49 protein-coding genes, 1 other RNA gene and 4 pseudogenes (2 of these 54 only partly in view) are annotated in these 57,378 nt (G+C 63.7%); 13 read left to right on the forward strand and 41 right to left on the reverse strand.

From position 1 onward, the window contains the following. Window positions 1–1,413: the 3' portion of a glycine betaine ABC transporter substrate-binding protein gene (locus ABIB06_RS27220; protein ID WP_247442352.1), read on the forward strand. It extends 144 nt beyond the left edge of the window; the window shows 1,413 of its 1,557 coding nt (coding positions 145–1,557); its start codon lies off the left edge, out of view; the stop codon is at window positions 1,411–1,413. A gap of 63 nt (window positions 1,414–1,476) precedes the next feature. On the opposite strand, the gene ABIB06_RS27225 is transcribed toward ABIB06_RS27220, so the two are convergent. Beyond that, a complete protein-coding gene (locus ABIB06_RS27225; RefSeq protein ID WP_354051046.1) occupies window positions 1,477–3,189 on the reverse strand; it encodes a sulfatase-like hydrolase/transferase in 1,713 nt (570 codons plus the stop codon). Between the two features lie 203 nt (window positions 3,190–3,392). Next, on the reverse strand, window positions 3,393–3,986 hold the full coding sequence (locus ABIB06_RS27230; RefSeq protein ID WP_354051044.1) for a TetR/AcrR family transcriptional regulator: 594 nt from the start codon (window positions 3,984–3,986) through the stop codon (window positions 3,393–3,395). Between the two features lie 187 nt (window positions 3,987–4,173). Between ABIB06_RS27230 and ABIB06_RS27235 the strand changes: the two genes are divergently transcribed. Then, window positions 4,174–4,794 carry a hypothetical protein gene (locus ABIB06_RS27235; RefSeq protein WP_354051043.1) on the forward strand — a complete coding sequence of 207 codons (621 nt, stop codon included), beginning with the start codon at window positions 4,174–4,176 and terminating at the stop codon, window positions 4,792–4,794. A gap of 7 nt (window positions 4,795–4,801) precedes the next feature. Here the strand turns inward: ABIB06_RS27235 and ABIB06_RS27240 are convergent, their stop codons facing one another. From ABIB06_RS27240 to miaA, 9 genes are all read right to left on the reverse strand, one after another. Beyond that, window positions 4,802–5,653: an SDR family oxidoreductase gene (locus ABIB06_RS27240; protein ID WP_354051041.1), complete on the reverse strand. Its 852-nt coding sequence runs from the start codon at window positions 5,651–5,653 to the stop codon at window positions 4,802–4,804. A gap of 473 nt (window positions 5,654–6,126) precedes the next feature. Then, entirely contained in the window at window positions 6,127–7,146 is a 1,020-nt protein-coding gene (gene ilvC / locus ABIB06_RS27245) for a ketol-acid reductoisomerase (RefSeq protein WP_247341352.1), read from the reverse strand. A 161-nt stretch (window positions 7,147–7,307) separates the two neighbouring features. Further along, complete coding sequence (locus ABIB06_RS27250) at window positions 7,308–7,910, reverse strand: LysE family translocator (RefSeq protein ID WP_247341349.1); 603 nt, start codon at window positions 7,908–7,910, stop codon at window positions 7,308–7,310. Window positions 7,911–7,917: 7 nt separating this feature from the next. Beyond that, a complete protein-coding gene (locus tag ABIB06_RS27255) occupies window positions 7,918–8,793 on the reverse strand; it encodes an EamA family transporter (RefSeq protein ID WP_354051039.1) in 876 nt (291 codons plus the stop codon). A gap of 65 nt (window positions 8,794–8,858) precedes the next feature. Beyond that, a complete protein-coding gene (locus ABIB06_RS27260) occupies window positions 8,859–9,548 on the reverse strand; it encodes a class I SAM-dependent methyltransferase (protein ID WP_354051037.1) in 690 nt (229 codons plus the stop codon). Window positions 9,549–9,551: 3 nt separating this feature from the next. Next, on the reverse strand, window positions 9,552–10,094 hold the full coding sequence (gene ilvN, locus ABIB06_RS27265; RefSeq protein WP_007613340.1) for an acetolactate synthase small subunit: 543 nt from the start codon (window positions 10,092–10,094) through the stop codon (window positions 9,552–9,554). A gap of 23 nt (window positions 10,095–10,117) precedes the next feature. Next, window positions 10,118–11,101, reverse strand: coding sequence for a threonine dehydratase (locus ABIB06_RS27270; protein ID WP_354051034.1), 984 nt, complete (start codon window positions 11,099–11,101; stop codon window positions 10,118–10,120). A 5-nt stretch (window positions 11,102–11,106) separates the two neighbouring features. Beyond that, a complete protein-coding gene (locus ABIB06_RS27275) occupies window positions 11,107–12,882 on the reverse strand; it encodes an acetolactate synthase 3 large subunit (protein ID WP_247341341.1) in 1,776 nt (591 codons plus the stop codon). 329 nt (window positions 12,883–13,211) lie between these two features. Continuing rightward, the gene (miaA, locus tag ABIB06_RS27280; RefSeq protein WP_354051032.1) at window positions 13,212–14,168 is read right to left on the reverse strand and encodes a tRNA (adenosine(37)-N6)-dimethylallyltransferase MiaA; all 957 of its coding nucleotides are present in this window, start codon (window positions 14,166–14,168) and stop codon (window positions 13,212–13,214) included. Between the two features lie 11 nt (window positions 14,169–14,179). Between miaA and serB the strand changes: the two genes are divergently transcribed. After that, complete coding sequence (gene serB, locus ABIB06_RS27285; protein WP_354051030.1) at window positions 14,180–15,085, forward strand: phosphoserine phosphatase SerB; 906 nt, start codon at window positions 14,180–14,182, stop codon at window positions 15,083–15,085. A gap of 132 nt (window positions 15,086–15,217) precedes the next feature. Here the strand turns inward: serB and ABIB06_RS27290 are convergent, their stop codons facing one another. The 12 genes and pseudogenes from ABIB06_RS27290 to ABIB06_RS27345 form a co-directional block, all read right to left on the reverse strand. Beyond that, the gene (locus ABIB06_RS27290; protein WP_354051028.1) at window positions 15,218–16,720 is read right to left on the reverse strand and encodes a Do family serine endopeptidase; all 1,503 of its coding nucleotides are present in this window, start codon (window positions 16,718–16,720) and stop codon (window positions 15,218–15,220) included. Window positions 16,721–16,864: 144 nt separating this feature from the next. Beyond that, entirely contained in the window at window positions 16,865–17,071 is a 207-nt protein-coding gene (locus tag ABIB06_RS27295; protein ID WP_211384594.1) for a DUF2065 domain-containing protein, read from the reverse strand. Window positions 17,072–17,142: 71 nt separating this feature from the next. Then, on the reverse strand, window positions 17,143–18,039 hold the full coding sequence (gene hflC / locus ABIB06_RS27300) for a protease modulator HflC (RefSeq protein WP_247347556.1): 897 nt from the start codon (window positions 18,037–18,039) through the stop codon (window positions 17,143–17,145). Next, window positions 18,036–19,172, reverse strand: a complete 1,137-nt coding sequence (gene hflK / locus ABIB06_RS27305; protein ID WP_247347558.1) for an FtsH protease activity modulator HflK — start codon at window positions 19,170–19,172, stop codon at window positions 18,036–18,038. Before hflK ends, hflC begins: the two co-directional genes overlap by 4 nt. 153 nt (window positions 19,173–19,325) lie before the next feature. Beyond that, window positions 19,326–19,835 carry a dihydrofolate reductase gene (locus ABIB06_RS27310; RefSeq protein WP_354051025.1) on the reverse strand — a complete coding sequence of 170 codons (510 nt, stop codon included), beginning with the start codon at window positions 19,833–19,835 and terminating at the stop codon, window positions 19,326–19,328. Beyond that, a complete protein-coding gene (locus ABIB06_RS27315; RefSeq protein ID WP_354051024.1) occupies window positions 19,835–20,320 on the reverse strand; it encodes a GNAT family N-acetyltransferase in 486 nt (161 codons plus the stop codon). Before ABIB06_RS27315 ends, ABIB06_RS27310 begins: the two co-directional genes overlap by 1 nt. A 5-nt stretch (window positions 20,321–20,325) precedes the next feature. Beyond that, the gene (locus tag ABIB06_RS27320; protein WP_354051022.1) at window positions 20,326–21,120 is read right to left on the reverse strand and encodes a thymidylate synthase; all 795 of its coding nucleotides are present in this window, start codon (window positions 21,118–21,120) and stop codon (window positions 20,326–20,328) included. Between the two features lie 168 nt (window positions 21,121–21,288). After that, a pseudogene (locus tag ABIB06_RS27325) lies at window positions 21,289–21,549 on the reverse strand (tripartite tricarboxylate transporter substrate-binding protein); the annotation flags it as partial. A gap of 229 nt (window positions 21,550–21,778) precedes the next feature. After that, window positions 21,779–23,344 (reverse strand): tripartite tricarboxylate transporter permease, encoded by a 1,566-nt coding sequence (locus ABIB06_RS27330; protein ID WP_247347573.1) that lies wholly within the window; start codon window positions 23,342–23,344, stop codon window positions 21,779–21,781. Between the two features lie 7 nt (window positions 23,345–23,351). Continuing rightward, on the reverse strand, window positions 23,352–24,113 hold the full coding sequence (locus tag ABIB06_RS27335) for a tripartite tricarboxylate transporter TctB family protein (protein ID WP_354051020.1): 762 nt from the start codon (window positions 24,111–24,113) through the stop codon (window positions 23,352–23,354). A 95-nt stretch (window positions 24,114–24,208) separates the two neighbouring features. Beyond that, complete coding sequence (locus ABIB06_RS27340) at window positions 24,209–24,739, reverse strand: chromate transporter (protein WP_354051019.1); 531 nt, start codon at window positions 24,737–24,739, stop codon at window positions 24,209–24,211. Continuing rightward, window positions 24,736–25,353: a chromate transporter gene (locus tag ABIB06_RS27345; protein WP_354051017.1), complete on the reverse strand. Its 618-nt coding sequence runs from the start codon at window positions 25,351–25,353 to the stop codon at window positions 24,736–24,738. Before ABIB06_RS27345 ends, ABIB06_RS27340 begins: the two co-directional genes overlap by 4 nt. An 84-nt stretch (window positions 25,354–25,437) precedes the next feature. On the opposite strand from ABIB06_RS27345, the gene ssrA reads away from it, so the two are divergent. From ssrA to feoB, 7 genes are all read left to right on the forward strand, one after another. Next, window positions 25,438–25,804: a transfer-messenger RNA gene (gene ssrA / locus ABIB06_RS27350) on the forward strand. Between the two features lie 113 nt (window positions 25,805–25,917). Then, window positions 25,918–26,436, forward strand: coding sequence for an SspB family protein (locus ABIB06_RS27355; protein WP_247347583.1), 519 nt, complete (start codon window positions 25,918–25,920; stop codon window positions 26,434–26,436). Between the two features lie 99 nt (window positions 26,437–26,535). After that, window positions 26,536–27,966 carry a class II fumarate hydratase gene (gene fumC / locus ABIB06_RS27360; protein WP_502916563.1) on the forward strand — a complete coding sequence of 477 codons (1,431 nt, stop codon included), beginning with the start codon at window positions 26,536–26,538 and terminating at the stop codon, window positions 27,964–27,966. Between the two features lie 278 nt (window positions 27,967–28,244). Next, a complete protein-coding gene (locus ABIB06_RS27365) occupies window positions 28,245–28,433 on the forward strand; it encodes a DUF4169 family protein (protein WP_247347585.1) in 189 nt (62 codons plus the stop codon). Further along, window positions 28,430–28,684: a ribbon-helix-helix domain-containing protein gene (locus ABIB06_RS27370; protein WP_247329715.1), complete on the forward strand. Its 255-nt coding sequence runs from the start codon at window positions 28,430–28,432 to the stop codon at window positions 28,682–28,684. Before ABIB06_RS27365 ends, ABIB06_RS27370 begins: the two co-directional genes overlap by 4 nt. A gap of 116 nt (window positions 28,685–28,800) precedes the next feature. After that, a complete protein-coding gene (locus tag ABIB06_RS27375) occupies window positions 28,801–29,076 on the forward strand; it encodes a FeoA family protein (RefSeq protein WP_247347587.1) in 276 nt (91 codons plus the stop codon). 20 nt (window positions 29,077–29,096) lie between these two features. Then, window positions 29,097–30,968, forward strand: coding sequence for a ferrous iron transporter B (feoB, locus tag ABIB06_RS27380; protein WP_354051012.1), 1,872 nt, complete (start codon window positions 29,097–29,099; stop codon window positions 30,966–30,968). A gap of 238 nt (window positions 30,969–31,206) precedes the next feature. On the opposite strand, the gene ABIB06_RS27385 is transcribed toward feoB, so the two are convergent. Next, entirely contained in the window at window positions 31,207–32,382 is a 1,176-nt protein-coding gene (locus ABIB06_RS27385) for a GAF domain-containing sensor histidine kinase (RefSeq protein WP_354051010.1), read from the reverse strand. A gap of 144 nt (window positions 32,383–32,526) precedes the next feature. On the opposite strand from ABIB06_RS27385, the gene ABIB06_RS27390 reads away from it, so the two are divergent. After that, window positions 32,527–33,024, forward strand: coding sequence for a GNAT family N-acetyltransferase (locus tag ABIB06_RS27390; protein WP_354051008.1), 498 nt, complete (start codon window positions 32,527–32,529; stop codon window positions 33,022–33,024). A 92-nt stretch (window positions 33,025–33,116) separates the two neighbouring features. Here ABIB06_RS27390 and ABIB06_RS27395 read toward each other — a convergent pair whose 3' ends face one another. The 5 genes from ABIB06_RS27395 to soxC form a co-directional block, all read right to left on the reverse strand. Next, the gene (locus ABIB06_RS27395) at window positions 33,117–34,778 is read right to left on the reverse strand and encodes a hypothetical protein (RefSeq protein ID WP_354051006.1); all 1,662 of its coding nucleotides are present in this window, start codon (window positions 34,776–34,778) and stop codon (window positions 33,117–33,119) included. Window positions 34,779–35,159: 381 nt separating this feature from the next. Next, window positions 35,160–35,483, reverse strand: a complete 324-nt coding sequence (locus ABIB06_RS27400; RefSeq protein WP_354051004.1) for a hypothetical protein — start codon at window positions 35,481–35,483, stop codon at window positions 35,160–35,162. 30 nt (window positions 35,484–35,513) lie between these two features. Beyond that, window positions 35,514–35,984, reverse strand: a complete 471-nt coding sequence (locus tag ABIB06_RS27405) for a DUF302 domain-containing protein (RefSeq protein WP_354051002.1) — start codon at window positions 35,982–35,984, stop codon at window positions 35,514–35,516. 10 nt (window positions 35,985–35,994) lie between these two features. Next, window positions 35,995–36,543 (reverse strand): c-type cytochrome, encoded by a 549-nt coding sequence (locus ABIB06_RS27410; RefSeq protein WP_354051001.1) that lies wholly within the window; start codon window positions 36,541–36,543, stop codon window positions 35,995–35,997. Continuing rightward, complete coding sequence (gene soxC / locus ABIB06_RS27415) at window positions 36,530–37,801, reverse strand: sulfite dehydrogenase (RefSeq protein WP_354050999.1); 1,272 nt, start codon at window positions 37,799–37,801, stop codon at window positions 36,530–36,532. The genes ABIB06_RS27410 and soxC overlap by 14 nt, the downstream gene beginning before the upstream one ends. Before the next feature lie 311 nt (window positions 37,802–38,112). Here soxC and ABIB06_RS27420 point away from each other — a divergent pair, with 311 nt between their 5' ends. Continuing rightward, window positions 38,113–39,075, forward strand: coding sequence for an AraC family transcriptional regulator (locus tag ABIB06_RS27420; protein ID WP_354050997.1), 963 nt, complete (start codon window positions 38,113–38,115; stop codon window positions 39,073–39,075). A 98-nt stretch (window positions 39,076–39,173) separates the two neighbouring features. On the opposite strand, the gene ABIB06_RS27425 is transcribed toward ABIB06_RS27420, so the two are convergent. From ABIB06_RS27425 to ABIB06_RS27440, 4 genes and pseudogenes are all read right to left on the reverse strand, one after another. Then, entirely contained in the window at window positions 39,174–39,401 is a 228-nt protein-coding gene (locus ABIB06_RS27425; RefSeq protein WP_354050995.1) for a hypothetical protein, read from the reverse strand. Between the two features lie 19 nt (window positions 39,402–39,420). Further along, a complete protein-coding gene (locus ABIB06_RS27430; RefSeq protein ID WP_354050993.1) occupies window positions 39,421–40,539 on the reverse strand; it encodes a DUF2336 domain-containing protein in 1,119 nt (372 codons plus the stop codon). Between the two features lie 343 nt (window positions 40,540–40,882). Beyond that, a complete protein-coding gene (locus tag ABIB06_RS27435) occupies window positions 40,883–44,512 on the reverse strand; it encodes an AsmA family protein (RefSeq protein WP_354069468.1) in 3,630 nt (1,209 codons plus the stop codon). Window positions 44,513–44,651: 139 nt separating this feature from the next. After that, window positions 44,652–45,882: pseudogene (locus ABIB06_RS27440) on the reverse strand (cytochrome P450). A gap of 129 nt (window positions 45,883–46,011) precedes the next feature. Here ABIB06_RS27440 and ABIB06_RS27445 point away from each other — a divergent pair. After that, window positions 46,012–46,623 carry a TetR/AcrR family transcriptional regulator gene (locus ABIB06_RS27445; protein ID WP_354050989.1) on the forward strand — a complete coding sequence of 204 codons (612 nt, stop codon included), beginning with the start codon at window positions 46,012–46,014 and terminating at the stop codon, window positions 46,621–46,623. A gap of 149 nt (window positions 46,624–46,772) precedes the next feature. On the opposite strand, the pseudogene ABIB06_RS27450 reads toward ABIB06_RS27445, so the two are convergent. The 8 genes and pseudogenes from ABIB06_RS27450 to ABIB06_RS27485 form a co-directional block, all read right to left on the reverse strand. Continuing rightward, window positions 46,773–47,248, reverse strand: a pseudogene (locus ABIB06_RS27450) (HD-GYP domain-containing protein). Window positions 47,249–47,404: 156 nt separating this feature from the next. Further along, complete coding sequence (locus tag ABIB06_RS27455) at window positions 47,405–48,721, reverse strand: glycoside hydrolase family 130 protein (RefSeq protein ID WP_354050987.1); 1,317 nt, start codon at window positions 48,719–48,721, stop codon at window positions 47,405–47,407. A gap of 43 nt (window positions 48,722–48,764) precedes the next feature. Continuing rightward, window positions 48,765–51,041, reverse strand: a complete 2,277-nt coding sequence (locus tag ABIB06_RS27460; RefSeq protein ID WP_354050985.1) for a glycosyltransferase family 4 protein — start codon at window positions 51,039–51,041, stop codon at window positions 48,765–48,767. Next, on the reverse strand, window positions 51,029–51,994 hold the full coding sequence (locus ABIB06_RS27465; protein ID WP_354050983.1) for a class I mannose-6-phosphate isomerase: 966 nt from the start codon (window positions 51,992–51,994) through the stop codon (window positions 51,029–51,031). The genes ABIB06_RS27460 and ABIB06_RS27465 overlap by 13 nt, the downstream gene beginning before the upstream one ends. A gap of 657 nt (window positions 51,995–52,651) precedes the next feature. Beyond that, entirely contained in the window at window positions 52,652–52,876 is a 225-nt protein-coding gene (locus ABIB06_RS27470) for a hypothetical protein (RefSeq protein ID WP_247347624.1), read from the reverse strand. Between the two features lie 159 nt (window positions 52,877–53,035). Beyond that, window positions 53,036–53,494, reverse strand: a pseudogene (locus ABIB06_RS27475) (EAL domain-containing protein); the annotation flags it as partial. A 5-nt stretch (window positions 53,495–53,499) separates the two neighbouring features. Continuing rightward, complete coding sequence (locus ABIB06_RS27480) at window positions 53,500–54,792, reverse strand: MFS transporter (protein ID WP_354051119.1); 1,293 nt, start codon at window positions 54,790–54,792, stop codon at window positions 53,500–53,502. 268 nt (window positions 54,793–55,060) lie between these two features. After that, window positions 55,061–57,378, reverse strand: partial view of a bifunctional diguanylate cyclase/phosphodiesterase gene (locus ABIB06_RS27485; RefSeq protein WP_354069466.1) — the 3' portion only. It continues 73 nt past the right edge of the window; 2,318 of the gene's 2,391 nt are visible here — the last part of the coding sequence; its start codon lies off the right edge, out of view — the gene reads right to left on this strand; its stop codon occupies window positions 55,061–55,063.

Below are 57,378 nucleotides of genomic sequence, written 5' to 3' on the forward strand. Positions count from 1 at the left end.
CCCACCCCGCGCGCTGTCCTGCTCGCGCTCGCCAGCATCGTGCAGACGGTGCCGGGGCTGGCACTGCTCGCGCTGTTCTATCCGCTACTGCTGCTTACGGCCTCCGTGACGCTGGCCTGGTTCGGCGTCTCATTCTCGGCGTTTGGCTTCCTGCCGGCGATGCTGGCGCTCGCGCTCTATTCGATGCTGCCGGTACTGCGCAATGGCATCACCGGCCTCAACGGCATCGATCCCGCGCTGATCGAGGCCGCGAAGGGCGTCGGCATGACCGCACGGCAGTCGCTGGTGATGGTCGAACTGCCGCTGGCCCTTCCGGTGATGATGGCGGGCATCCGTACCGCCGCAGTTTGGGTGATCGGCACCGCGACGCTGTCGACCCCGATCGGGCAGACCAGCCTCGGCAATTACATTTTTGCCGGGCTCCAGACCCAGAACTGGGTGTTCGTTCTGTTCGGCTGCTTTGCTTCGGCGCTGCTGGCGCTCGCAGTCGATCAACTGCTCGGTCTGATCGAGAGCGGCCTGCGCCGGCGCAGCCGCGCGCGTACAGCGCTTGGCGCGGCCGGGATCGCGGCACTGGTCGTCGCAACATTGGTACCGACGATGGGGCGCTCGTCGCAGAGCTATGTCGTCGGTGCCAAGACGTTCGCCGAGCAATACGTGCTATCGGCGTTGATGAGGGACCGGCTTCAGGCGGCCGGTCTTTCCGCCGTCTCACGATCCGGCCTCGGCTCAAGCGTGATATTCGAGGCGTTGAAAGCCGGCGATATTGATCTCTATGTCGATTATTCCGGCACGCTCTGGGCCAATCAGCTTCATCGCACGGACATCAAGCCGCGTGCGGAACTGTTGGCGGAGCTGAAAACAACGCTCGCGAAGGACAACATCACGCTGCTCGGCGAGCTCGGTTTCGAGAATGCCTATGCGCTGGTGATCCCGAAGAAGCGCGCCGAGGCACTTGGCATCCGCACCATCGCCGATCTCGCCGCGCATGCGTCGTCCCTGTCGATCGCCGGCGATTATGAATTTTTCTCGCGGCCCGAATGGGCGGCGCTGCAAAAGACCTATGGCCTCTCGTTCCGCGCCCAGCGCCAGATGCAGCCGGACTTCATGTATGCGGCCGTCGCCAGCGGCGAGGTCGATGTCATCGCGGGTTACACGAGCGACGGGCTGATCGCAAAATACGATCTCGTTGCGCTCGACGATCCCCGGCACGCGATCCCGCCCTACGATGCGATCCTGCTGCTGGCCCCGAAGCGCGCCGGCGACGAGCGGCTGCAGGCCGCGCTGAAGCCGCTGCTCGGCAAGATCGACATCGCGACCATGCGGGAAGCCAATTTGCGCGCCGCCGGCAATGACGCGAATTCGTCGCCGGATGCGGTGGCGAAGTGGCTGTGGGAGAAGGTGGGGAAGTAGGTTTTGCCGTATGTCCCGTCATCCCGAAAGCTTCACAAGCTCTCAGGATGACGGTGACGAAGACTACAGTCCCCGGATCATCCCCGCATCGATCAGCAGCCGGTTCAGCCGGCGCGCTTCGGCGCCGTCCTTGCAGCCGTAGAAGATCCCCTTGCAGCGGAGCATGATCTCCTTCTGCTCGGCGAAAGACGGATCGAGCGGGATGCCGGCGGCTTCCTGGATGACCAGCGGCAGATACGGGCCGTCGACCGTGTCCATCACGGCCTCGCTCTTCACCGGCTCGAAATTGACGGCGTCGATCGCGTAATAGGTCGCGTAGAGACGTGGGTCGTAGGCGTCGAGCTTCTTGCCGAGAGCACCTTCGTCGAGCCCGGGCTCGAGGATACCAGGCGCGAATTCCGGCTGGTGATCGCCGTAGCGCACGATCAGGAAGGGCTCGCCGGGGTAATTTTTCTTCAGGCCCGCGAGGAAAGCCTTGTACTGCTCGGCGCTCATCGCCTGCCGGCGCAGATATTCGTCGATCGACGGCATATTGCCCGGCGCGCGCCAGTTCGGCAGCAGATCGGGGCGGAAGCGCGTCTCCCAGGGGAAATGATTGGCACCGAGGTAGATGAAGGTGAACAGCGGCTTGTTCGGCGTCCGCTCACCCATCAGCCGGAGCGCGTTGTCGTAGAAGAAGCTATCCGGCTCGACATCCTTGGCGCCGAGATCCTTGGAGTCGAAGAATCGTTCGACGCCGGTCGTCAACTGAAAGCTGCGCGCGGCCATGAAGCCGCCATAGGCAGGATAGAGCGACATCGTGTCGTAGCCGCAGCGGCGCAGCGCCAGCGGCAGGCCGCGCTCGACACGGCCTGTCGCGATGCGCGTCACGAAATAGGCGAAGCGGCCGAACGAGCGCGAGGAAAGGCCCGCAAGCACGTTGTATTCGGTGAACCAGCTCGGCCCGCCATTGCTCTCGGCCAGAAATGTGCGCTCCTTGCCGTCCCAGGATTTGAAGTGACGGCCATAGCCTTGCGGCACCTTGATGCCCTGCGCGGCGCGGATGTCGAAGCTCGATTCATCATGGACCATGATGATGTTCGGCCGGCGGCCCGCGGGATGGCACGCATCGACCAGTGGCATGTTGAGCCGTTCGTTGGTCGAAGCAGCCGACTCCATGAAGCCGTATTGCGCGAAGTCGGAGACCGCGCTGACGCCGGAGCGGAAGAATTTCGAGAGATAGCCGTCGTCGTAATAGCCGCGCCAGGCCTCGTCCGGATGATAGAGCGAATAGCCGACCAGCGCGGCGAGGCAGCCGAGCATGGAGGCGAGCGCCGGCAGCCTGCGAATGCGGAACGGATCGAGCCACCACAGCGCATACATCAGCGGCAGCGTGACGAGACCCGCCAGGACCACCGACCAGCGCAAATTCGGGAAGATCGTGAACAGGAACGCCACCGTGTCGCGGTCGATCATCATCAGGTCGATGAAGTTGACCGTCATCTGTACGACATCGTGCTTCAGCCGTGACAGCAGCACCAGCACCACGACCATGGTCAGCGACAACGCACCCGACAGCGCCGGCCGCCGCAGCAGCGCGATCCAGAAGAAGTTGAGGATGCTCCAGGCCAGCACGAAGGAGAGCCGCGCGCCGAAATCCGTCTCGGTCTCGTACATCAGTGCGAGCGCGGCAAGATGGGGCGCCGCAACCGCGAGCAGCCGCCAGATGCCGAGCGCGGCGACACTCGCCAGCACGGCGGCCGCGGCAGAAGGACCTGGATTGGGCGCGGGCGGCATCGACGACACGCTAAACTTTAGTCCGGCGGGTGATGCCAAGCGTCTCGCGTTTGAAAAATCGCGAAGGCGTCCGACGCAGCCGGAAGCCTGCACCGTGTCACAAAACTGTAACGGAACGGTCAAGGACAAGCAACGCGCGCGGCGATCCGAGCTTTGCTTATTGTCAGTGAGCGGCGAAGCGCCGCACGGCCAACTCTATCTCCTCACTCTGAGGGCCGGCAGGCGCGCTGGGGTTTGGCAATCCCGGCGATGAACAGGTCGATGACCCCTTCCGCCATCCGCTCGATCTCGCCCTCCTCCACGCCCCAGCGCGGAAGGTGGCCGTCGAGATTCATCCTGGCAAAACCATAGACCAGGGCGCGGCCGGCGATCTGGATGCGCTTGAGGTCGGCCGACCGCAGCAGGCCCTGCTTTGCCGCCTCAATCAGTATTCCCTCGGTCAGCGCGATCAATTCGGCATTGTCGCGCGTCAGCTCCGCCGAGCTGCCATGGGCGAAATAGCGCCCGGTGGAGATGATCTCGAAATGCGCGGGATTGCGCCTCGCCCAGCGCACGTAGGCGAGGCCGAAGGCGCGGAAGCGGCCGAACGGGTCGGCGGCCGGTGCCTGGTCAAGCGCCACCTCGATCTCGGCACGGAAGCGCCGCTGCGCCTCCTCAGCCACCGCTGACATGAGCGCGTCGCGGTTGGGGAAGTGCCGGAACGGCGCGCCCGGCGAAACCGCGGCCCGGCGTGCGGCCTCGCGCACCGAGATTTCGGCCCCCTCCGCCGCCAATTGCAGCGCAGCGTCGATCAACACGCGGCGGAGATCGCCGTGGTGATAGGGCCGGACTTCAGAGGTGTTACGGCGAGCGCGCGGCTTGGCCGGCTGTCGGGCAGGCATGGAGCTTCCTAGCATCACCCGAACGTGAATGTAAGCAGCGATTACACCATTGACCGCGCAGCCAAGCCATATGTAATCGGTGATTACATATGGAGCAAATCGCATGTCACAACGCCAAAACTGGTTTGAAGGCTGGCGGCTGCTTGCCGTCCTCGCATTGAGCCTGATCGCACTCAGCCTGTGGATTGCCTCGATGCGGCAGTTCGAGGTCGAGGGCGCGCGGATGGTGATCCGTTTCACGGCAAGAAGCTCGCTCCTGCTGTTCTGCCTTGCCTTCAGTGCCGCGGCACTGGCACGGCTGTGGCCCAGCGCCTGGACGCGCTGGCAGTGGCGCAACCGGCGCTATCTGGGCCTGAGCTTCGCCACCTCCCACGCCATCCACGCGGTTGCGATCGTCGCGTTCGCCAGGATGGATCCGGCAAGCTTTGCCGAGGCCACCTCGGCGGCCTCCTACATCTTCGGCGGCATCGGCTATGCCGCCATCATCGCCATGAGCGCGACTTCGTTCGACCGCACCGCCGCGCTGCTCGGGCCGCACGCCTGGCGCGCGCTGCACCTTACGGGCGGATACTATCTCTGGTTCCAGTTCGTGGTGTCGTTCGGCAAGCGCGTGCCGGCGATGCCGCTCTATGCCGCGTTTCTCATTCCGCTGATCGCCGTGATGACGCTGCGCCTGGTCGCGATGGCCGCTCGGCCGCGCGGACGAACGGCCGAGGCGAACTGAACGTCGGTCAGCCCTGTGGAAGCAGCCCGAGACGCTTGGCGATGATGCGGTCGACCACGCGCTTGGGCAGCGTGGCCGTCATCAAATGTCGCATCCAGTCCGGCGTGATCTGGTAGCGAACCTTGGGTCTCTCAGTCGTGAGCGCCTCGAAAACGACCTCGGCGATCCGCTCGGCCGGCAGCCCCGTCTCGCCGAGCTTCATCATGAACGCCTTGACCTTGTTCAGCGCCGGCAGATAAGGCGAGTTCTGGTAGACGGAGAGATCGATCTGCTCGGCCTTGCTCCAGATCGGCGTCTTGACCGCGCCGGGGGCGACGATGATGACGTCGATGCCGAACAGCATCAGCTCGCGGCGCAGGCTTTCCGATAGCCCCTCGATGGCGTGCTTGGAGGTACAGTAGGGCGCCGACAGCGGATTGCCGTTCTTGCCCGCGACCGAGCTGATCATCACGATCCGTCCCTTCGGCCCCTTCAGCGACAGGTCGGCACCGAGCAGCGGCCCGAAAGCCTGCGTCGCGATCACAGGGCCGATCACGTTGATGTCCATCTGCCGGCGGAAGTCGTCGACCGACAGTTCGAGCACGGGACCGGCGACCGCGACACCGGCATTGTTGACCAGACCGGCCAGCGTCTCGCCGCCCAGCACCTCGCGTACTTCTCGTGCGGCGGCCAGCACGGCAGCCTCATCGGTGACATCGAACAGCAGCGGGGTGAAGTTCGCGCCAAACTCACCCTTGAGCCGGTCGGCGTCGCCCTGCTTGCGGACGCTGCCGAAGACGCGATAGCCGCGCCCGATCAGCAATTTTGCAGTGGCCCAGCCAATGCCGGTGGACGCGCCGGTGACGACGACGGATCGCATGGTCTTTCCCCCATCAGTTGCCGCGATCATGTAGGACAAAGGCGTCAGTGCGCAATGCCGCCAACGCTCAAGGGGGCGCCGCAGGTGTCAGTTCTTAGGATGAAGCGGCGCGCGAACGTCGCGGCGCGAGGTTGATTGCGCCTTGAAAATGCGGATGAAGAGCCGAATCCTTGCCCTTGAAGACGCTGGTCTTTCAGTGATCGCTAGCTTCTGAAACATTCTGAAAAACCGCGCGAGACCAAGAATGTGGTTTAAGCGTCAGTTCTTCGCGCTCAGGGAGTACTTCAGCTCGCGAAGAATTTGAATGAAGCAGCAATGCTTCGCGCGAGACGAAAAGAGCGAGACCGCTGTATGCGATCCCGCTCAGATATAGTCGCGAACATTTAAGAATTGGTTTGGCGGGCGAAGCTTGTGTTTTCGTTTCCGTATCCCGACGCGGCGCAACCAATACGCCGCGTCGGGACGACGGCGACTTAGTTCTTCGACTTGTCGACCAGCGCGCCCTTCTTGATCCAGGGCATCATGTCGCGCAGCTTGGCGCCGACTTCCTCGATCGGGTGCTCGGCGAGCTTGGCGCGGGTCGCCTTGAACGAGGTCTGGTTGACCTTGTTCTCGAGCATCCAGTCGCGGGCGAACTTGCCGCCCTGGATGTCGGCGAGAACGCGCTTCATCTCGGCCTTGGTCTCGGCGGTGACGATGCGCGGGCCGGTGACGTACTCGCCATACTCCGCGGTGTTGGAGATCGAGTAGTTCATGTTGGCGATGCCGCCCTCATAGATCAGGTCGACGATCAGCTTCACCTCGTGCAGGCACTCGAAATAGGCCATCTCCGGCGCGTAGCCGGCCTCGACCAGCGTCTCGTAGCCGCCCTTGATCAGCTCGACCAGGCCGCCGCAGAGCACGACCTGCTCGCCGAACAGGTCGGTCTCGCACTCTTCCTTGAAGGTGGTCTCGATGATGCCGGCGCGCCCGCCGCCGACGGCGGAGGCGTAGGACAGGCCGAGGTCGTGGGCGTTACCCGAGACGTCCTTGGCGATCGCGATCAAGCAGGGCACGCCGCCGCCGCGCTGATACTCCGAGCGCACGGTGTGGCCGGGGCCCTTGGGCGCGATCATCAGCACGTCGAGATCGGCGCGCGGATCGAGCAGATTGAAGTGGACGTTGAGACCGTGCGCAAACACGAGGGCGGCGCCCTTCTTCATGTTGTCGTGCAGGTGCTCGCGATAGATGTCGCCCTGGAGCTCGTCCGGGGTCAGCATCATGACGAGGTCGGCCCATTTGGCGGCCTCGGCGACTTCCATCACCTTGAAGCCGGCGGCTTCCGCCTTCTTGGCCGAGGCCGAATCCTTACGGAGCGCAATCGTCACTTCCTTGACGCCGGAGTCCTTCAGGTTGAGCGCATGGGCGTGGCCCTGGCTGCCGTAGCCGACGATGACGACCTTCTTGCCCTTGATCAGGTTCAGGTCGGCGTCGCGATCGTAATAAACACGCATGGTCGTTTCCTCATTCAGGGGCCGGAATCGGCCGTTGGTCAGATCTCGTCAGTCAGGTCTTGTCATTCAGGTCTTGGACGCTGAAATTTGCGGATTTCGGAGGCTGTCTAGAGCATTTTCAGCCCACTGGGAAACCCGATTCTGCATGGAAATCCGCGACATCATGCATCCATGAAAACGGGGTAGAGAGACGTCAGCAGCAGGATCGCCATCAGGATATTGAAGGCGCGGACCAGCCGCTCGGAGGTCAGGACCGGCCGCAATGCCGTGCCGAAAAAGGCCCAGACCACGGTCGAGACCGTGCCCACGAGCAGACTGATCAGGGTCTGGATCGCGATGTTGAGCGGGAATTGGGCGATGGCCGCATAGGCGGTGATGGTGCCGATCACGATCACCCAGCCCTTGGCATTGATCCACTGGAACATGGCGGCGCCCCAGAAGGTCATCGGACCGCGGGCGCTCCCTTCGCCCGGCTTGACCGCGCCGGAGAAGGCGATGACCGCGGCCAGGTAAATCAGATAAGCGGCGCCGGCATATTTCAGGATGGTCTGAAGAATGGGATAGGCCAGGAATACCGTGCCGAGACCGAGGCCGACTGCACCGACCATGAAGGCAAAGCCGATGGTGATGCCGGCGATGTGCGGGATGGTGCGACGGAAGCCGTAGGTCAGTCCCGACGACAGCAGCATGATGTTGTTCGGCCCCGGCGTGAAGAACATCACGAGGGCAAAGATGATGAAGGCGTAGAGCAGCGACTGAGACATGTTCACCTCACGCGACCTTGGCCAGCGCCTGCGGGCGCCGCGCCAGCACCATCACCGCGATGCCACCGACCACGGTCAGCATGCCGGCAAGCCGCAACGGGCCGAACTTCTCGCCGAACACGATGCTCGACGCGGCCGAGCCGACGAACGGCACCAGAAGCGCGAACGGTACCACTTGCGCCGCGGGATAATCACGCAGCAACCGGCCCCACAGCCAATAGGCGATGCTGGTGGAGATGGCGCCGATCACCAGCAGGCAAATGAGGCCGGTGAGCGACATGTGGATCAGCGACTGCCAGGTCGGCGCCGGTCCGTTGACCACCAGCGTGAGCGCGAACAGCGGCATCGCGGTGGCGAGGCACAACCAGGCGAACAGATCGAACATCGGCACGCCGCGAGCACCGCGTAACAGGATATTGCCGATCGCAAAACTGACCGGTGCGATCATCAGCACGGCGAAGGCACCGACGCTGAAATCATAACCAACGGTGCCGCAGATCATCAGGAGACCGACGGCTGCGATGACGATGCCCAGCGTCTGCGCCGGCGTCGGCCGCTCGCCGAATGCGATCGCGGCAAGGCCGATCGTGAACAGTGCCTGGCTCTGCACGACGACGCTGGTCAACCCCACCGGCACGCCATGGGCGATGCCGTAGGCCTGGCTCAGAAACTGGCCGAGAAAGAGCGTGAAGCTGATGGCGATCAGGAGCGACCAGGCAATCTTCGGCTTGCGAATGAACAGGCACGGCACCGCGGCAATCGTGAAGCGCATCGCCGTCATAAGCTCCGGCGAAAATTCGTCGAGCGCAATCCGGCTCGCCACGAAGGCAAGCCCCCAGATGATCGCCACCAGGATGGCGATGAGGATGTCGGCCGGCTTCATTGTTGTTCCCGGTTCTGCCTTGTCGTGCAGCCCTGTTGTTGTCGTCTAGTCTTGCTCGCCGGCCTTTACGTGGAAGAATTGGGTTTCCGCAGCAGATAAGTGCCGTGCATCGGGGCGTGGTAATCGGCCGAGACCACCGTGAAGCCGACATCGGTCAGCATCCGCTCCATGACCCAGCCAAAGGTGGAATATTCGTCGCGCATGTGGGTGACGACGCTGTCACGCGAGACATCGTGGTTCTTGATCTCAAAGTCGGCCCATTGCTCGACGTCGCGCTCGACGGTATCGGGCATCGAGGCGTAGACGATGTCGCGCAAATAGAAGGTCGCACCGGGCTTGAGCGCGCGATAGATCCGCGACATCGCCACCGCCTTCCAGAAATCCGGCAGATGGTGCAGCGTGAACTCGCTGACGATCAGGTCATAGGATTCCGGCCGGTAGGCAAAGCTGAGCAGGCCGGCAGACTGTGTGCGCACGGGGGCCTTGCGGTCGCGTGCGTAGATCTCGGCGAGCGCCAGCATCGCGGGCGAGATGTCGATGGCGTCGACCTCGGCACCCAACAGCGCCGCCTCGGTCGCGAGCACGCCGTTGCCACATCCGATGTCGGCGATGCGCCAGCCGCGTTGGACCCCGAGCATTTTCAGCGCGGCGCGCGCTCGCAGATCGGCGTCGTCGTGGCTGTCGTAGATCGAGGCCACGGCGGGCCCGATGCCCATCCGGTTCCGCTCGTTATAGTACCAGTCGCGCGCCAGCATGGTTCACATCCCTTCGGGCCCGCGGCCGATCGCGGCAACGCCGGTGCGCGACACTTCGACGAGGCCAAGCGGACGCATCAGGTCGATAAACTGATTGATCTTGTCGGTATTGCCTGTGATCTCGAACACAAAGCTCTCGGTGGTGGCGTCGATCACGCGGGCGCGGAACGCATCCGCCAGCCGCAGCGCCTCGACGCGATGCTCGCCCTGCCCTCGCACCTTCACCATCGCCAGCTCGCGCTCGATCGAGCGTTTCGTCAGCGTCATGTCGACGACGCGATAGACGGGGATCATGCGATCGAGCTGATGCTTGATCTGCTCGATCACCATCGGCGTGCCGGTGGTGACGATGGTGATGCGCGAGAGATGCTTCTGGCTCTCGGTCTCCGAGACGGTGAGGCTCTCGATGTTGTAGCCGCGCCCCGAGAACAGGCCGATGACGCGCGCGAGCACGCCGGGCTCATTCTGCACGAGCACCGAGAGCGTGTGCGTCTCGTTCGGATCGTGGCGCTCCTCGATGAAATAGGCGGATGCGGGTTGGTTCATTGTCGTCCCCTCTATTCTCGTCGTTACGCCGTCGCCCGAAGGGCGACCGGCGCATCCGTCCCGACCCAATCGCGGAACAGATCGAAATCGATATTGCCGCCGGACAGCACGAGTCCGACGCGCTTGCCCGACAGTTTCGTCTTTTCCTGAAGTGCCGCGGCGAGCGCGGCGGCGCCGGCGCCTTCGGCGAGATTGTGCGTGTCGGTCCAGTAGGCGCGGATCGCGGCGGCGACCTCGTCGTCGGTGACCTCTACGATATGTGAAGCGCCCTTGCGGATGATGGCGAGCGCTTCCGGATCGGGAATCCGCGTCGCCATGCCGTCCGCGAGCGTGTTGCTGGTCTCGGTCGTCACGACGTGGCCTGCCGCAAACGACAACGCGTAGGACGGCGCCTCCGTCGATTGCACGCCAACGATCTCGGTCTTCAAGCCCAGCAAATCTCGCGCCATGATGCAGCCGCAGATGCCCGAGCCCTGCCCGATCGGCACATAGAGGATGTCGAGATCCGGTGCAGTCCTGAACAGTTCGAGCGCATAGGTCGCCACACCCAGAACAAGGTCCGTATGGAACGACGGCACCATGTGTAATCCGGCGAACTGCGCACGGCGGCCGGCCTCCTCACGCGCAGCTTGAAAGTCCTCGCCATGTTCGACGAGCTCGGCGCCAAACATCTGCATCGCGCGGTTCTTCTCGACCGAATTGCCGCGCGGCACGTAAATCACCGCAGGCACGCCGTGACGGCTTGCCGCGAACGCGAGGCTCTGGCCGTGGTTGCCGCGCGTCGCCGAGATGATGCCCGGAATGTTCGGCCGCTCGCGCTTCAGACGTTCGAGATAGACCAGCCCGCCGCGCACCTTGAAGGCGCCGATCGGCGTGTGGTTCTCATGCTTGACCACGACCTGTGTGCCGAGCCGCTCGGCGAGCAGCGGCCAGGCGTACGCCGGCGTCGCCGGCACCGCCTGCCCCACGATCGCATGTGCGCGTTCGAGCTCCTTCAGGTCGAACATCGCGCTCACACCAGCGCCTTGCCGCCGGCGAACGCCTTTGCGGTGGCTTCGTCGTTGGCCTGCTCCGGCAACAGCATCTCGTTATGCGCCTTGCCGGAGGGAATCATCGGGAAGCAGTTTTCCAGCGCCGCGACGCGGCAGTCGAACAGCACCGGGCGCTTGACCGAGATCATCTCCTGGATGGCGCCGTCGAGATCGCCGGGCTTGTGCACTTGGAAGCCGACGCCGCCATAGGCCTCCGCGAGCTTGACGAAATCCGGCAGCGCCTCCGAGTAGGAATGCGACAGCCGGTTGCCGTGGAGCAGCTGCTGCCACTGCCGCACCATGCCCATGTACTGGTTGTTCAGGATGAAGATCTTGATCGGCAACTCGTACTGCACCGCCGTCGACATCTCCTGCATCGTCATCTGCACCGAGGCATCGCCCGCGATGTCGATGACGAGGCTGTCGGGATGGGCCACCTGCACGCCGACCGCGGCCGGCAGGCCGTAGCCCATGGTGCCGAGACCGCCCGAGGTCATCCAGCGATGCGGCTCCTCGAAACCGAAGAACTGCGCGGCCCACATCTGGTGCTGGCCGACCTCGGTGGTGATGTAGGTGTCCTTGCCGCGCGTCGCCTCGAACAGGCTCTGGATCGCGTGCTGCGGCAGGATGACGTCGTTGCTCTTTCTAAAATAGAGCGAGTTGCGGGCGCGCCACTGCGCGATCTGCTGCCACCACGCCTTGACGTCGGGCTTCTTCGCCTCCGCCTTGAACACCTGGAGGATGTCGCCGAGGATGTTGCCGCAGTCGCCGATGATCGGCACGTCGACGCGGATGTTCTTGTTGATCGAGGACGGGTCGATGTCGATGTGGATCTTCTTCGACCCCGGCGAGAACGCATCGACGCGGCCGGTGATGCGGTCGTCGAAGCGCGCACCGACGCACAGCATGACGTCGCAATCATGCATGGTCATGTTGGCTTCGTAGGTGCCGTGCATGCCGAGCATGCCGAGCCAGCTCTTGCCCGACGCGGGATACGCGCCGAGACCCATCAGCGTGGAGGTGATCGGAAAGCCGGTGACCTCGACCAGCTCGCGCAGCAGCCTGGTCGCCTCGGGGCCGGAATTGATGACGCCGCCGCCGCTGTAGATCACGGGGCGCTTGGCATTGGCGAGCAGCGCCACGGCCTTGCGAATCTGCGTCGCATCGCCCTTCACGCGCGGCGCGTAGGAGCGATGCACGTCGGACTTGCGCGGCGGATGATAGGTGCCGGTCGCGAACTGCACGTCCTTGGGGACGTCGACGAGCACCGGGCCCGGTCGCCCCGTAGTCGCAACGTAGAACGCCTCGTGCAGCACCTTGGCGAGATCGTTGACATCGCGCACCAGCCAGTTGTGTTTGGTGCAGGGGCGCGTGATGCCGACGGTGTCGCATTCCTGGAATGCGTCATTGCCGATCAGATGCGTCGGCACCTGGCCGGAGATGCAGACCAGCGGGATCGAGTCCATCAGCGCATCCGTCAGCGGCGTCACCATGTTGGTGGCGCCGGGGCCGGAGGTCACCAGCGCGACGCCCGGCTTGCCGGTCGAACGCGCATAGCCTTCGGCGGCGTGGCCCGCGCCCTGCTCGTGGCGGACCAGGATGTGCTGGACCTCGCTCTGCTGGAAGATCTCGTCGTAGATCGGAAGCACGGCGCCGCCTGGATAGCCGAAAATGTCGGTCACGCCATGATCGATGAGCGCGCGGACGATCATCGCGGCGCCGGTCATCTGGTTCGGATCGTGGCTCTTGTCGCTCATTGGCTTGCTCCGGATGCGCTGTTGTCAGCGGCTTCGTTCGTGTCGGGTTCGGGAAATAAAAAAGGCCCCAAAGAGGGCCCCATGCACACCGCCTGTCATGTGGATGGCAGCTAGCCACCCCCGGCGGTGTGCCTGGGTACGACGGCGATAAGAAGTTTGGTAATAATGTTACGCATGGCAGTGCCCAGCTTCCCAAAGGTTGCGCAAAACATAGCGACCAACGCCCCGATGTCAAGGCAATGTGGCCGTTCCCGCGCGATTTAGGCAGTGTAGCGGCGTTCCCGGAGTTCGGCGAGCGGTAAATATGGGAGCCGAGGCACAAAAGCACGTCAGCCTGAGTCCCGTGCCGCGTTCACGATCGCCGCGAGCCAGCCCCTTGCCTCCTCCGGCTTGACCCACTCGAACTCCGGCAATTGGTGCCGGAACCAGGTGAACTGCCGCTTGGCGTAATGGCGGGTGTCGGCGCGGCCGATTGTGGCCGCTTGCTCCAGGCTGAGCTCACCGCGCAAATGCCGGATCAGGGCCGGCACGCCGTGAGCCTTCATCGCCGGCAGCAGCGGATCGAGGTTTCGGGCGGCGAGACGCTCAACCTCCTTCAGTGCGCCGGCCTCTAACATGGCGTCGAAGCGGGCGTCGATGCGGGCGTAGAGCTCGTCGCGCTCGGGCGCGAGGAACACCGCGCGAAAACTGTCCCTGGGCAAGAGCGGCGGCTGGCCCTCATGGTGCCAGTCCAGTAGCGAACGGCCGGTGGCTTCTACCACTTCGAGCGCGCGCGCAATGCGCGTGCGGTCGCGCAGGTTCAATCGCTCGGCCGCCCGCGGATCGCGACGCGCGAGTTCCGCGTGCAGCGCCTCGACGCCGTTCCGCTCCAGCCGCGCCCGAACGTCCTCGCGTAGCTCGGCAGGGATCGGCGGTACCACGGAAAGGCCCGCCGTCAGCGCCTTGAAATACAACCCGGTGCCGCCGATGAAGATCGGCTGGCGGCCTTCGGCTTTCGCCTCTTCGAGCGCCTTCGCCGCGTCGCTCACCCAGGCACCGGCCGAAAAATTGACGGCCGCATCGACGTGGCCGTACAGGCGATGAGGCACCCGCGCCTCATCGCCCTGTGTCGGGCGCGCGGTGATGATACGGAGGTCGCGGTAGACCTGCATGGAATCGGCATTGATGACGACGCCGCCCGTGCTGAGCGCAAGCTCGAGCGCCAGCGCCGACTTGCCGCTGGCGGTCGGGCCTGCGATAAGCACGGCCTTGCCAACATGCCTTCTGCCGACTTGCCCCTCGCTCACGAAAACCTCAAATGTCCCTCGTCGCCACGCTGATCTGCAACCCGAATAATCCCGCGCTCGACTCTACCATCGTCGACGGCGCCCGCGCCGTGCTGCCACAGGCGGCTCCCGCGCAATGGCTGTTCGACGGGGTTGCAGTCGACATCCCCTTCGGCGCCGACAGTAACCTCGAAGGCGACCGTCACGCCATCGAACAGCGGTTGCGCGAGCTTCGCGGCGACCTTCCCATCGACATCGTCGTGCAGCCAGTCGGCTTCCGGCGCAAGAAGCTTTTTCTCGCCGACATGGATTCCACCATGATCGGGCAGGAGTGCATCGACGAACTCGCCGATCTTGTCGGGATGAAGACCCACGTGGCCGCCATTACCGAGCGCGCGATGCGCGGCGAGATCGAGTTCGAGCCGGCGCTGCGCGAGCGCGTTGCGCTGCTCAAGGACCTCCCCGCCAGTGCCGTCGACGAGGTGCTGGCCAAGCGCATCACGCTGACGCCGGGCGGCCGCGAACTGGTCGCGACCATGCGCTCCCACGGCGCCTATGCCTGCCTCGTCTCCGGTGGCTTCACGCTGTTCACCCGTGCGGTCGCTGCCAAGATCGGCTTCCAGGAGAACCGCGCCAACGAGCTCGTCGTCCGCGACGGCAAGTTCACCGGCGAGGTGAAGGAGCCGATCTTGGGGCGCGCTGCAAAGCTCGCGACGCTGGTGGATTTGATGGAGTCGTTCGATCTCGACGACATCGACTCGGTCGTCGTCGGCGACGGGGCCAACGATCTCGCGATGATCCAGGCGGCGGGGCTGGGCGTGGCGTATCATGCCAAGCCGTCGGTTGCGGCCGCGGCCGCGGCGCGGATCGATCACGGCGATCTCACCGCGCTGCTGTATGCGCAGGGGTATCGGCGCGACGAGTTCGTGGGGGCGTAGCGTCCTCTCCGCCGTTGTCGCCCGCCTTGTGCGCAATTGCGCACTGGGCCGGGTGATCCAGAGTTCCAGAGACCGCGAGGATGGAACCGAGAAGCCGCGGCATGACAGTGAGTTTGTGGTAGGCCGTTCTTCCTACTGCACGCTCAGCGCGACAAACCGCAGCTCGCCGTCGGCATTCGACACCAACAGCAGCACCGACTTCTTGCCGTCCTTCTTGAGCTGGTCGACCCGCTTCTGGATGTCGGCTCCGTTTGACACCGCCTCCTGCGCCACCTCGACGATGACATCGCCGGCGGAGAGCCGCTTTTCCGCAGCGTCCGAATTGGCGTCGACATTGGTGACGACTACGCCCTTGACGGTGTCCTTGATCTTGTAGCGCGTGCGCAGATCCTTGCTCAGCGCCGCGAGATCGAGGCCGAGCGCCTTCTGCGTCACAGTCTTTTCAGGCGCGGGCTCATCGGTCTTCACCGCGGCCTGTACCTTGTCGGGATCCTGCAACCGGCCGAGCGTGACCTTCTTGGTCTCTTCCTGGCCCTTGCGAATGATGATGACGTCGACCTCCTTGCCGACCGCCGTGTCGGCGACGACGCGGGAGAGATCCTTGGGGTCCTTGACGTCCTTGCCGTCGAACTTGATGACGACGTCGCCGGGCTCGATGCCGGCCGGTTTGGCCGGGCCCTTGTCGTCAACGCCGGCAACCAGCGCTCCGCGCGGCGGCTTGATGTTGAGGCTCTCGGCGATCTCGTCGGTGACGCTCTGGATGCGGACGCCCAGCCAGCCGCGGCGCAATTCGCCGAACTGACGGAGCTGGTCGACGACACCCGCGACCGTCTTGGACGGTACGGCGAAGCCGATGCCGATCGAGCCGCCGGACGGCGAGATGATCAGCGTGTTGACGCCGATGACGTCGCCATCGAGGTTGAACAGCGGACCGCCGGAATTGCCGCGGTTGATGGAGGCGTCGGTCTGAATGTAGCTGTCGTAGGGACCTGAGGAGATGTCGCGGTTCTTCGCCGAGACGATACCGGCCGTCACGGTGCCGCCGAGGCTGAAAGGATTGCCGATCGCGACGACCCAGTCGCCGAGGCGCAGCTTGTCGGAATCGCCGAACTTCACCGACACCAGCGGCTTCGGCGGCTTGAACTTCAGCACGGCAAGGTCGGTCTTCTTGTCGACGCCGACCAGCTCGGCCTTGATCTTGGTACCGTCGTTGAGGATGACGCTGATCTCGTCGGCGTCCGCGATGACGTGGTTGTTGGTGACGACGACGCCTGATGTGTCGATGATGAAGCCGCTGCCGAGCGAGTTGGTCTTGCGCGGCGCCGGGCTGTTCTCGCCGCCCTTGCTGCCGCCGCCGGGACCCTTGCGATTCTTGAAGAAGTCGTCGAAGAACTCCTCGAAGGGCGAGCCGGGCGGCAGTTGCGGCATGGCGTTGCTGCCGCCGCCGCCACCTTTGGCGTCGACGGTCTGCGAGGTCGAGATGTTGACGACCGCGTCGATCACCTTCTCGGCAACGTCGGCGATGCCGTCCGGTCCGCGCGCAGAGGCCGGTGTGCCGAATGCGCTGAAAGCGCCAACGGCGAGCGCGGCCAGCCCTAAGCGCAAACGGGTCGGGGCAATGATGGCAGCGGTCATTGTGATCTCCAGGAAATGCGGATTCGGCGTCAAGACTGCGCTTGATCGGGGGGACGGCGCAAGCGCGGACCTTAACGGGCCTCAAGACCCGGACAATACGGCGAAAACCGGTCCCTCGCCTTCACTTTGGCGTTGGCGCGACGGCTAAATTGGACGTCGCATAACCCAGATCAGGATCAGGCCGGCCACGGCCGAACCAATCCCCACCGCCCGCAGGACATTGTCCGGAGTGGCCATGGCGCTTTTCATGGCCTTGCGCATCCAGGCCGGACTTGCCGCGAACATCAAGCCTTCCAGCACGAACAGGATGCCCAAGCCGATGAGGAAGTCGGCGAACGCAATGGACCTCATCGGATTGGAACCTCCCGTTGTGCTGTTCTTGTCCGGACGAAGGGCGGCCAGACCGGCCGCCCTCATCTGGCTTACGGCTTCGCTGGCGTCGTGGTCGCCGTCTTGCCGGACGGGTTACCAAAGAACCGGAAGAAATCCGAGTCCGGGCGCAGGAGGAAGCGGGTATCGTTCGACCGCAACCCGTTCTCATAGGCCGACATCGAGCGGTAGAAGGCGAAGAAATCCGCATCCTGGCCGTAGGCTTCGGCGAACAGACGGTTGCGCTCGGCATCGCCGACGCCGCGCGTTTGCTCGGCCTGTGACCTTGCTTCTGCCTCGATCACGGTTGCCTCGCGGTCTGCCTTGGAGCGGATCTCCTGTGCCTTCTGGCCGCCCTGCGCGCGGAACTCGGCGGCTTCCCGCTCGCGCTCCGTCTTCATGCGCTGATAGACCGCCTGGCTGTTCTGCTCCGGCAAATCGGCGCGGCGGATCCGGACGTCAACGACCTGGATGCCGTAGCCGTCGGCCTCGTGATCGAGCTGATCGCGGATGCGCTGCATCAGCTTCTCGCGGTCGTCGCGCACCACGTTGATGAACGTGACCTCGCCGAGCACGCGGCGCAGTGCCGCGTTCAGCAGGGTGGTGAGCTGGATGTTGGCGGCCTGGATCGAGCCGATGCTCTGATAGAACCGCAACGCGTCCTTGATGCGGTAGCGCGCGAAAGCATCGACCACGAGCCGCTTCTGGTCGGACGCGATCGCTTCCTGTGACGGGTTCTCGAGATCGAGGATCCGCTTGTCGATGTTGATCACCGAATTCCACGGCGCCTTGAAATGCAGGCCGGGAGCGGTAACGACGTCGACGGGCCGGCCGAACTGCAGCACGATGGTCTGCTCGGTCTGCGCTACCGTGAACAGCGACATGTAGCCCACGATCACGACAAGCAGGAGCCCGAGCAGCGCGACGATACCTGTAACTGGAGACCTCATCGGTTGCCTCCGGTCGTCTGCTGGCCGGTTGCAGGCGGCCGCTTGGCCGTCAATTCGCTGAGCGGCAGATAGGGCACGACGCCCTGGCCCGACTGGCCGCCGTCATAGATGAGCTTCTCCGAGCCGCCGAGCACGCGCTCCATCGTCTCAAGATAAATCCGTTCACGCGTCACGTCGGGCGCCTTCTTGTATTCATCGTAAACCTTCAGGAAGCGCGAGCTCTGGCCCTTGGCCTCGGCGACCGTCTGCTCCCTGTAGCCTTCGGCGGCCTGCATGATCTGCGCCGAACGTCCGCGTGCCTGCGGCACGACCTGGTTGGCGTAGGTCTGCGCCTCGTTTTGCAACTGCTCGAGATTGGCGCGCGCCGCCTGGACGTCGCGGAAGGCGTCGATCACCTGGGCCGGCGGATCGACCTTCTGCATCTGCACTTGGCTGATCTGAATGCCGGCGCCGTAGGTGTCCAGGGTCTTCTGGATCAGTTCCTGCACGCCCTGTTCGGTGACGTTGCGCGCGCCGGTCAGGATCGGCTGGATCTGCGAGCGGCCGATCACCTCGCGCATCGAGCTCTCGGCGACCGCCTTCACGGTGCCTTCGGGATTCTGGATGTTGAAGAGGAAATCGCCGACGCCGTTGGGCTTGATACGCCAGAGCACGGTGAAATCGACGTCGACGATGTTCTCGTCGCCGGTCAGCATCAGGCTCTCTTCCGGCACGTCACGAATGGAACGGCCGCGCCGCGCCGGATCGTCGATCAGCGTCATGCCGATGGAGATGGTGGAAACGCGCAGTGCCTTCGGCAGCAGCACGGTTTCGATCGGATAGGGCAGATGATAGTTCAGGCCGGGCTCCACGGTGCGAACATGCTTGCCGAAGCGCAGCACGACGCCGAGCTCTTCGGACTGCACCCGGAAGAAGCCCGACAGCAGCCAGAACGCGACGATGAGCAGCACGATCAGCGTGATGCCGATGCCGGAGAAATAGCCGCCCGGCATGATCTGCTGGAGGCGGTCCTGGCCGCGGCGCAGAAGGTCTTCCAGATCCGGCGGCCTCGGCCCGACCGGTTGCGGGCCGTTGCCCCATGGCCCCTTCGGACCCGAGCCCCATGGGCCACCGCCCTGATTCTTCCACGGCATTCGACGCTCTCCTCGGCAGGGTGAAATTGCCCCAGCCCGCTTTGTCCGGTCCGGCTTTATAGGGGACAGGCAGGTCCCTTACAACGCAGCCCTCGCTGTCTTCCGAGCTATGCTCGGGCACGAAAAAGTCAATGTAAACATTGGCGAAAGCGGTTAATGGCGCGGCCGCCGACGATATGTCACATAGGAGTAGTCGGCGCTGTCGTCGGGTCCGGCAGGATGACGTACACGCGCCACCTCATCCCAGTCTGCCTTGTCGATGTCGAAATACGTGTCGCCTTCGGGGCGCGCATGCACTTCGGTGATTTCGAGGCAATCGGCGCGATCGAGCCATTGCCGATAGATTTCGGCGCCACCGATCACGGCGATCTCGGCGACCGAACGCCGCAGGGCATCGCCGCGCGCGACGGCGCCTGCATCGGCAGCCGATGTCGTGACGATGGCGCCAGTGGCGCGATAATCCGCATCGCGCGTGATGACGATGTTGGTGCGGCCCCGAAGCGGCCGGGGCAGGGATTCGAAGGTCTTGCGGCCCATGATCACGGGCTTGCCGATCGTGAGCGCCCTGAAGCGCGCCATGTCGGATTTCAATCGCCACGGGATCGCGTTGCCGGCGCCGATGACGCCGTTCTCCGCGATCGCGACGACGAAGACGATCTCCATCAGGTCGCACTCCCGGCAAGCCGTGTCAGCGCAGGCCCGGTGACGCGGCACAGCGTCCAGTCGTCCAGCATGACGGCACCGAGCGACTTGTAGAACGCGATCGAGGGTGAGTTCCAGTCGAGCACCGCCCATTGCAGCCGCGACCAGCCGTTCTCGACGCATTCCACGGCAAGGCGCACGAGCAGCGCCTTGCCGAGGCCCCTGCCCCGATGCGACGGCCGCACATACAAATCTTCGAGATAGATGCCGTGGCGGCCGCTGAACGTAGAGAAATTCACAAACCACACCGCGAAGCCGACCGGCTCGCCGTTCCACTCGGCGATTGCGCAATGGAGTTGCGGTCTCTCACCGAACAGCGCGTCGGTGATCATCGCCTCGGTCGCTTCGACCTCGTGCGAAAGCTTTTCGTACTCGGCGAGCTCGCGGATGAAAGCGAGAACGAGCCCGGCTTCGCCGGGACGCACACGGCGGATGTTGAGCGACATCGGCTTCAGACCGCGACTGCCGCCTTGATGTGCGGATGCGGATCGTAGCCGACCAGCTCAAAGTCCTCGTAACGGAAGGAGAAGATATCCTTCACGTCAGGATTGATCCGCATCACCGGCAGCGCGCGCGGCGCGCGTGTGAGCTGGAGCTTCGCTTGCTCCAGATGGTTGGAATAAAGATGGGTGTCACCGAACGCATGCACGAAGTCGCCGGCCTTCAGGCCCGTGACCTGCGCCACCATCATGGTGAGCAGCGCGTAGGAGGCGATGTTGAAGGGCACGCCGAGGAACACGTCGGCCGAGCGCTGATAGAGCTGGCACGACAGCTTGCCGTTGGCGACGTAGAACTGGAACAGGCAGTGGCACGGCGGCAGCGCCATCTTGTCCACTTCGGCCGGATTCCATGCCGAGACGATCAGGCGGCGCGAATCCGGATTGCGCTTGATCATGTCGATCACGTTGGCGATCTGGTCGATGCTGCGTCCGTCCGGCGCGGGCCAGGAGCGCCATTGATGGCCGTAGACGGGTCCGAGATCGCCGTTGGCGTCCGCCCACTCGTCCCAGATGGTGACGCCGTTGTCGCGCAGATATTTGACGTTGGTGTCGCCCTTCAGGAACCACAACAGCTCATGCACGATCGCCTTCAGCGGCAGGCGCTTGGTGGTCAGCATCGGAAAGCCGGCGGACAGGTTGAAGCGCATCTGATGGCCGAACACCGACAGCGTGCCGGTGCCGGTCCGGTCGGTCTTTTCCGCGCCGTCTGAAAGAATCCGCTCGAGCAGGTCCTGATACTGGTGCATGTGCGTGAGCCTTTGGGGAGGCGGCAAACTTAGCGGCCACCCCCGCGCTGCGACAGCGTCGATTCGCCATCCATACGCATTATACTCCGAAAAATGAGCGTTCCCGGCGCAAACGACAAGGGGCGGAACTTGCGTGCCGCCCCTCGCCTATCGACTTGATCCTGCTGGCTAACTTGCCGGCTTGAGCACCGGGGTCCACTTCGCGATCTCGCTCTTGACGAGGGTCGCCAGGGCCTCCGGCGTCCGGTCCGCGGGCGCCGGAATGACGCTGCCGAGCTCGAGCAGGCGCTTGCGCACGGTCGCGTCGTCGAGCGCCTTGACGGCCGCGGCGTTCAGGCTCGCTATGATCGCGGGCGAAGTTCCCTTCGGCGCGAACATCGCATTCCAGGCCTGGGCCTGGAATGCAGGCAGGCCGGCTTCCGCCGTCGAGGATAGGGTGCAGCAGCTGGAGCGACAAAGGCGCACAACGATGCCAGCGCCGCGGCACATGCGCCCGCAAGTGCGCGAATGCAAGTCATGTCGACCCCCTCGGACATAAAACAAAATGCCGGCCACAGGGCCGGCATTTTCATTTCACGAAGCGGTCACACAAGTCGATTCGACATCCGAATGCGACGCCCCGACACAGGGCGCCGCGCCGACGCAGCGCGCGTCGCGATCAGTTCTCGGATTCGGTGAACACCTCGTCGCGCTTGGCACGCAACGTGGGCAGCACCGTGAGCACCAGCAGGAAGGCCGCAATCGCAAGCAGCACGGCCGACAGCGGACGCGTCAGGAACACGCTCCAGTCGCCGCGCGAGATCAGCAACGCACGGCGCAGGTTCTCTTCCATCAGTGGTCCGAGCACCATGCCGAGCAATAGCGGCGCCGGTTCGAAATCGTGCTTGATCAGCCAGTAACCGACCAGACCGAACACGCCAGCGAGGATGACATCCACAGGTGCGTTGTTCACCGAGTAGATTCCGATCGCGCAGAAGATCACGATCGAGGGGAACATCAGCCGGTAGGGCACGCGCAACAGCCGCACCCAGATTCCGACCAGCGGCAGGTTGATGATGATCAGCATCAGATTGCCGACCCACATCGAAGCGATCATGCCCCAGACCAGCTCCGGCTGCTTCTGCATCACCTGTGGGCCTGGCACGATGCCGTGGATGGTCATCGCGCCCACCATCAGCGCCATCACCGCGTTGGGCGGGATGCCGAGCGTCAGCAACGGGATGAAGGAGGTCTGCGCCGCGGCGTTGTTGGCGCTTTCCGGCGCCGCAACGCCCTCGATCGCACCGCGGCCGAACCGCGACGGGTTCTTGGCGATCTTCTTCTCGAGCGTATAGGCCGCGAAGGAGGCGATCACGGCGCCGCCGCCCGGCAGGATGCCGAGGATCGAGCCGAGCACGGTGCCGCGCAGGATCGCAGGCGTCGAGTCGATCAGGTCTTTCCTGGTCGGCATCAGGCCGGTGATCTTCTGCTGCACGAGGTCGCGGTTCATCTCGGCGCCGGCATCGAGGTTACGGATGATCTCGGCGAATCCAAACACGCCCATCGCCACCGTCGCGAAGCCGAGTCCGTCGGCGAGTTCCGGAATGTTGAACGCCATGCGCGAGGCGCCGGTCTCGATGTCAGAGCCGACCATCGACAGCAACAGGCCGAACACGATCATCGCGATCGCTTTCAGCACAGAGCCCTTGGCCAGCACCACCGCGAAGATCAGGCCGAGCACCATCAGCGAGAAGTATTCGGCCGGACCGAATGCCAGCGCGAGCTTGGTCAGCGGCGCACCGAGGATGGCGATCAGGATGGTCGCGACGCAGCCGGCGAAAAACGAGCCGATCGCCGCAATCGCCAGCGCCGGACCGGCGCGGCCTTGCTTCGCCATCTGGTGACCGTCGATGGCGGTGACGACCGATGTCGCCTCACCGGGAATGTTGACCAGGATCGAGGTGGTCGAACCGCCATATTGGGCGCCGTAATAGATGCCGGCGAGCATGATCAGCGCGCCGACCGGCGGCAATCCGAACGTGATCGGCAGGAGCATCGCCACGGTTGCGACCGTGCCGATGCCCGGCAGCACGCCGACAAGCGTGCCGACCAGTGCGCCAATCAGGCACATGAGAATATTGATCGAAATCGGGAGCGACAGTCCGAACAGCCACGACGGTGACCACCAGGAGATCTGAAACACCACACCGAAACCGAGGCCCAGATTGTGAAAAAGATCGGCCATCACACCCTCACTGAACCAGGAAACGCGGGAACATCGGCATTGGCAGCCCGAGCACGTAAGGGAAGAGCAGCGCGCAGCCGAGCGTCAGGCAGGCGCCTACGATGATGGCTTCGATCCAGCGCGTCTCATGCGTGCCCATCGCCGCGACCAGGAAGCTCACGAACGCCGTAACCACGACCCCAAGCGGACGAATCGCCAGCGCGAAGAAGACGATCGAGATCAATACGAACAGCGGTCCGCGCCAGGCATAATGTGCCATCGCCGGTCCATCAGACAACAATCCCGTCAACGCGATGCCGGCACCAAGCGCGACGAGGAGCCCGCCAAACATTCGCGGCGCCGTGCCGGCGCCGAAGGAGAAGCCGCGCATACCCTGCAAATCGCTGGAGGCCCACAGCGCGAACAAGGCCAGCGCCATCAGAACGATCCCGCCGACATAGTCCTGCGCCGACCTGATCGTCATGAAGATCGTGAGGATCGCCACCGCAAACAGTGGATAGGAATAGATCAGCGCCAGCAGCACATCGGATGACGCCTTCTTGGTGTCACCGCCGATCGCTCCGATCAGCGCGCCGGGGGCGCCCGCGAGCAGCGCCGTCACGTGACTGATCACGACGGTGGCCGGACCGCGTCCGATGCCCCAGCCGAAGATCGTCCCGAACGACCAGATGAATTCGAAGATCTGCGGCGCTATGGCCAGCAGACAAAAGCTGAGCGCCACCGACGTGTTTCGGTTGGCTGTCGCCGAGTGGCCCATCGTATCGGCCATGCCTATCTCCTCCGCGACCCGTAAGCCACGAGCAATGTTGTTCTAATCGGCTGGAAAACGATCCCCCCGCCCGGATCACTGCCTAGCGATTTTCATTACACAATGCCAGCAAAACCCAACAGGCCTCCGGCGAGCAAAAGCCATAGTGGATTGATGCGCGAGACCGAGGCGATCACTGCAACCGTCGCGGTCAGAAGCAGTGCAGCAATGGTGCGATCGGTCGACTGTGCCAGGATCAAGGCGCTCGCCGCCATCAGTCCGATCGACAGCGGAACCAATGCAGCCTGAATCAACACAGGCCAGCGCGATTGGCTGGGGCGGTTGAGGAGCCGGCTGACATAATAGGCAAGCAGCGCCGTCGGCAGGCACATGGCCAAGGTCGCCGCCAGCGCGCCGGGGATGCCGGCAACGGCGTAGCCGATTAACGTGACGATAAGCACGTTCGGACCTGGTGAGAGCTGCGCAATCGCATAGGCATCGGCGAACTGCTTGTCGGTCATCCAGTGATGCACATCGACCGCGATGCGGTGCATCTCTGGCACCGCCGCCGCGGCGCCGCCGACCGCGAACAGCGACATCAGGCCAAAGGTGGAGATCAGCGCCCAGATCGGGTTCTCGGCGTTCATGCTGCTACCTTCCGCCGCATCAGGAAGGTGGCGCCGACACTCACGGGGATCGCAGCCAAAAGCACGGCCTGGAGCGGCAGGCGAACGACGCCGATGGCAAGAAACACGGCCAGCATCAGGATGAGCGCGACGACGTCCAGCCGCTTGAGCAACGGCGTCATCATCCGGAAGACCACCGCGGTCAAGAGCCCGACCGCCGCGCAGGAGATGCCCGCGAGGATGCGGCGCAGCACCTCCACATCGCCGAACCGGGAGTAGATGATCGCAAGCACCGTCATGATCAACGTCGGCGGCAGCAACAACCCGGCGAAGGCGGCAATACCACCCGCGATCCCGCGCAGCCGCGCGCCGAACACCATCGACAGATTGACGATGTTGGGCCCGGGCAGAAAATGGCAGAGCGCAAAAGTCTCGTTGAACTCGTCCGCGGTCATCCAGCGGTGCTGCTCGACGATGGCCTGCCGGGCAAATACCAACACCCCGCCGAAACCGGCCAGCGACATCCTGGCGAAGGCCAGGAACAGCGCGACCAGGCCGGGCGGAACGGGGTTGGTGGCTGGACGGTCCGGCGATTGATCTGGGTGTTGGGCGGCCGGTGCGGAATCCTTGGACATGTCAGGAGCTTAGAACGCCGGCCGTCGCGCGGCCAAGCCAGTCGGGAACCTATCCAAAGGGAACCTCCGGAAAACCGCTCGAAACACCTGTCATTTGAAACCTTTGCCCCCTATATTGGGGGTGCCGGTTCGCCGGCTATGGAAATAAACGGTCGTCGCAATAAACCATTCGGACCCGGGGGCGGTACCCGGCGCCTCCACCAAAGCCCACCAGCGGGCTGAGCCCTAGAGCGGGCTTTGGCGGGGGCGAAATAGGATCGACGAGGGCGTAAAGGGCGTTCTTTTTCTCGGTATTGTTCCGCCGTTATCGGGCTATGCAATAGTTGCCAACGACAACTTTGCTCCGGTTGCTCAGGCTGCGTAACGCAGTTTGAAAGACCATTCTGAAGTCCTAACGGGTTAAGCTCCGTTAGGCGGGGTTCGGAGGCACCTGGCAACAGAAGCCTCCACTTACCTCCATTTCCTACCCGGCGGGGACTCCTGCTGACCCGTCAGGCGCGGTATTATCGCGGCTTGGCGAGTCGGGCCGGCGGGGCCCAACTCCTGGAATGCAACAGGACCACCATGGCGACCGATCATATCCGATACGATGTGCTGGCCCGCGACGCGCTGCGCGGCGTGCTGCGCAAGGTGCTGACCGATGCCGCGTCCCAAGGACTGCCGGGCGAGCATCATTTCTTCATCACCTTCGTCTCGAAGGCCGACGGCGTGAAGATCTCATCGCGACTGCTGGCGCAGTACCCGGAAGAAATGACGGTCATCCTGCAGCACCAGTTCTGGGATCTGACCGTGCTCGAGGACCGCTTCGAGGTCGGCCTGTCCTTCGGCGGCATTCCGGAGCGGCTGATCGTGCCGTTCAGTGCCATCAAGAGTTTCCTCGATCCCTCCGTGAAATTCGGCCTCCAGTTCGACACTTCCGATGTCGCCGAGGTCTCGCCCGAGACATTGCCGGCCGCTCCCGCCCCGTCCGCGGTCGCGGTGCCGGCGTCTGCGGCCGAGACGACGGAAAGCTCTGAAGAGCCGGCCGCCCCGAACCAGGGCGGCGCCGAAGTCGTGCGATTGGATCGTTTCCGCAAGAAATGATCTAGATTGGGCCGGAGCCCATCGCACGCGACCAAACTCCCTATATAGAGGCACATGTAGAGGCTGCGCGGCGTTTCGCGCGGCGGAATGGATGTGCCCATGGCCAAGATCGCCCGCTCGAAAACCGACCGCTCCTCGCGCTCCGCGACCCGCACCGAGACCGACAGCTTCGGCCCCATCGAGGTCCTCGCCGATCGCTATTGGGGGGCGCAGACCGAACGCTCGCGCCAGAATTTTCGCATCGGCATCGATCGCATGCCGATCTCGCTCGTGCATGCGCTCGGCATCGTCAAGCTCGCCGCGGCGCAATCCAACCAGGAACTCGGCCTGCTCGACCAGCGCCGCGCCAACGCCATCATCCGCGCCGCGCGCGAGGTGATCGAAGGCAAGCTGGACGATCATTTTCCGCTGGTGGTGTGGCAGACCGGCTCGGGCACGCAGAGCAACATGAACCTCAACGAGGTCATCGCCAACCGCGCCAATGAAATGCTCGGCGGCGAGCTCGGCGCCAAGAAGCCGGTCCATCCCAACGATCACGTCAACATGAGCCAGTCGTCGAACGACTCGTTCCCGACCGCGATGCACATCGCGGCGGCAAGCCGGATCAATGCCGATCTCGTCCCGGCCCTCGGCGAGCTGCTCCGTGCACTACGCAAGAAAGAGAAGGAGTTCGCCAAGATCGTCAAGATCGGCCGCACCCACACCCAAGATGCGACGCCGCTGACGCTGGGCCAGGAATTTTCCGGCTACGCCGCGCAGGTCGAAAGCGGCATCGCCCGGCTCAAGGTCGCGGTGAAGGAGCTCTATCCGCTGGCGCAGGGCGGCACCGCCGTCGGCACCGGCCTCAATTCGAAGCCGCGCTTTGCAAAACTGTTCGCAAAGCACGCGGCCAGCATCACGAAGCTGCCCTTCACCAGCGCCGCCAACAAATTCGAGGCACTGGCCTCGAACGACGCCTATGTGTCGGCGCACGGCGCCATCAATTCGGTCGCGACCGGCCTGTTCAAGATCGCCAACGACATCCGCCTGCTCGGATCCGGCCCGCGCTCGGGCCTCGGCGAATTGATGCTACCGGAGAACGAGCCGGGCTCCTCGATCATGCCGGGCAAGGTCAATCCGACGCAGTGCGAGGCGATGACCATGGTGTGCTGCCAGGTGTTCGGCAATCACACCGCGATCACGGTCGCCGGCAGCCAGGGCCATTTCGAGCTCAACGTCTACAAGCCCGTGCTGGCCTACAACATGCTGCACTCGATCCGGCTGATGGCGGACGCCGCGCGCTCCTTCACCGAGCATTGCGTCAGCGGCATCCGCGCCGACGAGAAGCGCATCAAGGAGCTGATGCAGCGCTCGCTGATGCTGGTGACGGCGCTCGCTCCCAAGATCGGCTACGACAACGCGGCCAAGGTGGCCAAGACGGCGCATGCCAACGGCACCACGCTGAAGGAGGAGGCACTGCGGCTCGGCTTCGTCTCGGCGGACGAGTTCGACCGCCTGGTGCGCCCCGAGAAGATGACCAGCCCGGGATAAAATTCCGAATTCCGATAGCCATCCGTAGTGATACGGACGCGCGCGCTGCAGAAATATGAGGCTTTGAGGGCCGGATTTGATTACCGTCAATGTCGCGGCGGGGCGGTGTGTTACGCAGCCCCTCTGCCCTTCACGGAGCGAAATTCATCGTTTGATGGCCCAAGGGGCCGATTGACGAGGACGAGCGAATGGCGATCAAGTCTTGTGGGGCGCAACGCGGCACCCTGTTTCTGAATGTTTCATCCAGCCCACGGAGGATCGGATGATGGAGACGCGGCATGGGGAACGTCATCAACCTGAAACGTTTCAGGAAGCGCGCCGAGCGGGAAGCCACGGCGAAGCAGGCGGACGCCAACCGAACGAAGTTCGGCCGCACGAAGGCGGAACGGTCGGCGGAGCAGACGCGCGCGGACCAGGCGAAGGCACACTTGGACCAGCACCAGATCGATCGCGAGGAGCAGCCATGAAGTCGCCCGTCGTGAAAAGGTCGATCGTCGTCGCCGGCCACAAGACCAGCGTCAGCCTGGAAGAGGCGTTCTGGAACGGCATGAAGGAGATCTCGGGCCTGCGCAACATGACGCTGTCCGAGCTGGTCGGCGAGATCGACGGCAACCGCCAGCAGGGCAATCTGTCCTCGGCGATCCGCCTGTTCGTGCTGGACTACTTCAAGAGCCGCGCCATGGCCGCCATCCAGTCGGAAAAGGTCCCGGCCCTGTAGCCGCCCTGGCGCCGATCCCCCTCCGTCACGAAGCTGCTACTTTAAAATCACTCTAAGATGCAGCTTCCGCGAGCCAGCGCGCTTGACCTCGATGCCCTGCGTTGAAAATACAGGGCATGACCGACATCCATGATACGCGTCCGCACATGCCGCTGGGTCTGGCCCAGCGCGGCTATACCGGCGTCATCCAGCACCTTTCCGCCAAGGACGCCGGCTCGGCGCTCTCGGACATCGAACTCGAGAGTCGGCTGATCGAGCTCGGCTTCGTCGAAGGCGCCCGGGTCGAGGTCTTGCACGAGGGGCTGGTCGGGCGCGACCCGATCGCCGTACGGGTCGACAGCATCACGATCGCGGTGCGCCGTCGCGAAGCCATGGCCATTATCGTCGCCTGAAGCGACCGGACCCCAATTCCATGGAATTGCCCCAACTTCATCTCGCCCTGGTCGGCACGCCAAACAGCGGCAAGACCTCGCTGTTCAATGCGCTGACCGGCAGCCGGCAGAAGGTCGCGAACTATCCCGGCGTCACCGTCGAGCGCAAGGAAGGCTTTTTTGTCACCCCTCTGGGGCGCCAGGTCTCGGTGGTCGACCTGCCCGGCACCTATTCGCTGCGCGGCCGCAGCCCGGACGAGGAGATCACCCGCGACTTCGTGCTCGGCAAGGCCTCCGGCGAGACCGCGCCCGACCTCATCCTGTGCGTGGCCGATTCCACCAATCTGCGGCTGACCATCCGCCTGCTGCTGGAGCTCAAGCGCACCGGCCGGCCGATGGTCCTCGTGCTCAACATGTTCGATATCGCCAGCCGCCGCGGCATCACTGTCGACGTCGAGCGGCTCGCCAACGAGCTTGGCGTGCCCGTGGTCACCTCGATCGCGGTGCGCAAGGGCGGCACGGCCGACCTGCTGGCGCTGACGGACGAGATTTCGGCAAAGCTCGCCGCCGAGCCGGGGGAGAACAATTGGCGCGTGCTGAGCGTGGCCGAACTGCGCGCCACCCAGCGCGAGGCCGACCGCATCATCGCCGATTGCGTCAGCCTGCCGAGCCGGCCCGACACCTGGACGGCGCGGATCGACGCGATCGTGCTGCACCCCGTCGGCGGGCTGATCGTGCTCGCGGCTATCCTGTTCGTGATGTTCCAGGCGGTGTTCGCCTGGGCGCAGCCGCTGATGGAGCTGCTCAACTCGGGCTTCGACTCGCTCGGCGAGTTCGTGCACGCCACCCTGCCCGCCGGCCTGCTGCAGAGCTTCCTTCAGAACGGCGTGATCTCGGGCGTCGGCAGCGTGATTGTGTTTCTGCCGCAGATCATCATCATCTTCCTGTTCATCCTGCTGCTGGAAGATTTCGGCTACATGGCGCGCGCCGCGTTCCTGATGGACCGCATCATGGGCGGCGCAGGCCTGCACGGCCGCGCTTTCATTCCGCTGCTGTCGAGCTTCGCCTGCGCCATCCCCGGCATCATGGCGACGCGCGTCATCGACAACAAGCGCGATCGGCTGACCACGATCCTGATCGCGCCGCTGATGACCTGCTCCGCGCGTATTCCGGTCTACACGCTGATCATCTCCGCCTTCATTCCGGCAAAGGACGTCTGGGGCTTCATCAACCTCCAGGGCCTCGTGATGTTCGGGCTCTACGCCGCCGGCATCATCAGCGCGCTTGCCGTCTCGTTCCTCATCAAATTCTTCATGCTGCGCGACTATGCGCCGGCGCCGTTCATGCTGGAGCTGCCCGACTACAAAATGCCGCGGCTGAAATCGATCGCGATCGGCGTCTATACGCGGGCCAAGATGTTCCTGCACCGTGCCGGCACCACGATCTTCTCGATGATGGTGCTGATCTGGTTCCTGGCCTCGTTCCCGCAGCCGCCCGCCGGCGCAACCGAACCGGCGATCGACTTCAGCCTGGCCGCGATCATCGGCAAGGCGCTTGCGCCGCTGCTCGCGCCGGTCGGCTTCAACTGGCAGATCGCGGTCGCGCTGATCCCGGGCATGGCGGCACGCGAGGTCGCGGTCGCCGCGCTCGGCACCGTCTATGCGATCGAAGGCGGCAAGGAAGCGGCTGAGCAGATCGGCCAGGTGCTGGCGACGAAATGGTCGCTCGCGACCGCGCTGTCGATGCTGGCCTGGTACATCTTCGCCCCGCAATGCGCCTCGACGCTGGCCGTGATCCGGCGCGAGACCGGAAGCTGGACCTGGATGGCCGTCACCTTCGCCTACATGCTGGTGCTGGCCTATGCGGCGAGCCTTCTGATCTACAATGTCGCGGTCGCGTTCGGGGCGGGGTAGCCCCTCTCGAAACTAAAACTGCGAAAACAACCCCATGCACAGTAGACCGACGCTGTGAGATCAATGGGTTACGCGTGCGTGAAAATCGTCCGACCGCAGCCGGGATAGAGCCCGCACAATCCGGACTTACCAGCTGTTCGCCAGTTGCCCCGTCGGGCAAAACAGGAGCATGATGGCATGGTCCGAGAATTGGCGAGACGCTCCGTGACGGCAGGACACGCCGGCATAGCACGCCTTCTCAGCCGCTCGCCTGTGTCGCCGGGAACGACGCGGTGAACACCGTTTCATCCCGCAACGACGACGCGACGATCAACCCGCCATGGGCGCGCGCGATCTCCTGGGCAATGTACAGTCCGAGCCCAAGCCCTTTCTGGTTCGGCAGAACGTCGCCACGATCGAACGCAGTGAAAAGGCGCGGCATCGCCTCCGCCGGAATTGGCGCACCTTTGTTGACAATGCTGATGTCGAAGCCAACTCCGGTCGTTTGCGCCAGCACCCTGATCGGCTCGTTGGCCGCTCCATAGGAAATCGCGTTGCCGAGAAGATTGGACAGCATCTGACCTATGCGGCCGGCGTCGATCCTCACAGTCCCTGGAATGTTGATGACCGTTTCGATAACGCGATCCGGATGCACGTTCTCGAACTCTGCGACAATCTGCTTGATGACAGGCTCGAGTGCCTGTTCTCTCAGCTCGAGCTGCATCCCGGCACCGAGCCGCGTGCGGGCGAGGTCCATGACATTGTCGATCAGACCCGCCATCCGGGCGACGCTTCCTTGCAGAAGGTTGATCCAGTTCTGCCCCTCTTCATCGACCTTCTTGTTCAGAAGCCGCAGGCCGCCCTGGATCGCGGCAAGAGGGTTTCTGAGGTCGTGACCGAGCACGGCGATAAACTGCTCGCGCAGTTCGGCATTCTGTCGTTCCAGCGCCAGCCTGTTCTCGATCAGTTCGACGCGGTCGCCCGCGTCGAGGTGAGACGCGATCAGCTCGGCAAAAAGCTTGAACATCCCGATGACTTCGGGGGTCCGAAGCTTGCGCGGCTTCGGATCGATCGCGCAAAGAGTCCCGAAGAATGAACCGTCGGGAAGGATGATCGGCACGGAGATGTAGCTTTGGAAGCCATATTGCGCGGGCGTGTGATGCTTGAAGTACCCGGCATCCTCGCTGACATTCTCGATGACGACCGCCTCACGGCTCTGCCGGATCTCATGGCAGATCGTGGTCTCGACCTTGAGCTCGTCACCGGGTTTCAGCCCGAACGCAAGTTCGTCACGCGAGGCACAGGTGATCCACCTGTCCTCCGTGACGCGGGCAACGGCCGTAAATCCCATGCCGGTGGTCCGGCTGACCACGTCCAGGATGGTCGAGACCGCCGCGATTCCGCTGACCTTGGCTATGTCGCGCTCGAAATCCATTGCCGCTCCGCGTCGGAACATTCGCCCCGGGGCGACCGTCACCCCAACCAAAGCGCGTCCTTGCAACATTGAAAGCACTGCCAGCCAGGTTATTCCACATCAATGTTGCTCGACGCCCCACCATGGAAGCGGCTATCTGTTCCTATGGAACATTTCAGCACGGGGAGACTGACCGCCGAGAGGCTTCGTGAAGATCACCTGGCCGACCTCGTCGCATTGCATCTCGATGCCGAGGTATCCCGATATCTCGGCGGCGTGCGCCCGGCGGAGACGACCAGGACCTATCTCGGCGCCAACATGGCGCATTGGGACCGGCACGGTTTTGGGCTCTGGGTGCTGCGAACCAAAGACGGGGCATTCGCCGGACGGGCGGGCATCCGGCACATTCTGGTGGATGATATCGACGAGACCGAGATTGCCTACGCATTCAAGCGCGAATTCTGGGGCCGTGGACTTGCAAGCGAGACCGCGATCGCGCTGACGGATATTGGACTGTTACACCACGAGCTGCCGTCCCTCATCGGCCTGGTCTATGTCGGCAATGGCGCATCGTGCCGCGTGCTGGAGAAGTCCAACTATCTCCTCGAGCGAAGCACAATCCGGCACGGCGAAGACGTCGTGATCTACCGCATCCGGCGGTGAGACCCGGCCTGGAGATCACTCGGTGCGCAGTCGGACAACCGATTGAGGCAGAGACGCGAGAAACGCGCCGCTATGACCGAACCCGTCCAGGATCAAGCTGGCTTATGAGCCAGCACCGTTCCGATCCGCTCCTTTTTAAGCGCAAACTGTGCCGCCAATGCGAGGCCGAATGCCAAACAAAACGTCGTACCGGCCGCAATGAAGCGCAGCTTATTGGTTTCCCAGATCGCACCCTCCTGTGCCACCAGCGACAGCAAGGGCGGAAGAAGCAAAAACACATTGGTTGCCGCAAAGCCGAAGCAATTGAACAGTCGCCACGCTACCGTTCGTAGGGAATTATCGATGTCCGGCAAATCGGAGCAGCTCTGCCTGTCGAGATAGTACGAAATATAAACGGTCACGAGCGCGGGCCCGAGCCCCCACCGCAACATCGCATAGTAAAGACTGACAACAGACATTTCCCGCAGATTCCCCTCTCCAAAGTAATGGACGGCCACCGTCAGACCGGCGGGCCCTACGACCAGCGCGACCAGAAAACTCCAGCAATAGGTGGTGAGGTGCGACGGATCTGAATGGCTTCCCAGCGAAGAAATCGCAAATCGAAGCAAAAGAACGACGACGATCGCCAATCCATAATTGCAAAGTGAATACATGACCCATGCCATCGAGCGATTAGGGTCTTGCGCCAAAACAATACCCTTGCCTTGCAGCACGTCATAAACGACGGCCGAAATGGCCACGCCCAGATAGACGGAACAGATCAGTGCAATAATATAGACAATCCAGTACCGTAAGGGATTGTCGTGAACAGGAGCATCAATTTCGATGCCGAATTTGTTGGCCTCATTGCGCAGGTCAATTCGAGAGCCGTTGCGGTAGATCAGGTAGCACGCAACAAGACGGGCAAATCGATTGTAGAGCTCTTTGATCAATTGCGTGGCCTGGGGCGCAGCGAGGCCCGTTAGCACGCCGGCCTTCCACTGGCTCATTGTCGGCGACGTCAGCTGAAAGTCTGCCATGAGCTTGTCGAAACCAAAGCTGTCCTCGGTAAAGAAGGTGGCGTCATCGCCAGCTTCGTGCCCCTGCGTCAGCCACCATTTCATGTAGCAAATTTCCGCCCACATTCGATCCGGGGTATTGGGATCCTTGCGGAAGTCCTGATCCACGATCTCCGGCGAATTCGCAACGACTTCCGAGACCGCATTCTCTGGCACGCGCAGCGAAAAGCGGATTTGCGCCATGATCTGCTTCGCGAGTTGAGGCACGCTGATCCAACTCTGGATCACGTCGCGGACCATCAGCAGGACGTTCCACTGAGCCTCCTTTGTAAGGAGGAACAAATACACGGCCCCCATTGCGGCGATCACGGTCAGGTAGGGCGCAGACTGACCTTTCGCAGCCTGTATGACGGCGTCCGGAATCGCAGGGACCAATGGCGCCAAGGCAATGACGTCCCGGTTCTCATGGATGAGAAGAAGGAAAAAGCAGCATGAGAATATGACAAAGATGAAACCGCCCAATCGATACTGCTGTCGGGTCGTCATGTATCTCGGGAAAGTCGGTACTTCGGCAATGGTCACGGCACGGCCAAAGGCTTGCCAAGCCAATCGGGCCGCCACGACCAAACCCAACAAGGTGATGGACCAGCGCACCAACGAAGGAAGGAGTTCGGACGCGGTGTCGCCGAACTGATCGGCGGAGGCTTGTGTCGATACCAATATGGAAATGACAATTCCCAACACGATGCTAGCCATTGCCAGAACTCCCTCTTGAGCGAGATAGTTCGAACGGGCCGCTCTACGCGGAATTTGAGCAAACCGTAAATCCGGCGCGTCGGCGTGTGTGTGAACTAATTCACATCCTCTGGGAGTTTTTGTGCAACTCTCTCGGGCGAGAGGCACAATGCCTTGTCCGCAAGACCCCGACATCTCAACCAGGCGAGCCGGAAACGAAATCCGGTGCGGCCGGGATTGCCGTCACCTCGGCGGAGCGCTGATCTCCGTCGGCATGACAGCGGCCTGCCTGAATGGCGAAGCCAACGTCTTCGAGATCAATTCGAATGATGATTGGTACAGTTTGTCAGCCGGCTATTCCAATGTTGCAGGCACGCGATCCCTTGTCCTGCGCTCGGCCCGTTAGCGCGGGCCGCCGTGTCCATCCTCCGGATCGCTCTCCGGCTCGCGGATCAGCACCGCGGGTTCGTCATAGCCTTTGCGGCTGCTGTAAAACACCAGCGCCATCAGGCCGATGCCGACGACCAGCGAGAACACGACGCCGAGCACCAGCGCAACATAGCCCGACGCCGGCACGCCGTTATCGGTGCTGGTCCAGCCGAGATAGCCGAGAACGCACGCGGCGACGAGCAACGCGCACAGCACCGCGATGACCAACCATCTCGCGAGCTTGCCCTCTCGCGGGCTGGACGTCTCGGTTGCCGGTTGCTCATTGGTGCTGTTCATGGAGCTCTCCTCAAGCATGGCCGCATTATGTTACGGCGCAGTGGCCCTGGTCGCAATCGCATGCAGGGCCGCCGTCATCGCGGCAACCGCAGCCTTGGCCGGCTCGCCGGCGCCGTGACGCCCAGCGAGATAGGCCGGATCGTTGTAGGACAGCCAGGTCGCACCTCGCTCGTCCTGCCAGACCAGTGCCTTCAGCGGAAGGTCGATGCCAGCGGTCTGCGCCTGCTGCATCAACGGCGTGCCGCCCTTGGCGTTGCCGAAGATCAGCAGATCGGTCGGGCGCAATGTCAGCCCGACAGCGGCAGCGCCCGCGGCGTGATCGACATGGGCAAACACCGCGAGGCCTCTGGCTTTCACCTCTGTCTCGAGACGCTTCATGGTGTCTTCCGGTCCAAAACTGCTCTTGATGGTGATGAGTCCGTCTGCGGCCATTGCTTGTGTCTCCGATAGACATGACGCTGCGATCAACGTGAGGATTTTGATCAACGCCAAAAGCCTCATGATCAGCCGCTCACTTCTTGCGGAATAGTTTCGCCGGGTCGAATTCCGGCTCCGGAATGAAGCCATCCCGATTGGGCATTTTGATCTTCGGCAGGCTTTCCTTGTCGACCTTGCCGTCCGCTGGAATGATGCCGTTGAGGCTCAGGATGTAAGCGGTGACGGCATAGGTCTCGTCGGTGCTGAGCGAGCCCGGCGTCGGATACGGCATGGCGCGATGGATGTAGTCGAACAAGGTCGTCGCATAGGGCCAGAAGCTGCCGACCGTCTTGACCGGCATGTTGGAGGTGAGCGTGCCCTGTCCGCCAGCGAGGCGATCCTTGATGCCGCCCTGGCCATTGTCGCCATGACAGGCCGCACAATTGTCGGCGAATATCTGCTTGCCTTGCGCCACCGCGCCGCTGCCGTCCGGAAGCCCCTTGCCGTCAGGTCCGACATCGATGTCCCACAGCTTGATCTCCTCCGGCGTCGCTGGACGGCCGAAATCGAACCCGAGCGCGGGTGCCGCGAGCAAGCCCAGGGTGAGCGCGACTACGAGAAACTGCTTGCTATGCGAGGACATTGCGGACCCTCCCGGCCTCGTCGATGCTCCAGGTCTGCTGGGCGTTGTAATGAAACAGCGCGTTAGTCCCCATCGCGGCGATGAAGGACTGCCGGTCCGGTTGAACATTGCCCTGGTCGTCAGTCGAACGGCTCACGATCTTGGTCGGTTTGCCGTCCCACGCCCAATCCATCTGGAATCGGACCTGGGCCTTGGACAACACCGGTTGGCTCAATTGCGCGGGCGTCCACGTCTTCGCGCCATCGGTCGAGATTTCGACCTCGGCGATCTTGCCATGGCCGCTCCATGCAAGACCCGAGATGCGATTGTAACCCGGCTGGATCTGCATCATCCCCGAGGGGTGCGTGATGACGGAGTTGGTCTCCATCCTCAGCTGAAACTGCCTCGCCTTACCGTTCGCGAGCAGCTGTGTGTAACGCGCCGTCTCCCAACGCGTCATCCACGGTTCGTTGCCGAACTTGAGCCGGCGCAGCCATTTGATGTTGAGGTTGCCCTCGAAGCCCGGCATCACCAGCCGCATCGGAAAGCCATGCGCGGGCCGCAACGGCTCCCCGTTCTGCCCGTAGGCGACGAAGGCCTCGTTCACGATCTCTTCGGTGAGCGGGATGCTGCGGTCGACGCCCGCGCCGTCGCCGCCCTCCGCGAGCATCCAGTTCGAGCTCTTGTCCTTGGCTACGAGATCGATCAGGAATTTGAGCGGCACGCCGGTCCATTCATTGGTGCTGACGAGGCCATGCGTGTTCTGCACCGTCACATCGGGATCGGCCTTTTTCCAGTTTTCCCATCCGTTGCCGGTGCATTCGATGAAAACGATCCGCGTGACCGACGGCATCCGCTTGAGATCGTCGACGCTGAAGACCAGCGGCTTCCGAATCATGCCGTGGATGAGAAGCCGGTGCTGCGCAGGGTCGATATCGGGGACGCCGGAATGGCTGCGTTCGTAATGCAAATCGGTTGGCGTGATGTTTCCGACCAGCTTCTGATGTGGCGTCTTGGAGTTGATGGCATCGCCCGGGTCGATGTTGCGCTTGCCCGGCGTGGACTCGGGGATGCGATCGAGCTTGGCGAACCGGGACCGCTCGCTGTGAGCGCTCAGATCGGCGCCGGGCCCGCGATCGGGGACATCGGCCAACGTTTCGGCGCCAGCGGCTTCGGTCGCAACCGCACCCGCGATGCCGGCCGACAGGCCTGTCACGAAGCCGCGACGCGAAACGTTCGCGGCGCGCGGCAACAACTCGATTGGCGTCCTGGACGTCATGCGATCTCCCCTTGGTAGACGTGCGTTTTGGAAATCCCGGCCGCTCTCGTGTTGCGATATTTGCCGAACGCCGCGAAGATTGCTCGTTAGGTAGTGTTAGAAGCCATGAGCACCAGCTCATTCGCTCGAAGATTGCCAGCATTCCTATCTTGCCGACGCGGCGAGGACCTGGTGGCGATCATTATTCCGATCGAGCAAGGCCATGTTATTTCCCGCGAATGACTTGACGCGCGTAGGTTAGATGCGCTTTGCCGCTCCGTGGAATGGCCGGGCGGCTCGGAGTCATGTCCGGGCGGATCAAGGGGTGACGGATGTCGGAGGCGGACGCAGCGGACTTGTTGAAAGCGATGGTGCCGCTATTCAGAATCCGCCCTGTGTTCGAGGATTCCTGCAGATTTGGTGGCAGCTGGGAGTCGTTACACGCGCCGAACGGCAAGGGATGGGCGCAATTCCACATGGTCACGCGCGGCTCCTGCACGGTCGAGAGGCCTGGCCTGGGCTCGCAGCGGCTCGAAGCGGGTGACATCCTCCTCCTGCCGCATGGCGACAGTCACGCGGTCCGAAGCCAGATCGGAGGCGCTGTCGGGCAGATATCGACCGAGGTCAAAAACGGCGTCCGCCAGCGAGCGACGATCGACGCTGACGCCGATACCGAACTCCTGTGTGGCCGGTTCCTGTTCGAAACGTCGGACAGGAACCCCCTGATCGCAGCTCTTCCCGACGAAATCATTGTCCGCACGGCGGGCGAACCGCTCCTGGAAAGGTTTCGGCACCTGTTCATCGACATTCGTGACGAGCTGGATGCAGGAAGGGTTGGCTCGGAGGTGGTCGCGGCCGACCTCGCGAGGGCACTGTTCGTCATGATCCTCCGCGACCATCTCGCCGACGATGCTTCCGGGGATAGTACGGTGTCGCTCTTGCGGGACCGCATAACGGCTCGTGTCGTGTCGGCGATCCTCGACGATCTCGCCCGGGACTGGACGCTCGACGAGATGGCGGCGGTCGCGATCTCCTCGCGCGCGAGTTTGGTGCGCGCCTTTCGGAAGCGCGCAGGCATTGCTCCAATGACGTTCCTCGCCGATTTGAGATTGACGATCGCGCGCCAACGGTTGGCCGGCACCTCTGATCCGATTGCGAAAATCGCGGGCGAGGTCGGCTATGCATCCGAAGGCGCGCTGAGCAAAGCCATCATGCGCAGATACGGCATGCGGCCCGGCGCAATGAGAATGGCGCAGCCGGGCGAAGCGCGATCCGTCACGGCGAGGACTTCATGATCGACTCGAGAGAGGCTGCCTGACGCTCAGCCGGACAACCGGCTGAAGCTGCCTGCCGCGAGCAGCGCTGCAATCACGAATTCCGCGACACCGGCGTCTTACCTGAAATACCCCAGCACGAGATCGACATCCGCGCTGCCGGCGACCGTGCCGTTCAGCTCGGCGTCGATGACGCGGCGGCAGGCATCGATCGCGGCGTGGTCGCCGAGGTCGTTGGCGGCTTCCAGCACGAGCCAGGCGGCGTCGACCGAGGCCTGGTCCGATGCTCCGCCGGCATCGACGTTGAGGTTCTTCTTGCGAACGGCGGTGCCGAATTGAGGTAACATTGCAGATACTCCCTCTCGCTCAGTGCACCTGGAGCTCGGGCTGACGGCCCGCTTCGGCGCCGGCGCTGTTCTTGCGCGACTGATAGCACTTCAAAACGCTGCGTGATGTCTCGATCTTGAGCTTGCCGAAATCGCGTTCGCTATCGTGGAGCTCACGCGCCGTGATCAGATGATCCTTGGCGCCGAGGAACAGCAGCGACATGGTCGTGTCCCAGGAGAAGTCGAGCGCCTTGCACAGCACCAGGATCATCTCGCGGTTGCGGTCCATCATCGCACGCTCGATCACGTCGACCGGCAGCGACGACAACAGTGACAGGCCGATCTGCACCTCGTCAAGCCGGTGCTGGCGCGCGTAGTTCGATATCGAGTCCTGATTGAGGTTGCCCTGCCGGTACTGCGTCGTCACCACGCGCTTGGCGACGAAATAGCTGCGCGAGGACGGACCGAACTTGGACTGCAGGTCGCCGGTGACCCCTGTCACCGAGCTCTGGATCTGCGCCATCATCTCGGGCCGCTCGGTCTCGAGCCGGTGGCGGACGTCTTCCGACGCCTTCGAGATCAGCTGCTGGAAGATGTGGCGCGGCACGTCCTTGCGCAGGCCAAGCTGCTCGGCAAGAATCGAATCGCCCTCGGCGCGGCGGACCATGTGGAGCAGGCCCGAACCGGAGAAGCGCGCGCCCTCGTTCCTGGCAACCGACGTCACGACCGCCTGGTCGCCGCGCTTGACCAGCACGTCGGTGACGGCCTCGCCGATCGATTTGCGCTGGGCGATCGCGAGCAGGTGCGACTGGCCTTTGGTCATGGCGCTCTCGACCAGCATCTTCTCGTCGATGCGCGTGGAGTCGCGCAGCACGGGACCGGCGACGGCGATCTCGTCGTCGAGGGCGAGCTTCTCGATGACGTTGAGCGGGGCGTGATCGCACGCCGACATCAACTCCGAGAGCTGCACGCGCGCGGCGACCTCGATCTCGTCGGCGAGCCGGCCGATCACCTCGCCGAACGTGCTGATCTCGTCGTCGCTGTAGCGGCCGGTGATCAGAATGTCGGTCGCATGCCACAACGCCTTCGCCCGGCTTTCGTCGGAGCCGCGCGCGATCGCGTCGTCCAGATCCTGCAGAAGTGTTGTCGCCCCGTTCATCTCGATATCCCCAGTTCTTGGCGAACCGTCCCGCCTGTGCTGGCGCGACGCCGAATTCCTCTGGGAGCCAAACTAGGGAACAAACGCGCAAATCCGGTAAAATCGGCAGAGCAGTTTTGCCGAGCAAAATTCATTAAAATGCGAGGGAATAGGCTAACCTCGGGGCATCAGCGAAAGTGCGCTCCCTCTCCCGCTTGCGGGAGAGGGTTGGGGTGAGGGTGTCTCAACAAAGAGAGCCTCACAGTGGAGAGAGCCCCCACCCGCGCCTTCGGCGCGACCTCCCCCGCAAGCGGGAGAGGTTAAGGGCGCCCGCGGCTCGATCTCGCCAGACCAACTTCGCTCGTTACGGATTCGACGGGGTCAGAACCAGCGGCGGCTTTGGCCTGGGCTTTGCGGGCGGCGGGCCCGGGGCCGGCCTCACGTCGATCGGCGGAGGCAACGGTGCGATCTGCTGGCTTGCAAGCGGCGGGCTCGGCGCTGCGGGAGCTGCCTGCGGCGCCTTCGGCGTCGGCGTGACCCTGATTTCGAGCTTGGGCTTCGGCGGCGATGCACGGCGCGGATCGCGGCCGGGCATCGGTACATCCAGCAGCGGCGGCTCCGGCGCCGGATCTGGCGAGACCAGCGTCGGCAGCGCGGCGGTTGCCGGCGGCGGCTCGCCGCGCTCGATCGCGTCCAGCCGCCGCGTCTCGCGGTCGATCATGCGCACCGCCAGCCACGACGACAGCGGCCCGAGATCGACGGTGCGGCTGAGCCTGTCCGGGGGACCTGCAGCGAACAGCTGAATCTCCGGCGGAGCGCCGGACAGCCCGGTCATGATCGGCGTCAGGCTGGCGCGGATGTCGGCCTGGTCGGCGGGGATGTCGTAGCCGCCGGAGACGATGGCACGCGCGTTCTTCGCCTCTAACGACGTGGCACCGACGCGCAGGCGTCCGTCGCGGATCGTGAACGGGAACTGCGCCGAGGCCACTGCAATCGGGCCTGCCGACAGCGCGGGCTCGACCAGCTGCCGCAATCGATTGTCGTCGGCAACCTGCCCGCCATCGCTGGCCCGGATGGCAATCTCGAAGGCGCGGGGATTGAGGCCGGCGATCTCGGCGGACTCGAGCGTCACTGTGCCGTTGCCGGCGAGCGCGCCGGTCAAGGCCGAGACGCTGCGGCCCTGGCTGGTCAGCGCCATCTGCGCCGAGGCACGTCCCTTCGGCAGCGCGAGGTCGCGATAGCGCAGCACCGCCGCATCGACATTGCCGAGCTCGATACGCGCGTTCAACGTCAGACCATTGGCGCCATTGCGCGCATCCAGGTTCGCCGATATCTCGCCGCCGCCGATGCCGCCCTTGAGCGCATCGAGCGCGAGCGACTGACCGTCGCTCCGGATCGTACCGCCGAAGGGGCGCAGCTCGATGCCGCCGGGCAATGTGCCGTGCAAGGCCTGGAAGGCGATGCGGCCGCGCCAGCCGCCGAGAAGCCCCGCACTCAAGGGATCGCCGCCATCGTGTCCGGCCGCGCCGATGGCCATCGCGAGCGCGGGCACGAGGTCGAGCGTGTCCAGCCCGACTTCGCCATCGACGCTCTTCTCCTGATCGAGCGTCACCGCCAGATGACCGCGCAGATGCGAGCCGACCGCGCTGCTGTCGAGATCGTCGAAGGTCAGCCGGCTGCCGGAGAAGCCGACGCGCGAGGACAGGTTGACGGTCTGGACCGATTTATCGGCCGGGCTGGTCCCGAACAGCGGGGCCAGATTGGCATTGCGCACGCGCAAATTCACGCTGCCTTTCGGCTCCGACAATTCGACGCTGCCTTGTGCGTCCGCGTCCAGCCCGCCGCCGCTGAGCTTTGCGTTCAATTGCAGCTGATGGCGCCACGCGCCGCTCAAGCGGCCTTCGAACCGGGAAGCGCCCTCGCCTGCAGCCACTACGCGATCGAGCCCGAGCAAGCCCAGCAATGCACCGGCCTGCGGTGTCGAGACTTTCGTGTCCAGCGTAAAGTCGCTGTTGCGCAAGCGGTCGATATCGATGCCGTTGACGGCCGCTACGGGCATTTGCGCGGCCAGCGTCGCGGTGGCCTTGAGCTGCGGCGCGTCGAGGTCGAGTACGACGCGCGCGTCGTTGCGATCGGCATGCTCGGCATTCTTGTCGAGGCTGAGGTCGAGCTTCAGGCGGGTCGCGCCGGGCAATGACGGGATGGCGTCGAAGCGCGCGCGCACCGAAGGCGCAAACGGCTCGAGCAGCGCCGTGAGCTCGCGCAGCGAATTGGCGGAGGATTTCAGCGCGAACTTGCCCGTGGCCTTGGCGCGGTCGAAGCTGCCGCTCGCTTCCGTGGTCACACCGCTGGCCTGGCCGAACCGCAACTGCTCCAGCGACAGCGCCGCCGGACCGTAGCCGAGCTTCGCAGCAAACGGCCGCAACTCCTGGCCCGCCGAGATCGCGCGGCCGATATCGAGCGAGAGCTTCGCTTCCTCCGGCCATTCTCCTTGCGGCCCCGCGAGCGCGCGCACAAAACTTGCGGCGGAATCGAGGTCGAGGCGGTCGGCCTTGAGATCGGCATCGATCCGCGAGCCCTTGCTCGCGCCGGTCTGAGCGAAGGCGATACGGCCTTCGACCGCGCCGCCCTCGATCTCGGCCTTCAGCCTGTCGATGGCGAAATGGTTGGCGGCGATGGTCACGTCGCCGGCAAGGCGCAGCGGCCGCGTGCTGCGGCGGTTGACCTCGCTGCGGCCCTGGAGCCAGGCCACCAGCGTATCGGGATCGGAGGAATCGACGCTGAGACGGCCGCTGAAGCTGTCGGCGCCGGGCGTCGCGCCGTTGAGCGAGAGCTGCGTCATGCCCGGCGCGCGCAGCTCAAGCCGCTGGAAGGTCCAGGACCTTCCGTCGGTCTGAAGCTCGGCCGTGATGTTCTGGAGCGGACGGCCGCCGAGCATGATCTGGTCGGAGTTGAACTCGACCTGCGTCGGGATCGGCGCCTGCGGGATTGCGGCTAGCCCTGCGCGGAGCGCCGGGAGGATGCGCTGCGGCTCGTTAGCGTCCTTCGCCGTGAGCTTGTCGGCATCGACCTGGCGCGCCGACAGCACCGCACGCAGCAGCGGCGAAGCGCCGAACTTGATATCGCCGACGCCGCCGAGCTTCAACGCGGTGTCTTCGGGGCCGAAGCTGGCATCGACCTGCTCGAACTTGGCGCCGGCCGGATCGGCCTTGAGTTTTGTCGTGAGCTTCCAGGGCATCGGCCCCGCTTCGCCCGGCTTCTTCGCCGCGGGTACGGCGAGCGTCAGCGCACCGTCGAATTTCGGAAGGCGATTGTCGAAGGCGAGCACGCCTTCGAGATCGGCCAGGATGGCGCGCTCGCCGGGATCGATGTTGAGGTGAAGGCGGGTGGCGTTGCCGTCGGCGCTCGGGCCGGAGGAGACGCGGAACGGATAGCGCACCCCGGTGGCGGTGAAACTGCCGTCGCCGCGGACCGAGCCGGCCAGCGAGCGCACGTCGCCGGAGAAGGTGATGTCGCTCAGCTCCAGCGTCGAACGGCTGGCGGCATCATGTAGGGCGATGCGGCCGGTGAGGTTCAGCCGCTCGATCGCCAGCGAGGCCAGATTGAAGCTGCCGCTCGCGACCGATGGCAAATCGACCCGCCCGCGCGCGTCGAGGCCGAGATCGACCGCCATGCCGTTGACCGTAAGCTCGGTGGCGCGCCATTCACCGCGCATCAGGGAGCTCAGGCTGAACTCGACGTCGAGCTTGTCGGCGCGCAGGCGGCCGAGATCGTTGTTGCCGCCGAAGGTGACCGCGCGCAGCCGCAGCGTCGGCGCCGGCAGGAGCCGCGCGTCGAGCTCGCCCGCCACCCGCACCGGAACGCCGATGGTCCGGCCAGCCTCCGCCTCGAACTGGGGCCTGAACTGGTTCCAGTCGACGAAGTAAGGCCCGATCAGAGCGGCCAGCAGCGCTAGAATAAAGGCAATCGCCAATCCGAGCAGCGTCGTCTGCACGGGTCTCCCCTCGGCCAAACCGGATGCGGGCCTTGCCTGAGCCTTAGGGCCTCAGACGTACCGGAACAGCCCCTTATATAGGGGGAAGTGTGGCGAAGTCACAGCGACTGTTGCGCGCGGAGGTTAACGCCGGCAGCTATCACCAGCTCGCGGGCAGCCGCTTCAGGCCGCGCAGCACGAAGGTGGGCCGCCATTCCGGATTGTCGACGTCGTCGATGCGCAGATCCGGCAGCCGCCGCAGCAGCGTGGCGATGGCGATCTCGGCCTCGATGCGCGCCAATTGGGCCCCCAGGCAGAAATGGATGCCGCCGCCGAACGACAGCGGCCTCACATTCTGGCGGGTGACGTCGAGCCGGTCGGGGCGGTCAGGATAGACCGCCGGGTCGCGGTTGGCCGAGCCCAGCAGGCAGAGCACGGTCTCGCCCTTGGGGATCCTCGCGCCGCCGAGATCATCAATATCCTCCAGCGCGACCCGCCCGGTCATCTGCACCGAGGAATCGTAGCGCAAAAATTCCTCGATCGCGCCCACCATCAGTTCCGGCCGTGCCTTCAGGAGCGCGAGCTGATCCGGATTGCGATGCAGCGCAAGCAGGCCGTTGCCGATCAGATTGACCGTGGTCTCGTGGCCGGCGCCAAACAACAGGATGATGTTGGCGGTCAGTTCCTCGTTGGTGAGCTTGTTTGCCGTCTTCCTCGGCCTGCACCAGCTGCGTGATGAGATCGTCGCCGGGGTTGCGGCGGCGCAGCTCGAACAGCTGCTGGAAATACATCTGCGCCATCATGTTGCCGGCGTTGCCTTTCGCGATCTCCTCCGGCGAGAGCGGCACGGGGTCGAGCAGCCGTCCGCCGTCGCGCGAGCTGCTATAGAAAGTCTCGCGATGATCCTCGGGGATGCCGAGCATGTCGCAGATGATGGTGACAGGCAGGCGGAAGGCGAAGTCCTCGATCAGGTCCATGTGGCCGCGGTCGATCACGGCATCGATGGTCTGGTCGACGATCTCCTGGATGCGCGGCCGCATGTCCTCGACGCGGCGGGCGGTGAAGGCCTTCACGACGAGGCCGCGCAGGCGGGTGTGGTCGGGCGGATCGGCCTGCAGCATCCAGTGACTCATGCTGCGGAAGACCGGCTCCTCCATGATCTTCTCGCTATAGCGGCGCCTGGAACGCTCGACGAAATCCTTGCCGAAGCGCTTGTCGCGCATCACGAGGCTGACATCGGCATGGCGGCTGGCGACGAACTGGCCAAAGGGCGTCACGTGGATCGGAAAGATCGCGCGGAGCCGGTCATAATGCGGATAGGGATCGCGGATGAAGTCCGGCGACAGCGGATTGAACAGCGGACCGCCGGCGCCTTGCACGTGCTCGTTCATGGTGACCTCATATCGGTTGCCGCATGAATCGAATACGCCGGGCAGCCCCTCTTGCGCAGCGTAAGCATACCCGAATTATAAACTCGATACATTGTTGTATCGAGTTGCATTCTGCCCTAAACTGCTCCGATGTCAAGAGTGAGAACCAGGCCGACCAGGGATGACACGCGCGACAGGCTGTTCGAGGCGGCCGCCCGCATGTTCGAGCAAGACGGCATCGGCGGCGCCAGCATCGAGGCGATCGCGGCGGCCGCCGGCTTCACCCGGGGAGCGTTCTATTCCAATTTCAAAAGCAAGGACGAGCTGATCATCGCCATGCTCGAGGATCATGTCGAGCAGTCGATCCGGCGCAACATGGACATCCTCGCGCAGCACGACAATCTCGACGATTTCATCGCGGCGCTGAAGACGATGGATCGCACAAGGCAGGATCCGCTCGGCCGTTCGCCGCTGCTGCACATGGAGATGATCCTGTTCGTCGCGCGCGCCGAGAAGCGCCGGCCTGAACTTGCCAAGCGCCTGCGCGCGCGGCGCAAGCTGGTCGCCGATATCGTCGAGGCCACGTTGAAGAGCAACGCGAAGGGCGACAAGCTGAACCCGCCATGGATAGCCTCCGTCGTGCTGGCCCTGGAAGACGGCTTTCGCCTGCACCGCCTGATCGATCCGGAGACAACGCCGCCCGACAGCTTCTTGCGCGCGATCACGGATTTGCGGCGCAGGACGGGATTGGCCTCGGATTAGGACGAGCTTCAGAACTCTGTCGAGCTTTCACGCGCGATCGGCCTTGTGAAACGGATCAACCGCCGCTCAGGCGTGCGGCTGACACGGGTCACGATCGCATCCCACTGCCGCTTCTCGGCGGAAGCCCAATGACAGCGTCGGAACGCTCGTTAAGCCGCAAGCGTCTCGTCGACGCGTCCGAGCGCTCGACGAAGAGCTGCAAAGCAGTCCGGGTCGATTTGGGTGCCGATCATCTCCGCCATGATCGCAAGAGCTTTCGTGACCGGCATCGCAGCGCGATACGGCCGGTCTGCGGTGAGCACGTCGAAGATATCTCCGGTCGTGATGATTCGGATGTCCAGGCAGATCTGGTCTCCCGCGAGGCCACGAGGATAGCCTTTGCCGTCCAGCCGCTCATGATGCGCGCCGGCGATCGGGGCGAGTTCGCCAAACGCGCCGATACGGACAGAATTGCTTCCGAATGCGCGGAATGCATGCGCATGACATCCCATTCGGCTTCGTCCAGCTTGCCGGGCTTGTCGAAGATGGCGTTGCTGACGCCGAGCTTGCCGATGTCGTGCAGCAGCGCGGCACGCTTGAGCCAGCGTCGCCGCTCGGCAGTGAACTCCAGCTGCTCCGCGATCATATCGGTAAAGAGCGTCACGCGCTCGCTGTGCCCGTGGGTGTAGAGAGACCCCTGGAGACGACCATTGTTTGCGAGCGATCCAGCCGAAGGTCGCGCCCTCCGCCGACCGCTTCACCGTCTTTTCAATCTCACCGGCCGGATGAATTTCGAGAACGGTCAGCGCAGTTCCAATGCGCTGCTGTCCATGGCCGCGATCAAGGATGCGATCTCGATTGTCGCGAAATTGCAGAAGCTGTCGGAGACCGCATAGGGGAAGATGATCTTGTCGCGATGGCGCATCGCGCCGCAGGTATAGACGACGTTTGGAACATATCCTTCGCGTTCGGAAGGGTCTGGGCGCAATAGCGGCTCGCGCAGGCGGCCGAGCACCTTCGAAGGGTCCTTTTTGTCCAGCAGCGCGGCCCCGATCGAATATTTTCGCAAAGGGCCGACGCCGTGCGTCAGCAGCAGCCACCCTCCGTCGAGTTCGATCGGTGACCCGCAATTGCCGATCTGCACAAATTCCCAGGGGTATCGAGGCTTCAGAATCGGCTGGCCGCCATCCCACGTATGGAGATCGTCGGAAAAGATCAGATAGAGGTTTTCGTTGTCCTGGCGCGCGATCATCGCATATCTGCCCCCGATCTTGCGCGGGAATAACGCCATGCCCTTGTTGCGCGCGGCATTGCCCTTCAAGGTCGATAGCCGGAACGATACAAAATCGGACGTCTCGATCAGTTCCGACCGGATCGCCCGTCCGCTATAGGCGGTGTAGGTCGCGTAGTAGATCTTCTGTCCGGCGTTGCTGAATTGCACAAAGCGGGCATCCTCGATCCCGTTCGACTGCGCTTCGGTGACCGGAAAAATCACCCGCTCGCTCAGATCTTCCCCAGCCGCGAACGTAACGTCAATCTCGTCGCCGCCGGCGCCCGATGTCAGCCTGACGAGATCGGGGCTGGATGCAAGACGCCCCGTCGGGTCGATGGTCACGGCCCCGTCTGCCGCAATAAGCCCCGACCGAAATGTCAGGGAAGACACATGACCCTCGCCAACGGCACGAAGACTTAGGATGAAGCGGAGGCTGCCGTCCGGCGTTCCGGACTGATCGGGATGTGGCACGATACTCGGATTGAACAATGCCGAGGCCTCGAACGAATATTCGTTGAGAAAATAGGCGCCGGCGAGTTGGCGCTGGACCTTCGTGAATACGGCATGGTCGGCCAGCGCCTGTTCCATTTCCGCGGCGCGCGCCTCGAAGATCTGCAACAGGTTGCGGTGACGGCCGAGGAAGTTCTCCAGAACGTCGGCCAATTGCCGGTCGGCCGTCTCGGGATCGAGCGCGAGAACCCGTTCGACGATATGGTTGGCGCGGGTCTTGTCCGTCGGATTGAGGTCGCGCGGCTCTGTCGCCGGCTTGAATGGCCGAACGATGACACGGGTCGGGTCCGGCCGCAGCTGAAGGGCTTGGCGTTTGAGGAAGGGAGATTGCGACAAAACGGCCTCGATTGGTTGAAAGAGAAAATCGTCATCGGCGCCGTCAAGCGACCAGAGGAGCAGGCTTGGCCCGGCTTTCGCTGAGGCGGGCAATCTGCCGAATCTCGGAAAGGCCAAGCAGATACGACACCACGGATTCCCCGCCCCGATTCTCATTAGGACGATCGGGGTGCAGGCCATCCCGGCAGCTTCCGGTTTCCAAATCGACCAGCGAGGCCGACAAATCGTTACTGCCCAGAAACCACGCGAATACTCGTGCGGCTTCGGCTTTCCACTCGACATCGTGATCGGCCCGCCACGCGGCGAGGCACGCCGCGATGGTCGCCGCGGCTTCCAGCGGCTGCTGGTCGAAGGCTTGCGGCGGTCGGCGTCGATCACCGAATCCCGCCGTGCCGATCGGGCGGAATTGGCCCTTCGCTGAGGTTTGCCGCTTCACAAGCCAGCGCAGCGACTCCAGCCCGATATTGACATAGCGCGATGTCTTGCTTGCCAAGCCGGTAATGATGAGCGCCTGGGACAAGCGGGCGTTATCGTAGGCCAACCCGTCCTCGAACCAGACCCAATCGCCGGTTGCCACGGTATCGAAGATCAAAATCAACCGATCGGCAAGCACGGCACGCAGGCGGGTCGCCTGGAAATCGTCCGGAACAGCCGAGCAGTAAGCATCGAGGCCCAACAATACGAACGCCCACGCACGGGGCGAACGAAAACTTTCCACCGTCACCATCGCTTCGGAAAACAGCGCCGCGGCCCATGAGCGCCGCGACGGGCTGGCATCGGTAAGCGCGCAGACGCCCAAGGCCCAAAGCGTGCGTCCGTGGCTATCCTCCGACCCCCTGTCCTCCAACCAGCAGCGGTTGAAGCCCATGAAATTGCGAAACCGCCGTGTATCCGGATTCCAGGCGTGCTGGACGAAGGCGGCAAATCGCGCCGTCAGGGCTTCCGGCAGCCGCTCTTCGCCCGGATTGTTGAGCGCACAGGCCACGAGCAGCGCCCGGGCGTTGTCGTCGACGCAATAGCCGTGGGCACGATCCGGCACGCTATGAACGGCATGCTGAAACAGTCCGGTGTCGTCGCACATCGACAGGAAATGGCCGAGCTGCATTTCCGGCGGGGCGCGGCTGTCGCGCAGCAGCGTACCAGTATCCGTGCGCGCAATGGTCTTGAGCCGATGCCGGCGGCCCGCGTTCTCGAATACCGACATATAGCGTTCGGCGGTTCTTTCCCACGTCATCGCGCGGCTGCTCGAATAGGCGCGCTTGCGCATCGCCTGCCGAAGCACGTCGTTGGTGAGCAGCTTGGCGATTTCGATGCCAAGCGCTGCCGCATCGCCAAACGGAACCAGGATGCCGCGGCCATCGGCTAATAGTTCGCGGGCATGCCAATACGGAGTTGAAACCACGGCTTTACCGAGGCCAAAACTATAGGCAAGCGTGCCCGACGTCATCTGGGCTTCACTGAGGTACGGCGTTACGTAGACGTCGGACATCGAGATGAAATCGAGCAGCGTTTTCTTGTCGACGAACTGATCGAGGAACACCACGTGATCCTCGACTCCAGCCCGGCGCGCGTGCGCCATCAGGGCCTCACGATAGGCTTCGCCCCGATCTCGCACGAGGTTGGGATGCGTCGCACCGAGCACGACGTAAACGGCGTCGGGTCGGGTCTTCAGAATAGAAGGCATCGCATCGATCATGACTTCGATACCCTTGTTCGGCGACAGCAATCCGAACGTCAGGATGACCGACTTGTTGCTGAATCCGAGCGCAGCCTTGGCCGCGTCGGGTTCGACAAACGCGAACTCCGGGATGCCGTGCGGGATGATTTCGATCTTCTCGTCAGCCACGTGATAGACGGAGCGCAACAATTCCCGACCTTTTTCAGCCATCACGACGACCTTGGACGAGGACTCGACGATGCGTGCGATGACATCGCGCTGAGCCTCTGTCGGCTCGGACAAGACCGTATGCAGGGTTGTCACGATCGGTATGGTCAGGCGCGACAAGAGCGCCATGATCTGACCTCCGGCTTCGCCGCCGAAAATGCCGAATTCATGTTGCAACGAAACGGCCTCGAAGCCGCCGCTGTTCAGATAAGCGGCCGCACGGACATAATCATCTTGCCGGTCGTCGTTGATCTCCAGGCTCACGGTGGCAGGATAATCGTAGACTTGGCCGTGATCGGTCATCGCGACGATGACGGTTTCCAGATCGCCCCGGGACGCCGCAATGGCGCTCTGCAAGTCGGTGGTGAAGGTCGCAATGCCGCAGCGGCGGGGAAGCGAATTCCCGATGAATGCGATACGATTTACGGTAGCCAATTTGGCGTCTCCGATTGTTTGAGCGCGGCGGTCTCGAAGGGGGTCGGGACCAGGGCGCTGGGAAAAGCGTGCGGTACGCGACTGGCGCTCGCGGCGCTGCGCTCTATTAACGCGGCAGGGTTTGCCTTCGGGCCGGGATAGGCCAGTAGCGCTTTCAACCCGTTCGCACCTACCTCGATTTCCGCATGGTCGGCTTCCAGGAAAAACGCGTCCCCCGGCGCGAGCCTCGTCGGGCCGAGTTGGGCGTGACCTTCGATCGCCAGCAGCCAAGTCTCTTTCGGTGCGTCGAGCATCCAAACGGAGCCTGGAGCAAGGTCAGTTTGCTCCAGCGCAAAATAAGAATTGACGGTGAGGACCGTTCGCGCGCCGCTCAGACGTTCAGAAGGCAATTGGATTTTGCGAGGGCCTGCCGTTGCCACCGCGACGGCATTGTCGATGTGCAGTTGGCGCTCTCGTCCATAGTCGAACAGCCGGAACGTGGCGTCGCTGTGCTGCTGGATTTCGACGAGCACGATGCCAGCGCCGATCGCATGAATGGTTCCAGCAGGAATGAAAATGACGTCGCCTGGATGAACCGGCTGCCAATGCACGATATCGGCGATCGAGCCGTCAGTGACCGCGGTTCGCAACTCGGCGGCAGAGCGCGGATAGTTCAGTCCCACCGCGACCTGCGCACCGGGGACCGCGGAGACGATGTACCAGGCTTCGGTCTTGCCGTTGGCAAGCCCGATCGAGTGCGCGAACGCATCATCCGGATGAACTTGAATCGATAGCGGCTCAGTGGTGAAGAGCATTTTGAGCAGCAACGCGGTCTTCGGCGCAGCAAGACCCGGGCGCTCAAACCACAATTCCCCGATCGGGCCGTCGCCGGTCGACGCCTGGCTCCAGGGACGCAGATCGAGGCTGCCCCAGGGCTTCGGCCTGGCTCGCACGATGGCATGTTCGATCGTCAAGCGGGCCTCCCAAAGGCTGTGGCATCAGTCGGTGACCGTGCGTGCCGGGCGCGGGCCGGTCCAGGGCGGGAGCGCATCCCATTCAGCCCTTCGCATGCGGCGTTCTTCATCGCCGACCTTGACGAAGACAAACGGGGCGTCGTCCTGCCCGGTCTTCGATCCAGTGAATGTGGCTGGACGACCGTTAGAGTCTCGGACAGCTGCTGTATTTGCCAAGTAACCTCCTGACCGATCTGCGTGCGAGATCGCTGCCGCAGATCAATCAAAAATGGATTCCCGATGCATGAGGCCGACACAGCGGCCGGCAAAACAAGGAAATCGGGCAACGGCACCGCGGGTACCAGCCACTTCAGGAGATTTGTATTTTGGGGTATCAGACATCCGACCGCCTTCGTGGTTGAGGCGGGAGCGCAATGCTCTCAGTCACCGATAACTACCTGGGGCGGGCGGTGATCTCAAGCATATAGGAACGTCGTCACCCAATAGCGAGACGAGAGCATCAATCAGATCGGCTTTATTAGCTGTATCTTTGTGTTGGCATTGCTCTATGGTCACACGACCTGACGTCTGAGTTGACGGGGCAATTGCTCGATTCCAATCCTGGCCGGCTGATCCCCCTTTTCGGAAGGGTTTTCGGCTATCGGATGCTGCATGGTTTCAACGGATCATTTCCGGCAAGAGATTCGATCCCGGCTCGAATTGGCGAGCACGCAAGGCCGGCAGAACCTGACTATCGAATGTGGCGAGCTTTACCGGTCCGTGAGCAAGCTGCCCCTTTTGAATCGATTGATGATCTTCTGCTGCAATGCCATGCGCGCCGAAATGGCCTTGACCGATCATTTGATTTTCGATGACAGGAACGCAAGCTTGCTGACCGTTCACTATGCATTGCCACGTCAATGCCGACCAAAATCAAACCAGGTACGATCGAAGTAACGCGTTTCACGGCGAGCTGCCCTTGTCCGCGGACATGGCACGCATTCGGGATGCAAGCCTTCGGGATGCAAGCCTTCGGGATAATTGGCGCCGAGAGTACACGCCCTACGCCGACCGCTTCACCGCAGCCGCGTCAACCGGCTTGACATCAAGCCTGCCCAGCGTCGCCCGCGCCTGCTCGGCACAGTGCTCGATCAGCCAGCGCTCGAAGGCTACAGGCGCGAGCGCGGGTGCGTAGAGGAAGCCTTGCACGACGTCGCAGCCGAGTTCGGCCAGCACCTTGCGCTGCGCCTCGGTCTCGACGCCTTCGGCGACGACGGTCATGCCGAGGCCCTGGCCGACGCGCACCACGGCGGTGGCGATTGCGAGGGCGCCCGCGTCGCGCTCGATGTCGCGCATAAAACTGCGGTCGATCTTCAGCTCGCGGATCGGCAGATGCGCGAGCCGGCTGAGGCTGGAATAGCCGGTGCCGAAATCGTCCACCGAAAGCCCGACGCCGAGCTCCCGGATCGCGTTCATCGTCTCGAGCGCGGCGACGCTGTCCAGCATGAACGCGCCACGTGTGGAACCTATTCAGCGCCGGTTCCCGCCTGAAGCTTGCCGGCCACCGCGCGTACCTTGCGCGGCGCGGCCTGCCAGATCGAGAGCGCCGACAATCCGCTCACGATGATGGCGATGCCGAAGGCAAGCGTGTAGTCGCCGGCCCGATCATAGAGCAAGCCGGTGACCCAGGGTCCGGCCGCGCCGCCGGCCAATGCCGCCAGCATGATCGTGCCGAAGACGCTGCCCTGGTGCTTGCCCTGAAAAATCTCGAACACCACTGCGCCCATGATCGAGGTGAGGCCGTAGCCGAGCGCGCCTTGCGTGAACACCATGAGATAGACCAGCCATAAGGACGGCTGGAATTTCAGTGCCATCAGCGCCGCGAAAGAGATCGCAAAGCCCGCGCAGCTGATCGCCCACACCCATTCCCGCCCGATCCGATCGGAGACATGGCCGAGCAGGATCTGGCCGGGAATGCCAAGCAGGCTGACGATGCCGAGTGCCCACACCGCGACATTCGAACTGAAGCCGATGTCGAGCAGGAATTTGGTCTGGTGCACCTGCACCGCATACCAGATGTAAAGGCCGCAGAAATAGCCGAGCGCGATCCACCAGAACCGCGCAGTAGCGACGGCGCGCCGAAGCGTCCACTCGGTACCAACCCAGACGGGATCGACAATGTTGGAGACGGGCTTTGCGGTACCCGCGGCCGGGGCGGCATCGCCGTCCGGCCGGAGGCCGATATCGTCGGGGCGCCTGTGCAGGAACAGATTGATCGGTGCCAGCACGATCAGGATCATCAGACCCATCGCGGTACAGGCGGTGCGCCAGCCGGTCTGCTCGATCATGTGCTGCACCCATGGCAGCAGCGTCACCGAGCCGATGCCGACGCCGGCGAAGGCGATACCGATCGCGAAGCCGCGCTTGCGGATGAACCAGTTCGGCAGGAACAGCGATTGTCCGGAATAGCCGAGACACACCGAGCCGGCCCCGACCATGACGCCGATGGTCACGTAGAGATGCCAGGGTTGGCTCGTGAGCGGCGCAAGCAGCAGCCCGCCGCCCATCAGAACCACGCCGAGCTCCATCACCGCACGCGGGCCGGCGCGATCCATCAGCCGGCCGATCAGCGGGCTGACCATGCCCGACACCACGAAGCCGAAGGAGAAGGCGCCTGCGGTGACGCCGCGCTCCCAGCCAAATTCGGAGATGATGGGAGGAAAGAACAACGAAAAGGCTGTGCGCGCGTTGACGCCGATGGCCATGGTGACGAAGGTCACCGCGACCACGACCCAGCCGTAGAAGAACGGAAGCCGCATTGTGTGTTTCATCCCTGGACGGTCCTTCGGACCATCCGGGAATGATCGGGTCAAGCGCTTTTCGCGCATGCCCGCTGAGCAAGGCGATCGCATTTGAAGGGCAACTCGGCGAACAACTACCCTGCGGCCATCCTTCGAGACGCCCGCTTGGGGCGGGCTCCTCAGGATGAGGACGGAGTGTACGGCAGCAGTTCAACGGGCGCCGATGCCGCTTAGCCTCGTCCTGAGGAGACCGCGAAGCGGTCATCTCGAAGGACAAGGCGCGCGCTCAGGCGGCGTTGAGCTGGGACGGTTCGACGGGCACGTCGAACAGAATCCGCTCGATCGGCTGCGGGCGGCCAAACAGATAACCTTGCGCGAAATTGACGCCGAGCGCCTTCAGCCGCTCGTACTCCTCGCGGGTCTCGACGCCCTCGGCGGTAACCGACATGTCCAGCCCGCGCGCCAGCGTCACGATCGAGGAGATGATGGCGGAGCTGCGCGGCAGATGCGTGAGGTTGCGGATGAACGATTTGTCGATCTTGATCTTGTCGAACGGGAACGCGGTCAGATAGCTGAGCGACGAATAGCCGGTGCCGAAATCGTCGAGCGCGAGCTCGATGCCGATACTCTTCAACCGCTCCATGAAGGCGTGGTTCTCGACCCCGCGTTCAAGCAGCACGGATTCCGTGATCTCGATCTCCAGTCGCTGCGGCGGCAGCCCGGAATCCGCGAGTGCCGCGCTGATCATCTCGAACAGCTCGGCCTCCTTGAACTGGATCGGCGACAGGTTGACGGCGAGTGCGAGGTGGGAGGGCCAGCCGGCCGCGTCCGCGCAGGCGCGCCGCAACACGAATTCGCCGAGCGGCACGATCAGTCCGGTTTCCTCCGCGAGCGGAATGAACTGGTCCGGCGGAATCAATCCGCGGCTCGGATGCCGCCAGCGCACCAGCGCCTCGAAACCGCGCCGCGCGCCGCTGAGGGCGTCGACGAACGGCTGGTAGTGCACCTCGAGCTGGCACTGTGCGATGGCGTCGCGCAAATCGCCTTCCAGCGTGTTGCGGGCCTCGAGCTCGGCCGACATCGCCTTGTCATAGATGGTGAAGCAGTTGCGACCCGCCGATTTCGAGCGGTAAAGCGCAAGGTCGGCCTTCTTCAGGAGCTGCTCCTGGTCGCTGCCATGATCGGGCGCGATCGCAATGCCGATGCTGGTGCCGATCTCGACGCGGTGTCCGGGAAGCAGGAACGGCTCGGCCACGAGCTTTGCGATTCGCCCGACCAGTTCGGTCGAGCAGACGCGCTGATCCTCGCAGGCCTCCTGGATGATGGCGAATTCGTCGCCGCCGAGCCGGGCCAGCACGTCGCCGGTGCGCACCGCGGATTTCAGCCGCTGTGCGACCTGACGCAGCAGTGCATCGCCGGCACCGTGACCGAGCGAGTCGTTGACGTTCTTGAAGCGGTCGAGGTCGAGCATCAGGATCGAGAAGGTCGGACCGCCGTCCTTCAAGCGGCCGTTGAGCTCGTCGAGCCGGGCGAGGAAGAAGGCGCGGTTCGGCAGTCCGGTCAGGATGTCGGTCTGGGCGAGTTCGAGCACACGCCGGTTCGCCAGCGACAGCCGCTGCGAATTGCGGCTTGCGAGCCTGAGATAGATCGAAAGCGACAGCGTCAGCAGCATGCCGACGATCAACACCGCGCCCGCGCGATCGTACGTCGTCTCCAGCGAACCGCCGGCAGCCGGTATCGCGCGCACTTGCCAATCGGTGTCGCCGATCTTGAGATTGCCCGACCAGTGCAGGGCCCGCGCGACATCCCGCATCGACTGCGGCGCCGTGGCAGCCGACGAATAATCCGGCAGCATTTCCTCCAGGCTGACGATCTGCCCCGTGAACGGCGGATAGACGTTCACGCTGACCGCGGGGCTTGCGCCGGTGGTCACGCGAATGGACTGGATCAGCAGCGGCAGGTCGAACACGCCGACGACGAAGCCGGCGAGATTGCGGCGCCGGTCCACGACCGTGTCGCGCGACGTTGCCTTGGCGTAGACGGGAATGGCGACGAGGACGTCGGGCAGCCGGCCGCCCTCCTTCGGCTCGTAGAGGCGGGTGCGAATGGCCGCGACCCGATCGGCGTCGCGCGCGCGCTCGAGAACCGCGCGGCGCTCCGGAACGGTCGCGTAGTCCATGCCGTAGACCGAAGACGTCTTCGGCTGGGTCGAGTAGAACACCGGAAAATACTCGTCGCTCTGCGGCGCGCTCGCGAACGCATCGCCCTGGAGCGACTTGATGCGATAGCCGGACACGCCGTCCGCGATCGCCGCGGCCTCGTATTCGGCACGCTCCTTGCGGTTCACGCGCGGCACCCACGCGATGCGCAGCATGCCGGGATGGCGTTCGAACAGGCGGGCGCTGAAGGTCTCGAATTCGCTGCGGGTGATCTCCTGGTTGGTCGATTCGAACAGCGTGCGCAGCGCGACGAGCCTGGAGATGTACTCGCCCATGCCGTTCTGCATGACGATCGCTTCGGTTTCGGCCGCGTTCTCGAACTCGATCTTGTTGACGCGGTCTTCCCATCGCGCCACTGCGGCCGCACCCGCAATCGAGAACAGAA

It is taken from the genome of Bradyrhizobium sp. LB8.2 (genome assembly GCF_040548035.1).
GTDB lineage: Bacteria > Pseudomonadota > Alphaproteobacteria > Rhizobiales > Xanthobacteraceae > Bradyrhizobium.

What these genes read in the sequence shown, in the direction of transcription:
- ABIB06_RS27225 (WP_354051046.1), bottom strand. Translation starts at nt 3,189, where the DNA reads ATGCCGCCCGCGCCCAATCCAGGTCCTTCTGCCGCGGCCGCCGTGCTG.
- ABIB06_RS27235 (WP_354051043.1), top strand. Translation starts at nt 4,174, where the DNA reads ATGTCACAACGCCAAAACTGGTTTGAAGGCTGGCGGCTGCTTGCCGTC.
- ABIB06_RS27240 (WP_354051041.1), bottom strand. Translation starts at nt 5,653, where the DNA reads ATGCGATCCGTCGTCGTCACCGGCGCGTCCACCGGCATTGGCTGGGCC.
- ilvC (WP_247341352.1), bottom strand. Translation starts at nt 7,146, where the DNA reads ATGCGTGTTTATTACGATCGCGACGCCGACCTGAACCTGATCAAGGGC.
- ABIB06_RS27250 (WP_247341349.1), bottom strand. Translation starts at nt 7,910, where the DNA reads ATGTCTCAGTCGCTGCTCTACGCCTTCATCATCTTTGCCCTCGTGATG.
- ABIB06_RS27255 (WP_354051039.1), bottom strand. Translation starts at nt 8,793, where the DNA reads ATGAAGCCGGCCGACATCCTCATCGCCATCCTGGTGGCGATCATCTGG.
- ABIB06_RS27260 (WP_354051037.1), bottom strand. Translation starts at nt 9,548, where the DNA reads ATGCTGGCGCGCGACTGGTACTATAACGAGCGGAACCGGATGGGCATC.
- ilvN (WP_007613340.1), bottom strand. Translation starts at nt 10,094, where the DNA reads ATGAACCAACCCGCATCCGCCTATTTCATCGAGGAGCGCCACGATCCG.
- ABIB06_RS27270 (WP_354051034.1), bottom strand. Translation starts at nt 11,101, where the DNA reads ATGTTCGACCTGAAGGAGCTCGAACGCGCACATGCGATCGTGGGGCAG.
- ABIB06_RS27275 (WP_247341341.1), bottom strand. Translation starts at nt 12,882, where the DNA reads ATGAGCGACAAGAGCCACGATCCGAACCAGATGACCGGCGCCGCGATG.
- serB (WP_354051030.1), top strand. Translation starts at nt 14,180, where the DNA reads ATGTCCCTCGTCGCCACGCTGATCTGCAACCCGAATAATCCCGCGCTC.
- ABIB06_RS27290 (WP_354051028.1), bottom strand. Translation starts at nt 16,720, where the DNA reads ATGACCGCTGCCATCATTGCCCCGACCCGTTTGCGCTTAGGGCTGGCC.
- ABIB06_RS27295 (WP_211384594.1), bottom strand. Translation starts at nt 17,071, where the DNA reads ATGAGGTCCATTGCGTTCGCCGACTTCCTCATCGGCTTGGGCATCCTG.
- hflC (WP_247347556.1), bottom strand. Translation starts at nt 18,039, where the DNA reads ATGAGGTCTCCAGTTACAGGTATCGTCGCGCTGCTCGGGCTCCTGCTT.
- hflK (WP_247347558.1), bottom strand. Translation starts at nt 19,172, where the DNA reads ATGCCGTGGAAGAATCAGGGCGGTGGCCCATGGGGCTCGGGTCCGAAG.
- ABIB06_RS27310 (WP_354051025.1), bottom strand. Translation starts at nt 19,835, where the DNA reads ATGGAGATCGTCTTCGTCGTCGCGATCGCGGAGAACGGCGTCATCGGC.
- ABIB06_RS27315 (WP_354051024.1), bottom strand. Translation starts at nt 20,320, where the DNA reads ATGTCGCTCAACATCCGCCGTGTGCGTCCCGGCGAAGCCGGGCTCGTT.
- ABIB06_RS27320 (WP_354051022.1), bottom strand. Translation starts at nt 21,120, where the DNA reads ATGCACCAGTATCAGGACCTGCTCGAGCGGATTCTTTCAGACGGCGCG.
- ABIB06_RS27330 (WP_247347573.1), bottom strand. Translation starts at nt 23,344, where the DNA reads ATGGCCGATCTTTTTCACAATCTGGGCCTCGGTTTCGGTGTGGTGTTT.
- ABIB06_RS27335 (WP_354051020.1), bottom strand. Translation starts at nt 24,113, where the DNA reads ATGGCCGATACGATGGGCCACTCGGCGACAGCCAACCGAAACACGTCG.
- ABIB06_RS27340 (WP_354051019.1), bottom strand. Translation starts at nt 24,739, where the DNA reads ATGAACGCCGAGAACCCGATCTGGGCGCTGATCTCCACCTTTGGCCTG.
- ABIB06_RS27345 (WP_354051017.1), bottom strand. Translation starts at nt 25,353, where the DNA reads ATGTCCAAGGATTCCGCACCGGCCGCCCAACACCCAGATCAATCGCCG.
- ABIB06_RS27355 (WP_247347583.1), top strand. Translation starts at nt 25,918, where the DNA reads ATGGCGACCGATCATATCCGATACGATGTGCTGGCCCGCGACGCGCTG.
- fumC (WP_502916563.1), top strand. Translation starts at nt 26,536, where the DNA reads ATGGCCAAGATCGCCCGCTCGAAAACCGACCGCTCCTCGCGCTCCGCG.
- ABIB06_RS27365 (WP_247347585.1), top strand. Translation starts at nt 28,245, where the DNA reads ATGGGGAACGTCATCAACCTGAAACGTTTCAGGAAGCGCGCCGAGCGG.
- ABIB06_RS27370 (WP_247329715.1), top strand. Translation starts at nt 28,430, where the DNA reads ATGAAGTCGCCCGTCGTGAAAAGGTCGATCGTCGTCGCCGGCCACAAG.
- ABIB06_RS27375 (WP_247347587.1), top strand. Translation starts at nt 28,801, where the DNA reads ATGACCGACATCCATGATACGCGTCCGCACATGCCGCTGGGTCTGGCC.
- feoB (WP_354051012.1), top strand. Translation starts at nt 29,097, where the DNA reads ATGGAATTGCCCCAACTTCATCTCGCCCTGGTCGGCACGCCAAACAGC.
- ABIB06_RS27385 (WP_354051010.1), bottom strand. Translation starts at nt 32,382, where the DNA reads ATGGATTTCGAGCGCGACATAGCCAAGGTCAGCGGAATCGCGGCGGTC.
- ABIB06_RS27390 (WP_354051008.1), top strand. Translation starts at nt 32,527, where the DNA reads ATGGAACATTTCAGCACGGGGAGACTGACCGCCGAGAGGCTTCGTGAA.
- ABIB06_RS27395 (WP_354051006.1), bottom strand. Translation starts at nt 34,778, where the DNA reads ATGGCTAGCATCGTGTTGGGAATTGTCATTTCCATATTGGTATCGACA.
- ABIB06_RS27400 (WP_354051004.1), bottom strand. Translation starts at nt 35,483, where the DNA reads ATGAACAGCACCAATGAGCAACCGGCAACCGAGACGTCCAGCCCGCGA.
- ABIB06_RS27405 (WP_354051002.1), bottom strand. Translation starts at nt 35,984, where the DNA reads ATGAGGCTTTTGGCGTTGATCAAAATCCTCACGTTGATCGCAGCGTCA.
- ABIB06_RS27410 (WP_354051001.1), bottom strand. Translation starts at nt 36,543, where the DNA reads ATGTCCTCGCATAGCAAGCAGTTTCTCGTAGTCGCGCTCACCCTGGGC.
- soxC (WP_354050999.1), bottom strand. Translation starts at nt 37,801, where the DNA reads ATGACGTCCAGGACGCCAATCGAGTTGTTGCCGCGCGCCGCGAACGTT.
- ABIB06_RS27420 (WP_354050997.1), top strand. Translation starts at nt 38,113, where the DNA reads ATGTCGGAGGCGGACGCAGCGGACTTGTTGAAAGCGATGGTGCCGCTA.
- ABIB06_RS27425 (WP_354050995.1), bottom strand. Translation starts at nt 39,401, where the DNA reads ATGTTACCTCAATTCGGCACCGCCGTTCGCAAGAAGAACCTCAACGTC.
- ABIB06_RS27430 (WP_354050993.1), bottom strand. Translation starts at nt 40,539, where the DNA reads ATGAACGGGGCGACAACACTTCTGCAGGATCTGGACGACGCGATCGCG.
- ABIB06_RS27445 (WP_354050989.1), top strand. Translation starts at nt 46,012, where the DNA reads ATGTCAAGAGTGAGAACCAGGCCGACCAGGGATGACACGCGCGACAGG.
- ABIB06_RS27480 (WP_354051119.1), bottom strand. Translation starts at nt 54,792, where the DNA reads ATGCGGCTTCCGTTCTTCTACGGCTGGGTCGTGGTCGCGGTGACCTTC.